Origin of the sequence: Dictyobacter aurantiacus (assembly GCF_003967515.1) — a bacterium.
GTDB classification, from domain to species: domain Bacteria; phylum Chloroflexota; class Ktedonobacteria; order Ktedonobacterales; family Ktedonobacteraceae; genus Dictyobacter; species Dictyobacter aurantiacus.
Genome location: NZ_BIFQ01000001.1, coordinates 3,344,950 through 3,402,620 on the forward strand (window position 1 = coordinate 3,344,950; position 57,671 = coordinate 3,402,620).

The 57,671-nt window shown below is 55.8% G+C and carries 45 protein-coding genes, 3 tRNA genes and 1 pseudogene (2 of these 49 only partly in view); 32 read left to right on the top strand and 17 right to left on the bottom strand.

What is annotated here, in order from left to right; translation table 11 throughout:
* A protein-coding gene (locus KTT_RS13490; protein ID WP_126596462.1) for a magnesium transporter crosses the window boundary here: on the top strand, window positions 1-1,180 show its 3' portion. It extends 740 nt beyond the left edge of the window; the window shows 1,180 of its 1,920 coding nt (coding positions 741-1,920); its start codon lies off the left edge, out of view; the stop codon is at window positions 1,178-1,180.
* Window positions 1,181-1,192: 12 nt separating this feature from the next.
* On the top strand, window positions 1,193-2,191 hold the full coding sequence (locus tag KTT_RS13495) for a tyrosine-type recombinase/integrase (protein ID WP_126596463.1): 999 nt from the start codon (window positions 1,193-1,195) through the stop codon (window positions 2,189-2,191).
* Between the two features lie 185 nt (window positions 2,192-2,376).
* Here KTT_RS13495 and KTT_RS13500 read toward each other — a convergent pair.
* Together KTT_RS13500 and KTT_RS37410 are read right to left on the bottom strand one after the other, a co-directional pair.
* Window positions 2,377-2,459: transfer RNA gene (locus KTT_RS13500), tRNA-Leu, on the bottom strand.
* A complete protein-coding gene (locus KTT_RS37410; RefSeq protein ID WP_268904506.1) occupies window positions 2,439-2,573 on the bottom strand; it encodes a hypothetical protein in 135 nt (44 codons plus the stop codon). Before KTT_RS37410 ends, KTT_RS13500 begins: the two co-directional genes overlap by 21 nt.
* 190 nt (window positions 2,574-2,763) lie before the next feature.
* Here KTT_RS37410 and KTT_RS13505 point away from each other — a divergent pair, with 190 nt between their 5' ends.
* The 5 genes from KTT_RS13505 to KTT_RS13525 all read left to right on the top strand — a co-directional run bounded on the left by KTT_RS13505 (window position 2,764) and on the right by KTT_RS13525 (window position 9,884).
* On the top strand, window positions 2,764-4,830 hold the full coding sequence (locus KTT_RS13505) for a tRNA uridine-5-carboxymethylaminomethyl modification enzyme MnmG/GidA (protein WP_235845703.1): 2,067 nt from the start codon (window positions 2,764-2,766) through the stop codon (window positions 4,828-4,830).
* Window positions 4,831-5,208: 378 nt separating this feature from the next.
* Complete coding sequence (locus KTT_RS13510; RefSeq protein ID WP_126596464.1) at window positions 5,209-5,979, top strand: response regulator transcription factor; 771 nt, start codon at window positions 5,209-5,211, stop codon at window positions 5,977-5,979.
* Window positions 5,980-5,998: 19 nt separating this feature from the next.
* A complete protein-coding gene (locus tag KTT_RS13515; RefSeq protein WP_126596465.1) occupies window positions 5,999-7,210 on the top strand; it encodes a sensor histidine kinase in 1,212 nt (403 codons plus the stop codon).
* A 206-nt stretch (window positions 7,211-7,416) separates the two neighbouring features.
* Window positions 7,417-8,010, top strand: coding sequence for an RNA polymerase sigma factor (locus KTT_RS13520; RefSeq protein ID WP_126596466.1), 594 nt, complete (start codon window positions 7,417-7,419; stop codon window positions 8,008-8,010).
* Window positions 8,007-9,884, top strand: a complete 1,878-nt coding sequence (locus KTT_RS13525; RefSeq protein WP_126596467.1) for a HEAT repeat domain-containing protein — start codon at window positions 8,007-8,009, stop codon at window positions 9,882-9,884. The genes KTT_RS13520 and KTT_RS13525 overlap by 4 nt, the downstream gene beginning before the upstream one ends.
* A 123-nt stretch (window positions 9,885-10,007) precedes the next feature.
* Here KTT_RS13525 and nfi read toward each other — a convergent pair whose 3' ends face one another.
* Both nfi and KTT_RS13535 read right to left on the bottom strand, forming a co-directional pair.
* On the bottom strand, window positions 10,008-10,730 hold the full coding sequence (gene nfi, locus KTT_RS13530; RefSeq protein ID WP_126596468.1) for a deoxyribonuclease V: 723 nt from the start codon (window positions 10,728-10,730) through the stop codon (window positions 10,008-10,010).
* A gap of 39 nt (window positions 10,731-10,769) precedes the next feature.
* The gene (locus KTT_RS13535; RefSeq protein WP_126596469.1) at window positions 10,770-11,594 is read right to left on the bottom strand and encodes a class I SAM-dependent methyltransferase; all 825 of its coding nucleotides are present in this window, start codon (window positions 11,592-11,594) and stop codon (window positions 10,770-10,772) included.
* Between the two features lie 240 nt (window positions 11,595-11,834).
* Between KTT_RS13535 and KTT_RS13540 the strand changes: the two genes are divergently transcribed.
* A complete protein-coding gene (locus tag KTT_RS13540) occupies window positions 11,835-12,800 on the top strand; it encodes a DUF4097 family beta strand repeat-containing protein (protein WP_126596470.1) in 966 nt (321 codons plus the stop codon).
* Window positions 12,801-12,809: 9 nt separating this feature from the next.
* Here KTT_RS13540 and KTT_RS13545 read toward each other — a convergent pair whose 3' ends face one another.
* The 9 genes and pseudogenes from KTT_RS13545 to KTT_RS13585 all read right to left on the bottom strand — a co-directional run bounded on the left by KTT_RS13545 (window position 12,810) and on the right by KTT_RS13585 (window position 23,411).
* A complete protein-coding gene (locus KTT_RS13545; protein WP_235845705.1) occupies window positions 12,810-13,481 on the bottom strand; it encodes an HPP family protein in 672 nt (223 codons plus the stop codon).
* A gap of 127 nt (window positions 13,482-13,608) precedes the next feature.
* A complete protein-coding gene (locus tag KTT_RS13550; protein ID WP_126596472.1) occupies window positions 13,609-13,932 on the bottom strand; it encodes a hypothetical protein in 324 nt (107 codons plus the stop codon).
* Window positions 13,929-14,474 (bottom strand): QcrA and Rieske domain-containing protein, encoded by a 546-nt coding sequence (locus tag KTT_RS13555; protein WP_160145846.1) that lies wholly within the window; start codon window positions 14,472-14,474, stop codon window positions 13,929-13,931. Before KTT_RS13555 ends, KTT_RS13550 begins: the two co-directional genes overlap by 4 nt.
* Window positions 14,475-14,761: 287 nt before the next feature.
* Window positions 14,762-15,283 (bottom strand): annotated as a pseudogene (locus KTT_RS13560) (4Fe-4S dicluster domain-containing protein); the annotation flags it as partial.
* A gap of 15 nt (window positions 15,284-15,298) precedes the next feature.
* Window positions 15,299-17,590 (bottom strand): formate dehydrogenase subunit alpha, encoded by a 2,292-nt coding sequence (gene fdhF, locus KTT_RS13565; RefSeq protein WP_126596475.1) that lies wholly within the window; start codon window positions 17,588-17,590, stop codon window positions 15,299-15,301.
* A 31-nt stretch (window positions 17,591-17,621) separates the two neighbouring features.
* Window positions 17,622-18,806 carry a hypothetical protein gene (locus KTT_RS13570; RefSeq protein WP_126596476.1) on the bottom strand — a complete coding sequence of 395 codons (1,185 nt, stop codon included), beginning with the start codon at window positions 18,804-18,806 and terminating at the stop codon, window positions 17,622-17,624.
* Between the two features lie 220 nt (window positions 18,807-19,026).
* Window positions 19,027-19,605 (bottom strand): HdeD family acid-resistance protein, encoded by a 579-nt coding sequence (locus KTT_RS13575; protein ID WP_126596477.1) that lies wholly within the window; start codon window positions 19,603-19,605, stop codon window positions 19,027-19,029.
* Between the two features lie 180 nt (window positions 19,606-19,785).
* A complete protein-coding gene (gene ppdK, locus KTT_RS13580) occupies window positions 19,786-22,566 on the bottom strand; it encodes a pyruvate, phosphate dikinase (RefSeq protein ID WP_126596478.1) in 2,781 nt (926 codons plus the stop codon).
* A gap of 275 nt (window positions 22,567-22,841) precedes the next feature.
* Window positions 22,842-23,411, bottom strand: coding sequence for a HEPN domain-containing protein (locus KTT_RS13585; RefSeq protein ID WP_126596479.1), 570 nt, complete (start codon window positions 23,409-23,411; stop codon window positions 22,842-22,844).
* Between the two features lie 407 nt (window positions 23,412-23,818).
* Between KTT_RS13585 and KTT_RS13590 the strand changes: the two genes are divergently transcribed.
* The gene (locus KTT_RS13590) at window positions 23,819-24,955 is read left to right on the top strand and encodes a hypothetical protein (RefSeq protein ID WP_126596480.1); all 1,137 of its coding nucleotides are present in this window, start codon (window positions 23,819-23,821) and stop codon (window positions 24,953-24,955) included.
* A 365-nt stretch (window positions 24,956-25,320) separates the two neighbouring features.
* Here KTT_RS13590 and KTT_RS13595 read toward each other — a convergent pair whose 3' ends face one another.
* On the bottom strand, window positions 25,321-27,201 hold the full coding sequence (locus KTT_RS13595; protein ID WP_126596481.1) for a S53 family peptidase: 1,881 nt from the start codon (window positions 27,199-27,201) through the stop codon (window positions 25,321-25,323).
* 360 nt (window positions 27,202-27,561) lie between these two features.
* Between KTT_RS13595 and KTT_RS13600 the strand changes: the two genes are divergently transcribed.
* The 6 genes from KTT_RS13600 to KTT_RS13625 all read left to right on the top strand — a co-directional run bounded on the left by KTT_RS13600 (window position 27,562) and on the right by KTT_RS13625 (window position 33,735).
* The gene (locus KTT_RS13600; RefSeq protein ID WP_160145847.1) at window positions 27,562-28,173 is read left to right on the top strand and encodes an RNA polymerase sigma factor; all 612 of its coding nucleotides are present in this window, start codon (window positions 27,562-27,564) and stop codon (window positions 28,171-28,173) included.
* 1 nt (window position 28,174) lies between these two features.
* Window positions 28,175-29,209 carry an anti-sigma factor family protein gene (locus KTT_RS13605; protein ID WP_126596483.1) on the top strand — a complete coding sequence of 345 codons (1,035 nt, stop codon included), beginning with the start codon at window positions 28,175-28,177 and terminating at the stop codon, window positions 29,207-29,209.
* 112 nt (window positions 29,210-29,321) lie between these two features.
* Window positions 29,322-30,506 carry an acetyl-CoA C-acetyltransferase gene (locus KTT_RS13610; RefSeq protein WP_126596484.1) on the top strand — a complete coding sequence of 395 codons (1,185 nt, stop codon included), beginning with the start codon at window positions 29,322-29,324 and terminating at the stop codon, window positions 30,504-30,506.
* Window positions 30,507-30,540: 34 nt separating this feature from the next.
* Window positions 30,541-32,274 carry an acyl-CoA mutase large subunit family protein gene (locus tag KTT_RS13615; protein ID WP_126596485.1) on the top strand — a complete coding sequence of 578 codons (1,734 nt, stop codon included), beginning with the start codon at window positions 30,541-30,543 and terminating at the stop codon, window positions 32,272-32,274.
* 180 nt (window positions 32,275-32,454) lie between these two features.
* Window positions 32,455-33,351 (top strand): GNAT family N-acetyltransferase, encoded by an 897-nt coding sequence (locus KTT_RS13620; protein ID WP_126596486.1) that lies wholly within the window; start codon window positions 32,455-32,457, stop codon window positions 33,349-33,351.
* 138 nt (window positions 33,352-33,489) lie between these two features.
* On the top strand, window positions 33,490-33,735 hold the full coding sequence (locus KTT_RS13625; protein WP_126596487.1) for a hypothetical protein: 246 nt from the start codon (window positions 33,490-33,492) through the stop codon (window positions 33,733-33,735).
* A 79-nt stretch (window positions 33,736-33,814) separates the two neighbouring features.
* On the opposite strand, the gene KTT_RS13630 is transcribed toward KTT_RS13625, so the two are convergent.
* Both KTT_RS13630 and prmA read right to left on the bottom strand, forming a co-directional pair.
* Window positions 33,815-34,591 (bottom strand): 16S rRNA (uracil(1498)-N(3))-methyltransferase, encoded by a 777-nt coding sequence (locus KTT_RS13630; RefSeq protein ID WP_126596488.1) that lies wholly within the window; start codon window positions 34,589-34,591, stop codon window positions 33,815-33,817.
* A 3-nt stretch (window positions 34,592-34,594) separates the two neighbouring features.
* A complete protein-coding gene (prmA, locus tag KTT_RS13635) occupies window positions 34,595-35,515 on the bottom strand; it encodes a 50S ribosomal protein L11 methyltransferase (RefSeq protein ID WP_126596489.1) in 921 nt (306 codons plus the stop codon).
* A gap of 573 nt (window positions 35,516-36,088) precedes the next feature.
* Here prmA and KTT_RS13640 point away from each other — a divergent pair.
* The 5 genes from KTT_RS13640 to recO all read left to right on the top strand — a co-directional run bounded on the left by KTT_RS13640 (window position 36,089) and on the right by recO (window position 42,204).
* Window positions 36,089-38,503 (top strand): SWIM zinc finger family protein, encoded by a 2,415-nt coding sequence (locus tag KTT_RS13640; protein WP_126596490.1) that lies wholly within the window; start codon window positions 36,089-36,091, stop codon window positions 38,501-38,503.
* A complete protein-coding gene (locus KTT_RS13645; protein ID WP_160145848.1) occupies window positions 38,490-40,940 on the top strand; it encodes a helicase-associated domain-containing protein in 2,451 nt (816 codons plus the stop codon). The genes KTT_RS13640 and KTT_RS13645 overlap by 14 nt, the downstream gene beginning before the upstream one ends.
* A 231-nt stretch (window positions 40,941-41,171) precedes the next feature.
* Window positions 41,172-41,243 (top strand) — tRNA-Gly (locus KTT_RS13650).
* Between the two features lie 13 nt (window positions 41,244-41,256).
* Window positions 41,257-41,330, top strand: a tRNA-Cys gene (locus KTT_RS13655).
* Between the two features lie 58 nt (window positions 41,331-41,388).
* Window positions 41,389-42,204 carry a DNA repair protein RecO gene (recO, locus tag KTT_RS13660; protein ID WP_126596492.1) on the top strand — a complete coding sequence of 272 codons (816 nt, stop codon included), beginning with the start codon at window positions 41,389-41,391 and terminating at the stop codon, window positions 42,202-42,204.
* 10 nt (window positions 42,205-42,214) lie between these two features.
* Here the strand turns inward: recO and KTT_RS13665 are convergent, their stop codons facing one another.
* On the bottom strand, window positions 42,215-42,766 hold the full coding sequence (locus KTT_RS13665) for a hypothetical protein (RefSeq protein WP_126596493.1): 552 nt from the start codon (window positions 42,764-42,766) through the stop codon (window positions 42,215-42,217).
* Between the two features lie 281 nt (window positions 42,767-43,047).
* Here KTT_RS13665 and hisD point away from each other — a divergent pair, with 281 nt between their 5' ends.
* From hisD to KTT_RS13725, 12 genes are all read left to right on the top strand, one after another.
* Window positions 43,048-44,352 carry a histidinol dehydrogenase gene (gene hisD / locus KTT_RS13670; RefSeq protein ID WP_126596494.1) on the top strand — a complete coding sequence of 435 codons (1,305 nt, stop codon included), beginning with the start codon at window positions 43,048-43,050 and terminating at the stop codon, window positions 44,350-44,352.
* Window positions 44,353-44,555: 203 nt separating this feature from the next.
* Complete coding sequence (locus KTT_RS13675; RefSeq protein ID WP_126596495.1) at window positions 44,556-44,900, top strand: hypothetical protein; 345 nt, start codon at window positions 44,556-44,558, stop codon at window positions 44,898-44,900.
* 23 nt (window positions 44,901-44,923) lie between these two features.
* A complete protein-coding gene (locus KTT_RS13680) occupies window positions 44,924-46,765 on the top strand; it encodes a serine/threonine-protein kinase (protein WP_126596496.1) in 1,842 nt (613 codons plus the stop codon).
* A gap of 48 nt (window positions 46,766-46,813) precedes the next feature.
* Window positions 46,814-49,399, top strand: a complete 2,586-nt coding sequence (locus tag KTT_RS13685; RefSeq protein WP_126596497.1) for a PP2C family protein-serine/threonine phosphatase — start codon at window positions 46,814-46,816, stop codon at window positions 49,397-49,399.
* A 95-nt stretch (window positions 49,400-49,494) separates the two neighbouring features.
* Window positions 49,495-49,863, top strand: coding sequence for an NADH-quinone oxidoreductase subunit A (locus KTT_RS13690; RefSeq protein ID WP_126596498.1), 369 nt, complete (start codon window positions 49,495-49,497; stop codon window positions 49,861-49,863).
* Window positions 49,854-50,606 (top strand): NADH-quinone oxidoreductase subunit C, encoded by a 753-nt coding sequence (locus KTT_RS13695; RefSeq protein ID WP_126596499.1) that lies wholly within the window; start codon window positions 49,854-49,856, stop codon window positions 50,604-50,606. Before KTT_RS13690 ends, KTT_RS13695 begins: the two co-directional genes overlap by 10 nt.
* A 129-nt stretch (window positions 50,607-50,735) precedes the next feature.
* Entirely contained in the window at window positions 50,736-50,933 is a 198-nt protein-coding gene (locus KTT_RS13700) for a hypothetical protein (RefSeq protein ID WP_126596500.1), read from the top strand.
* 18 nt (window positions 50,934-50,951) lie between these two features.
* A complete protein-coding gene (locus KTT_RS13705; protein WP_126596501.1) occupies window positions 50,952-52,103 on the top strand; it encodes an NADH-quinone oxidoreductase subunit D in 1,152 nt (383 codons plus the stop codon).
* Window positions 52,104-52,178: 75 nt separating this feature from the next.
* Complete coding sequence (locus tag KTT_RS13710; RefSeq protein WP_218030891.1) at window positions 52,179-53,588, top strand: complex I subunit 1/NuoH family protein; 1,410 nt, start codon at window positions 52,179-52,181, stop codon at window positions 53,586-53,588.
* Window positions 53,589-53,693: 105 nt separating this feature from the next.
* Complete coding sequence (locus KTT_RS13715; RefSeq protein WP_160145849.1) at window positions 53,694-53,993, top strand: flavoprotein; 300 nt, start codon at window positions 53,694-53,696, stop codon at window positions 53,991-53,993.
* A gap of 510 nt (window positions 53,994-54,503) precedes the next feature.
* Window positions 54,504-56,249 carry an ABC transporter ATP-binding protein gene (locus tag KTT_RS13720; protein WP_126596503.1) on the top strand — a complete coding sequence of 582 codons (1,746 nt, stop codon included), beginning with the start codon at window positions 54,504-54,506 and terminating at the stop codon, window positions 56,247-56,249.
* Window positions 56,246-57,671, top strand: the 5' portion of a protein-coding gene (locus KTT_RS13725) for an ABC transporter ATP-binding protein (RefSeq protein ID WP_126596504.1). The gene runs 365 nt beyond the window's last position; the window shows 1,426 of its 1,791 coding nt (coding positions 1-1,426); it begins with the start codon at window positions 56,246-56,248; its stop codon lies off the right edge, out of view. The genes KTT_RS13720 and KTT_RS13725 overlap by 4 nt, the downstream gene beginning before the upstream one ends.

Genomic DNA, 57,671 nt, shown 5'->3' on the forward strand with positions numbered 1-57,671 from the left:
TGCCTCCGACCTCTCAGCCCAAATTTACAACAAGACATTAGAAATCAAGAAACATCAAAAGCAGTGGTTTGAGGCCATCTGGCGTTCAAACGGGTGGGATGGTGTCTCGGAGATCTGGCGTATTGAGTTCCGCTTCAAGCGTAAGTTTCTCAACCAATATGATCTTAATGAGGCATTCACGGTGATCGCGATGTTTGAGACACTCTGGAAGTATGCCACGGAAGAGTGGCTCCGCTTTGTGGATCTCGAACAGTCCAGCGACTCGAATACCTCCAGGCTGCCAACACATCCGGTGTGGGAACTGGTCCAGCGAGCCTATAGTGTCCAGTTGGAAACCTGCACCGCTGATCCAGCGGGCGAACAGGAAAACCGTATCCAGCAGGTCATTCAAGAGAAGCCCCTGCAGGTGATCAAACAGGCCGAATATATCCGCATTGATGACGAACTGCAGCACGTGTTCTGCTGGTCGGATGAAGACTTGCTCCAGCTGGTGCGCTCTGATGAAGGTCCCGTAACCTGGTCGCGCTGTCTGCTCTCGGTGGCCTTCCTCAACTACGTCGTTGAATTGCCGGGCAAGCTGCGCATGGCTGAGGCAGGTAGACAATATGCGGCCCTGGAAGAGAGCCTGCGCGATGTCTCGGTGGAAGTGCTGCGCGATCTGGCCCGCTCTGCCCTGGCCGGGCTTTCTCCTGATCAGGTGGCCGAACTGCTCGACCACCTTTCACCCCGATCCTTTGAAGAAGTGCGTACGCGCCTGGTCAAGCAAGATCGGCGCATGGCAAAGCTAGACAGTCTCATTGCTCTGCTGGCCGGGGCGTTTCGGTCGGCGGTCGCCCTGGCTCCGCCCGATGAGATCGGCGAGGTGAGCAGCATTACGGGTCAGCGGGTCCGGCAACCTGACCTCTATTCTGATGCTCTGTGGGTGCTGCGCAAGATGCGGGACTACGACAAGAAAAAGGAACGGGTCTACTGTGAAGAGGTCTGGAAAAAGCGCCTGGCCTATGGCTTTGTCACGGCGCTCCAGCTGGATGAGGAGCGGAAATACTACGGCGTTGACCTGGCCCCGTCTGACTGGTCCGAGATCGATACGGTCTTTGATGAGTTGCGCTCTCCGCGCAAACAGACGGGCAAGAAAAACGGCGTAGACACTGACTATGATGATTTGACTGATATTGCTTAGGGGGTGATTGGCATGAAATTATCTGAGGTTATTGAGCAATTTCTTGTTGACTGTAAAATTCGTGGCCTGACTGAGCAGGCTATAGGGTTCTATCGTAAGCGCCTGACACTCTTTGCTCGGTCCCTTGAAGAAGAGGAGAAGGTTGTTGAGATTGAGCAGATCAAAATTTTTCATCTGCGCCGGTTTGTCCAGCGCCTTATGGAGACAAAGGCGGGCGCGAATAATCCCTATATGGTCACCCAGGAGAAGACCCTTTCGGCCTTTACGGTACGTGGTTATGTGCGTTCTATAAAGCGGCTGTTTGGTTGGTGCATGGAAGAGGATTTGCTAGATACTAACCCTGCTAGCCGCCTGGTTCAGCCTAAAGCTCCTGAATATATTGTTCCTACCTTTACACCTGAGCATATAGAGAAGATGTTGGCCTCTTGCGATCAGTCTACTCCTGAGGGTTTCCGTAACTATGTGCTCCTCCTGGTGTTCCTGGATACTGGTATGCGGCTCTCTGAATTGTGCGGCCTGAAGCTTTCCGATATTGATAGCCAATTTCGCTACGTGAAAGTCTTCGGGAAAGGACGAAAAGAACGCGAGATCGGCTTGCATCCCGAGGTTGGTAAGCTGATATGGAAATATATTCATAAATACCGTAAAGTTGCTGATCCTGATGAGCAGACTTTGTTTACTGGCCGCTACGGTGAACCTCTGAAGAATCGTGGTGTGAGTAACATTATTCATAATATCAAGCGTGAATGCGGTTTTGAGAATATGCGTGTTTCCCCTCATGTTTTCCGCCACACGTTCGCCAAGTACTACCTTAAGCGTGGCGGTGAGATTTTCAAGCTTTCGCGTGAGATGGGGCATAGCACTGTTCAGATAACAGAACTGTATTTGAAAGATTTCCATAGCGGTGAAGCTCGCCAGGAACACTCTACTTATTCGCCTATTGGGGACCTCAATCTTAGGGGGAAAAAGAAGCCTCGTCGGAAGAAAAACAAGGAGACTGACGCTGAATAATTAGATCATATTAGCTTAGATTTTCGTTGTACTCTAACGCAGGAGATATTGCGGTCTCCTGCGCTAGAGTCGTTTTGCTAGTGCAGGAGACTTTAGAAAAAATGCCAAAAATAAAGTCTTCTGCATTGTTTTTTTGGTGATTGGTGATTTTGTGAAGTGGCTCTAGAAGCGCTTGTAGAGAGGAGTGGGGCGAGAGGGAGTCGAACCCTCACGTCCTTGCGGACAGGAGATTTTAAGTCTCCGGCGTCTACCATTCCGCCATCGCCCCGGATTTGGTATATTGATAGTACCATGCTTCAGGCTGCCCGTCAATCAGTTTTGGCGCGAGTTTTGGCGCTTCTGAAGAGTTTGTGGCGTTGTTAACCTCTTCTCCTGTGACCATTCGCCCTATTTCGCCTTTTAGATAACACAAGAAGAGGCGGCGCATGTATTCTTGCTTTTGGACTTTCTGGTAGAAATTACGAGTTACTTGCCTCTAATATTGACGAGGGTAGGCATCTAGGGCATAATACGAGTCGTGCAGGAGTGAAAAATCATTCATACATAAGGAATCAACCAGGTAAAAAAATACTATGAGTAACGGCACTGAGAGCAACACTATGTTTCCCGACCAGCTGGTGCGGGGTAGATATGACGTTATTGTGGTAGGCGCCGGCCATGCCGGCTGTGAGGCGGCCCTCGCCAGCGCCCGCATGGGCCGTAAGACGCTACTGCTGACCATGAATCTGGATAGCGTGGCTTTGATGCCCTGCAATCCGTCGATGGGTGGACCGGCCAAGGGCCATTTGATTAAGGAGATCGACGCTCTGGGTGGTGAGATCGGCCGCAATACCGATCGCACATTTATCCAGATCCGCATGCTCAACACCAGCAAGGGTCCCGCCGTCCAGGCTCTGCGTGCTCAGTGTGATAAGCAGGCGTATCGCCTGGCGATGAAGTTTGTGCTGGAGAGCCAGCCCAATCTGGAGCTAAAACAGGCTACCATTTCACAACTGCTTAGCTATACCGGCAGCGATGGTCGCCCGGTGATGACCGGCGTGGTGACCAATAATGGCTGGCGCTACGAGGCTCCCTCGATCATCCTGACAACAGGTACCTTTATTAACGGTCGGCTGGTGGTGGGAGAGAAGACGCAGCCGGGAGGACGCGCCGGTGAGGGTCCGGCCCTGGGGATCTCGAATGCGCTGCAGTCGTTGGGACTACAGGTGCGGCGCTTTAAGACCGGTACACCGCCGCGCATCGATGCCCGTACCGTCGATTATAGCAAGACCGAGCTACAGCCGGGCAGCCGTGTGCCGCTCTACTTCTCGCGCGATCGCGCGGCCCGAGAAGATGTGCAGCTGCCGGGTGGACGGCCGAATCCTATCTATCCGGTGACTGACGAAGATCTGCATGGCTGGCGCCCCCAGTTGCCTTGCTACCTGGTACGCACCACCGAGCGCACCCACCAGGTGATCCGCGATAACCTGCATCGCTCTCCCCTATATACCGGCGTAATCGAGGGGGTTGGTCCCCGCTATTGTCCTTCGATTGAGGACAAGATCGTGCGCTTCGCGGACAAGGTCTCGCACCAGATCTTTCTGGAGCCTGAAGGATGGCGCACCGGCGAGATCTATGTGCAGGGCATGAATACCAGTCTGCCGGAGGATGTGCAGCTGGAGATGCTGCATTCGATTCCAGGACTGGAACACGCCGAGATGATGCGTGTCGGGTACGCGGTCGAATACGATTATGTTCCCCCCGACCAGCTGTTGCCGACCATGCAGACCAAGCCGGTCAGCGGACTCTTTCTGGCCGGTCAGATCAATGGTACATCTGGTTATGAGGAGGCGGCCGCTCAGGGTATTATGGCGGGCATCAATGCCGCGCTGGCGGCCTCCGGTGACGAGGCGTTTGTGCTAGGACGTCACGAGGCTTATATCGGGGTGCTGATCGACGATCTGGTAACGCGGCCGATGAGCGAGCCCTATCGCCTGCATACCTCGCGCGCCGAGCATCGTCTCTTGCTACGTCCCGATAGCGCCGACCTGCGCCTGAGCGAGCACGCTTATCGTCTGGGTCTGATCGATGAAGAGCGCTACTTCCAGGTAGTGCAGAAAAAAGCCGCCATTGCCAGTGCACTTGGTCGCCTGGATGGTGTCAGTTTCAACTCTTCCCGTATGGTTGAAAATTGCGCGCAGGAGGTTGGTATCGCGCCACTGGGACAGAAGATGACCGGCCGCGAACTCTTGCGCCGCCCGGAGGTAGGCTATCAACAGGTAGTTCAGCTGCAACAGCGCGTCGAGCAGGAGCGCATCGCTAACGCTGATGATCCCGCCAACCTTATCTCGTCAGAGCAGCTGCCTCTGCTGGAAGAGGATGCCGCTGAAGAGGTAGATCTGCAGGTCAAGTACGAGAACTATATCCGCAAGCAGGAGCAACTGGTACGCCGCACCCAGCGCCTGGAAGAGATGCGTATCCCCGATACCATCGATTATCAGGCCATCCCTCATTTACGTACCGAGGCGCGTCAGAAGCTGATGCGGACCCTACCCCGAACGGTTGGACAGGCCTCCAGGGTAGAGGGCGTCACACCAGCAGACATCGCTATCTTGATGATCCAATTGGAAAAACTACGCGCATTAAAGGCTTCGTCTTGACACTACAAGCATTGAACGTGTAACATACACACATATTACTCATTAATAATGTATCAATACGCAATAGAACCAGAGGTGTGTGTTTCCCCCCTACATGCGCCAATGGTTCTTATACGCTCATAAACTGTTAAGAATTGGTACCTTTGCGGGTACCTACCATATATGAGTCATCCCGGATTTTTCAAAAATCCGAAAGATGGGTTCCGCGCTCCCAGATCGGGAGGTGCAGGAGGGCGGCTAGCCCTCCTGCCGGGGCGTGGGCGAGCATGCTGGGAGCATGCTCAAGTCCCCACACCCCGGCAGGGAGGCCCCTGCACCCCCAGTTTTGGGAACTTTTTCAAAAGTTCGGGATGACTCATACTTGTAGGTTCTCTATTGATGTTGATTTCATGGCATTGCCATCTATTGAGAGATAATCTACAGGGGGTGCGCGGCAAGCTAAGGTATCAAGAAGAGGGGAAAACTGTGTACATTCTTGTCGTTGATGACGATCGGTTCGCGAACACGCTGGTCCAGTTCGTTCTCAGTAAAGAAGGGTATGAAGTCGAAACGGCCGACAACCCGCGTGGAGCCATGCAAATGATTCAGAAGCGCGAGCCGGATCTGCTGATACTCGATGTGACGATGCCCTATATCAGCGGCTTCGAGTTTTCAGAGAAGTTGCGCTCAGAGGGTTACGAGATTCCACTTATTTTTATGACCGCCCAGGACACGATTGAAGCCAAGCTCCATGGGTTTAATATTGGTGCAGATGACTATATCTGTAAGCCATATAACCACCAGGAACTGGTAGCTCGTGTGCAGGCGGTGATGCGACGCATCAAGAAAAATGGAAAAGTAGGGAATCAAAGTATTCGCGGGGGAGCTATCGAGCTGTTTCCTGCTGAACTCAAGGTTGTCGTGGGGGGGCGCGCTCCCATTACTTTAACCCCGACCGAGATGCAGGTGTTACGTGCTCTGATGGCTAGCTCTGGTCAGGTAGTAAATAGGGACCAGTTATTGGCTGATGTGTGGAATGATAACGAAAATAATAGTAATATCGTAGACGTCTACATACGCCGGTTGCGTATGAAACTTGAGGTCGATCCTGATCGGCCCCAGCACATTGTGTCAGTGCGAGGTATTGGATATAAGTTTGTTGTGAAATAGGGGGAAAGGTTGGGCCAGGTTGCGGAAGCGTATTCAAAAACAAGCACACGTCGAAGAAACAACTGATCTATCTTTACCGATGGCGTCTTCATCGTCTGGTGTAAGCGGCGAGGATGATGAAGCGATCAGTGCTTTGGCGGAGCAGCGAGATCATGCGATAGAAGCTGCTATCCAGACTACTTTAGATGCTATTCTTGTACTCACGCCGCATTTCCACATTGCGTATCTCAACCCTGCCGCGGCCGCTACGCTGAGAGTGCCGCTAGAAAATACGGTAGGGCATCGTTGTACCGAGGTGCTGGGCTGCAAAAACCTCAATCGTATGGCTCTGTGCGGCACCTCAAGCTGTCCCCTGGTGCGGGCTCTGGAACAAAGAAGTCCACTTCCCAATGAAGAGCTTATTGTGGGGATGGACCCCGATCATCTGTACGAGGTATCCGCCAGCGTCAACCCGATCACGTTGGATGATGCATCCTCGTACGCTGTCTTCGCGGCGCGCGACATGTCGGCACTAAAAGTTGCCAATCGGGTGCGCTCAAATTTCGTCTCGATGGTCTCACACGAGCTGCGCACCCCCCTAAACTCTGTGCACGGCTTTATTGATCTGCTCTTACAGGGTCACATGGGCGCGTTAAATGAGGAACAGCGCATGTACCTGGGCTATACCCAGGAAGGGGTGCAGCAGCTGATCTCAATCGTTGAAGATATCCTGTTTATGACGCGTTCAGACCTGGGCCAGTTTGAGGTGAAGCAGCAAGAGGTGCATCTGCTGAGCCTGGTACGCCAGGTGGCGCGCAGCTTGCAGCCACAGGCGCTCAAGGCCGAGGTGGCGCTGCACATGGATATCCCTTCAAATGTGCCCGCGCTCTATATTGATCCCCAGCGTATTAAGCAGGTCTTGAACAACCTGGTGGCGAACGCGATCAAGTTCACGCCACCGGGCGGTGTGGTGACGATCAGCGCCCGTCAGCATGATGAGCATTTCGAGATGATCTCCGTCACTGATACGGGCTATGGCATACCCATTGAAGATAGCCACCATGTGTTTGAGCGCTTCTATCAGTCCAATCACAGCCAGCAATCCAAGATGGGCGGCTATGGACTGGGCCTCTCGATCGCCAAGCTGATCGTGGAGCAGCATGGTGGCACCATTGGCTTTGATACCGTGGTGAACAAAGGTACCACCTTCTACTTTACCGTGCCCCTGTATCATGATAATGCACCACTGTAAGCTCGTCAGCCTCTTTTCGCTTCCCTGTTGTTTCTTGTTAGAAAGAAGCAGGGATGCGTAGGAGGCTATGCTCCAAAATCTCACCTCCGCCAGGGTTGGAATAATCCTCTACACTTCTCCCCTCCTTTACTGCAACATTTTCAATCTATTTTGGATTATAGCAAGCAGAAACTCAACCGCTGGTGTGAAAGGCACAAAGGATTGATATGCATCAACAGAATGCTGATTTAGTGACATTGCTTGCAGCCGATTTAAAAAGTAATTTCCACCTGGTTGTATTACATTATCAGCCCCACCTTTATGGATTTGCACTACGTCAGACAGGAAATGTACAGGATGCCGAAGAAATTGCGCAGGAGGCCTTTATCCAGGCCTACTTTGCCATCGCGAACTATCCTTCGCAGCGCATCAAAATGTTGGTGCTCCAACCCTGGTTGTACAAGATTGCGTTGAACATCTTTTACAAGCGGTTACGCCAGGAAAAGCTTCAGCTTATTCAACTCGACATGGAGGAAGAGGATGGATATACACAGTTCGCGGATGAGGCGATCTGTCAGCCTGATTATCTCTTTGAAAGGAAAGAGTCACGCCACGAAGTTGAAGCCTTGCTCATGACGTTACCACTTCAGTATCGAGAGGCCATTAATCTCTACTATTTCGCTGGATTTAGCTATCGTGAAATTGCGGAGATGCAGCAGCTGCCTATGGGCACGGTCAAGTCGAACTTACATCGCGGTCTCTCACTTTTGCGCAAGATCTTAGCAATGCAACAGAAGGGTAATAGGGGAGGAGCACAATGAATAGCCACAACTCGTCTGATTGGCAACACGAGCACCAACGTCATCCTGTATGGGATGATGAGGTATCCGTGCCCCCATCTTTGCTCTCGGGTGTTCTCAATCGACTGGATTTAGACCAGCAACAAACTCGGCCAGCACAGAGAAGTAAAGTGCTCAAAAACCTTTCTCATCCTGACTGGTATGTACGAGCCGCTGCCGTGCAGGAAGTGGGAGGATGGGGCGATCCCACATTCATGAAACTTCTCGAGCAGGTGGCAGGAGATGAGCATGTCTCGGTACGAGCCGCTGCCATTTATGCGCTGGGACGTATCAAAATGGACCTCTCAATGCCTTTGCTTGTGCAGGCGTTGCACGATCCAGAATGGCAGGTCCGGGAAAAGGCCGTCCTGGCTTTGACCGAACAAGGTTCTCAGGCGTCCCTCGAGTTTATCCAGATGGCCCTCTATGATCCAGACAATACCGTACGTGAAGCCGCGTCCTATGCGCTTCAGCGCCTTGAGGCCGAGGCGTCTACCGCTTCTCTATCATCAGCCGTGACCTTATCCCTTGCGTCAGAGGGAAGCGAGGAACATGCACCGTTACATCAAACCATTGTAAAGTCCTCCGGATGGTTAGCACAAAAATTATTCGGTTTCTGGCCTGGCTGGAGGAGGTCCCAGCATATACAAGGAGAACATATGAAGCAACAAACGCCATTTATCCCTGAGCCTCATCTTCTACCGCGAAACGTTGTACGGCAGCCACGACCCAGGCGAAGGGCAATTATGACCGGCCTGGTTTTTGCCGTAGTGATAGTTGTTGTGTTTGCGTGGGTTGTGTTGCTGCAGCAGCGACAGCTTACAGGTAGCGAGACCGCGCATGGCGGTCATCCAGGAAGCGTAGCTACCCAGGTTGCAACCAGGCTTCCTTCCCCCTCGCCAACACCGGCTAGCAACAGGAAGGTCTCAACGGTATATACTTATGACAGCCCGTATCGTAGCGTTTTTTCTGTTGCCTGGTCGCCCGATGGCAAACGGATCGTGATGGTAGATAATACCATCAAATCCTGGGACGCAACCACAGGAAAGAACACGATTACCTATGCCAACTCACCGGCAGGGGATGTGACCGCTGTTGCCTGGTCGCCCGATGGCCGTTTCATTGTCGGTTCGGGCGCCAATGCGCAGTTGTGGGATGCGAACAGTGGACAATCGCTGGGGGTCTATACTCCACAGATCCAGGCGGGTCAGACGCCGTCCGCCAATGATCTCATTTATGACTCATCCTGGTCGCCCGATGGTAGCTTGATCGCCTCCGCGGCCAACGGCAAGGCTTATGGTTTTAGCGTACAGGTATGGAATCCGCAGACCAGGCAGATTGTTTTCTCTATCCCCAGCAATCCTGTGAGCTATATTCGGCACGTGAGGTGGTCCCCTGACGGCAAGTACCTGGCGTTTGATGATGATGGGAAAGTGCTGGTCTACAGTGTCGCAACGCACAAACTTGTGAGTCAGAATACGGGAAGTGTGTTTGCCTGGTCACCGGACGGAGAAAAGATCATCTCAGCAGATGATAATCACGGTACCATGCTGATCTGGCAGAGCACTACCGGCCAGACGCTCTCTACCCTTCAATATCAGGACCCCAGCCATGGCTTAGTAGGAGCAACAGCGCTGATCTGGTCTGTTGATGGCAGACATATTGCTTTAGCCGCGGGTTCACTTACCGAATGGGATGTGGTTCTGGGGAAGAAAGTCGCTGAATATACCGGTCATATTGTGGGTGGGGGGCGCGAGATCACATCACTAGCCTGGTCACCTGATGGCAAAATGATCGTATCCGCTGACGGTGGGGAGGGCGGGCAGGCAACCGCCCAGGTGTGGACATCGGTGTAGTCGGATAAACCAAGGGGGGCTTGAGTACTATATGTCACTCAGGCCCCTTATCATTTGCGCCACTGTTTCCATTGGAGCGTAGCTACGCTTTTACTGAACAGTGGATGACTCACAGGAGAGAGGTCAGGACCAGAGGCTCATCTGCTGGCCCTGCGGCTCGTCGGGCGGCTCGGTCCAGGCGTTGTCTTTTGACAGCTTGTCTGCCTGGCGCGTTGGCTCCGGAAGGCGATAGCCTTTGCCGCATGCCAGCACGTAGCGAATGCTTGTTTCCAGACTGATCAGGTGGCCGGGAGAGATAAACATCGGATTGACCTTTGTGCGTGTACGCACGACGGCGCCGATCGTTTCTTTGCGGTGGATGAGTGGCACCCAGGAACCGGCCTCCTCCCCCAGGGCTTCTTTGTCGTATTTTCCGGTAAGTAACGATTTGGCGCAGCCGATGGTCGGGATCTCCAACCACAGTCCCAGGTGGGTCGCAATACCTATGCGCCGGGGATGGGCGATGCCCTGACCATCGACCATCACGATATCTGGCCGCTGGCGTAGCTGTTCAAAGGCGCCGATGACGCATGGTGCCTCGCGAAAAGAGAGCAGTCCCGGTACATATGGCATGCGGATCGGCTCTTCGTAGACGTGGCGCTCGACGATCTCTAGCTCTGGATAACTCATGAGTACGACGGCGGCCCGCGCCGCGTTGTGCTCCTCGTTGATCGCCATATCCACACCGGCTACATGGTGTACCTCTCCAAGGTGATCTTCCAGCACAACGTGCTGGGCCAGCTCATGCTGCAATGCAATCGCCTCTTCTGGTTTCAGGTTCCAATTATGTAAAGGTGGACGCGGCATATTTGATATCCTTCTCTCTACCGTATCGGAATAGTGTTATTATCTAGCTTCGGCGATAAAAATCATGCGTGGGCTCTCCAGGTCGAATGGGCCCAGGTCATGATCGCCGTATACATCTTTTACGACGAAACCTGCCTGTTCGAGTAAGAGCTCCATTTCGCTGCGCTCGAACAGGTACAAATGGGTGGTAACAATGGTGCGCTGCACGGTGCCACCCTGTTGATGTCGATCATAGAAGTGCGTGAGTTCGAGCTGATGCTTTTTAGTGGCCGAGGCCGGGCTGACAAAATGGGTCAGGTAGCTGCCATCCTCGTGTTGCCAGCTGCCCTGGTGCAGCACCTGCCCGGTCAGGTCTTCCATGTAGCGCGCATCGGCATTACTGATATCTACAATGAAGGTCGCGCCGGTACTCAGATGGGCACGCGCGGCCGCCAGCACTTTTTGCTGCTCCTTGCGCGTGGTGATGTGGGCGAAGGAGCCCAGGGCGATAAAGGCCAGGCGAAACTTCTGGTTGAGCTGGAGCGTACTGATATCCTGTTCGATCAGCGTGCAGCGTGCGGCCACTCCAGCCTCCTGCAAAGCTTCACGAGCCAGTTCCAGCATCTTGCTCGAATTATCCACCCCGGTCACCTCGTAGCCCTGCTCGGCCAGGGGGAGCATGACGCGGCCACTGCCGCAGGCCAGCTCAAGAATCTTTCCTCCGCACAGCTCGGCGAAGTTGCTATACATATCCAGATCTTCATCAAAATGGGCGTGCTCGATATTATAAAAGGGAGCAATCAGGTCGTATTCAGCGTTCATCAATCTATCTCTATTCCATAGTGGTGCCAGTTCTAAAATCACCGACCGTGCTGGCTCTATCATATCACCTGCTTATGGGGGATGACGGTTTCTAAGTATAGCTATGCCTCTGGCAAATGGCAAGTGCCGATATTGTGTATCTGAGCCGATATAAACGTTTTGCATCTCCAAAGCATGGTGATCCGTGCCAACCGTAGGCGAGGATGCTCCCAGCATCCTCAACCAGGCTTGCCCTGGCTTCTTCGTCGCGAAGCGACCCCGTGCCCGGATGCGCACGTTTCACTTTATTATGGATGATAAATTATGCGAAGAAAACAATTGTTCTGGCTGGCGGTGATCGGTGTGGTGCTGATTATGTTGCTGGTGCTGGTGATTGGCATCTATAAGACCGATTACGCGACCGATACTAATACGCTTGTGCCCTCCAGCGGGGCGGCTCACGATGCTTCCACTGAGAACAGCAATGGGGGACCCGAGCAGCAGAGTTTTCAGGTGAGCGAGCATGCCCAGTTGCTGATCAAGGGGCATAGTAGTGATATTAATGTGCGCCGTGGAGCGACCAGCACGCTGGTGATTGTGGCGCGCAAGCATGGCACACCCAATCTGGGACCCGCCGCTGATAATATCCATGTTCTCTATCATCAATCTTCTGATGCCCAGGGACACGACCACATTACCATCGATACCGATCCCGCTTTGAAGGATCTAGACTATGATGTGACAGCCCCAGCGAGTGCCCAGGTACAGATCGAGATCACCAGTGGCGCGGTTGTCGTACAGGGTATCGCGGGCGCCAGTATCGATACCATCAATGGGAATCCGGATGTTGAGGATATTCAGGGTCCGGTCAAGGTTCATACTGAGAGCGGCGATGTGACGGCCCGCCATATCAACGGTCCCATGTCTCTGGAGGCTGGCAGTGGCTCAATCCATGCCAACGATGTCAATGGCCAACTGCAGGCGCTGACCCGCAGCGGCGATGTGCTGGTCAGCAGCGGCATCGTGCAGGGCCAGACGACCCTGAAGACCGATAACGGTTCCGTGCGCTTTGAAGGCTCGATGGACGGTAAGGGAAGCTATAATCTGGCGACCCATAGCGGTGACGTAGATCTAACGCTACCCCGCAACGCTGCGTTCCAGCTCAATGCCACCACTGGATCGGGTGATGTCCATAATGAGTTTGGCAGCAGTCAGGTGGGCGCGGCACCCCAGGCGCATATCACCGTCACCATCGGCCATGGGTCGGTCAATGTTGATAAGCTACCGTGACCCTGTTTGTCAAGGAGAATTCGGATCCTCCTTGATGGGGTTCCAGAGTGGGTAGGGGATGCCTGCCAGGCGATTGATGGCGATCGCCTGCAGGGTAAGCAGGCCAACCGCGATCATGAGCAGGATCAGCTGTGGCGGTTTGGTCAGAATACCTAATGAGACGATCAATGTCGTCGCGCCCGCCGGTGGATGGGGTGATTTAAAAAGGACCATCAGGCCCGCCGTCAGACCCAGCGAGAGGGCGGCGGCGATGACGCGTGGCCAGGACATGCCTACGCTCAGAGCGGGACCGGCGGCCGTCAGTCCCGTGAGCACCAGGCTGAGATAGCCCGCCAGTACGCCGATGGCGTGCCCAATGATGGTATTGCGTGGCGATGCACTGGGCGCGCGCGGCGTATAGAAGAAAAGAAACGCTGTGGGTCCCAACGAAGGGAAGATAAAGGGCGAACTCGTGATCAGTGCCAGGATCGACATGATGCCGATGCTGATGCAGCCGTTGATAAAGCTGAATATGGCCAGCACAGGGACCCTGGCATAGTGTTGCTCCAGTGAGGACAGGCGTAGCCGCGCGAACAGTCCTTTGAGGATATCTGACATCTCACCGCCGATGGGATGTTCTGCGTCTATGCGGCTATAGCCCCATCCGTGTTTGTTTACAGGCCTCTCTGGCAAATCACTCACAGTACTTCTTGTAGCTCTTCGCGTATCTCTTTCTGGCTCCATTCTCCACTCCATTTACAAAAAGAAGAAAGTTCTTCTTATTTCCACTGCGGTGACATAAAAAAGGATACACTGATGGTAAGGTCTTTTAACTCCCTTCAATGCGTCGACGGGGCCAGAAGGTGATCAATAGGGCCAGCGCGAATATAGCGCCGCTGGCAAGGGCCAGCCAGCCCAGATTGGCGGTGCGTCCCGAAAGCAGCTCGTATAGTGCGTCGGTAACGAGCCAGAGCTGCGCGATCACGATCATGGCCAGCAGGAAGACCTGGGCCTGCACGATGGCGATTCGCCCCTCCAGGCCCAGAAAATTGGGCCCTGGTATGGGTCCACGGGGTCCGACCGGTGGTCGCTGGACCGGAGGATCATCGGGATTGGCTTTGTGGAAGTGCCGGACTGAATCATGGCTGCTCATCGCTCTATCTCCTTGATGGCATAGATCATCCCCTCGTGCCGGGCCAGCTGTATCAATGGCAGGGGGCGTGTCGGTGGACCCGCCAGCACGTTGCCGTTGGCCGCGTCGAAGTAGCCCTCATGACAGGGACAGTGCAGCTTGCCATCGCCCTGGTAGAGGACCGCGCACGACAGATGGGTGCAGACGTCGCTGTATGCCACCAGGCCATGGCCCGGCAGATTGATCAGGATACCCTGTGTGTACTGGTCTGGATAGTTAAAGACCTTCCATTGATGTTCCGCCAGCTCCCCGTCTTTCGCGATGGGGATGGCGGTCGTATTAGGATCTTTTGGGAGTGCGCCCAGGATGGCGATCGCTCCCGTGGCCGCGAAGAGCGCGCCAGAGCCCGCCAGGAGGAAGCGCAGCGTGTCGCGCCGCGTTACAATCTCGTCCTCGTTCCAGGGATAGGGAAACTCTTTGCGCCACTCCTCTTCAACCGTTCTGGGTGGTAGCGCTACTTCTTCGTCGGCCGCTCGGGCCGGCTGGCCCATTTCTTTCACCATATGCAATGCTCCTTCTGCCATCTCTTAAAACTCTTTAAAGGCTAGCTCTCACTTCGTGCTGGTACAGGTGTAGGAGTGGGTGTAGGCGAGAGCGGTTGCCGTGGCGTCCATGGTTCAGGCGGTATCTTGCGCTGTGGAATGTCGGCCGTCTCCGCGTCGACCCAGGTGTCCGCGTGCTGATTGGCGGTCGCGGCTGGTAGATCCATGTGCAGGCCCATATCGGCCTGTTCAACCAGTGCCATCAGATCCAGTTCGTTCTCTTCCTCACGCAGGGTGACATAATTGCGCGTCTGGACGCGCTGGCGGCCGAAATAGAAGGTATTGACCGGTTTGGCGCCCTGCTGACCGCGTCCGGCCGCCAGCCATTCCTCGTAGGTTCCATAGAAAAGGGCCTGCGTGGGGCAGACGGTGGCGCACATCGGACCCTTGCCCTGGCTGGTGCGATCGTAGCAGAGGTTGCACTTCTGCATATAGTGTCCGGCGCGATGGAACTTGGGGACACCAAAGGGACAGGCGTAGCCACAGTTTTCACAGTAGATGCAGCGCGTCTCGTCCGCCGATTGCACCACCCCATCGGGACTGACCAGGATCGCCTGGGCGGGACAGACCTGCGCGCAGGGGGCCAGTGGGTCCTCACAGTGCATACAGAGCGTCGGTGATGAGGCCACCGTATTGTGCCGCTCGACATAATCGATATAGATCATGCTCTCGCCCTTGTGGGTATCGCACTCGCGGCAGGCCGCCACGCATGAACGGCAGCCGATGCAGCGTGAGGGATCCAGAAAAATTCTCTTTATCGATTCAGCCATACTACTATCCTTTCTCTAACGCAGGACCGGGTTGGCTCTGGCCTGGGCCGAGGGCAGTTCGTGCCGCTTCCGACCCGCTTCCAGCAAGGCCTGTGTATCCTCATCGTTGGCCCAGTCTGGCTTCTGGGCTGCGCGCGTCGCCGAGACCGCGCACACTTTGTACTCTGGTATCTTCATCATCGGTTCCAGCACGGGATTGGTGAGCTGGTTGACGGCCTGCGTATGTCCATAGTGGTATGGGATGAACAGGGTATCGGGCCGGATCGAGCGTACAACCAGCGCCGGGGCGGTCAGTTCGCCGCGCCGGGAGCGTACCGTGACCCAGTCGCCATCAATCACGCCCAGACGCTGCGCCATCTGCTCGTGCATCTCCACCCATGGATAGGGCGCTTGCGCCTTGAGAAATGGCACGCGCCGCGTCTGGTTACCGGACAGATAATGATAGATGACGCGTCCCGTCGTCAGCACCAGTGGATACTCCTCGTCTGGTTCCTCAGCAGGCGGCACATAGGTGATGGGATGGAAGCGTGCTTTCCCGTCTGGAAAACCGAATCGCTGTTCATACAGGCGTGGTGTGCCGGGATGGTCCAGGTCCGGACAGGGCCAGAACACGCCATTCTGGGCATCGATCTTCTCATACGTGATACCCCAGTAGTCTGACTTCGCGCCCCGCGTGCACAGGCGCAGCTCGTTAAAGATGTCGCGTGGGGAATGGAAATCGAAGTACTGGCCTTTGCCCAACCGGCGTGCCAGGTCGCAGACGATCTCCCAGTCTCGCCGGGCCTCGCCCGGAGGCTCAACGGCCTTGTTATATTTGATCACGCGCCCCTCAAGGCTGGTAATAGTGCCTTCATCTTCCGCCCACGTGGTTCCCGGTAACACGATATCAGCCAGCTCCGCCGTCTCCGACAGGAAGAAATCGGTAACCACGAAGAGATCGAGTCCACGCAGGGCGCGCTCAACCGTATGCTGGTCTGGCAATGAAACCATCGGATTTGAGCAGATCATAAAGCAGGCGCGAATCTCCTGGCGCAGCATGGCCGGGATCATAAGCGTGGCGGGATAGCCAGAGTGGGGGAGATCTTTCTCGTCGATGCCCCAGACCGAGCTGATGTAGGCGCGATCCTCTGGATTATCGACCTCGCGACAGCCGGGGAGCTGCGATGCCTTCTGTCCCATCTCGCGTCCACCCTGTCCATTGCCCTGCCCGGTCAAGGTGCCATAGCCAGCGCCGGGACGACCAAAGTTACCGGTGGCCAGGGCCAGGTTGGCCGCCGTCACCCCGTTATCCACGCCCTTACTCTGATGCTCCAGTCCACGCGCCGTATAGATCAGGGCCGCTTTAGCTCGCCCATACATGCGCGCGGCCTCAATGATCGCCTCTGGCTTCAGACCGCAGACACGGGCGACGCGCTCGGGTGGATACTGCTCAACCAGCGCCTTCGTTTCCTCCCAGCCCGTGGTGCGTTCGCGGATAAAGTCCTCGTCGATCAGGCCCTCTTTGATGATCACGTGCAGCATGCCATTGAGCAGGGCGGAATCGGTGCCTGAGCGCAGGGGAAGGAAGATATCGGCCGTACGCGCGATGGGCGTCTGGCGGGGATCGGCCACGATGAGTTTGCAACCCTTGTCGCGCGCCTGCCAGAGATAGCTGGTGACGATGGGGAAGCATTCGCCGACATTGGCCCCGATGACAAAGATGCAATCGGCGTGCAGCATATCGCTAATGGGATTGGCGGCCCGATCGATGCCCAGCGAGCGCTCGTTGGCGCCGGTGGCTGAGGACATGCACAGGCGTCCATTATAATCTGTGTGGCGCGTCCCCACGGCTACGCGGGCGAATTTGCCCATCAGATAACACTTCTCGTTGGACATCGAGGAGCCGCTGTAGATGGACACCGTATCCTTGCCATACTGGTCCTGCAAGGCCCGAAAGCGGGTCGCGATCGTATCCAGCACCTCGTCCCAGCTGGCCCGCTCTAGCGGACTCTCTTTGCCGTGACGGCGCATCAGGGGATGTGTCAGGCGATCCGGGTGGTTGACCGTCTGATAGGCGGTCGATCCCTTTGGGCATAGCATACCGTGATTGAGTGGAAAGTCGGCGCGCGGCTCTACCCCGACTACTTTACCACGCGCCACTTTGAGATACATGCCGCACTGCACGCCGCAGTAGCAGCAATGCGTTGGCACGTAGCGATCGATCTGCTCGTCTGATTTCCAGGGCGTCGGCGATGGCTCTCCTGTATGATAGTCGAACACCTCGGCCTGGCGCTGGCGACGGCGAAAAATACCCTTATCTACACTCATGGTTGTGTTTCCTTCTTATTGACCACTGCTATTATAAAAATTGATTGCCCTCGCGTCCGAGTGCGGCCAGATTGGCCTGTGCCCGCATCACGCGTTTGCAGGAGGGACAGATATCCTGCCACCAGAGTGTGTTGATGACCTGCTCCTGCGCGGGCGTACTCTGAACCGGCGGCTCATCGCTGACCGTATCGAGTGCTGGCAGTGACTTCCCCAGACTATAATTCTCTCCCACCTCATTCAGCGTACGCTTGAGATCTTGAATGAAGCGCGCGGGCGCGAATTCCTCGCCACAGCGCGCGCAGCGTTGCTGAACGGTACTCTCACCGGTGCGCCAGTAGAGCTCGATGCCCACCGTAGCGGGACGCTCGATCAAGTGGAAGAACTTGCCAAACGGTAAGGAGATGAGCCACAGCACCACCACCGTCTCGTGGGTCAGCGAGATGTACCAGTAGTACGCGCCTCCCAGCCAGGTGCTATCGGCAGTCAACGCCACCCCCGTGATTACGATTGCCATCAGCAGGGCCAGCGGCACGATATCAAAGCGGAAGCGCTGTACCGTGACCACCGCCAGGTCATGAAAGCGCCGATGGAAGGCCAGCACCAGTCCGACAAATAGCAGTGCCGCCGTGAAATCCAGCGCATGGATCACCATGAAGCCAAACAGCGAATGCGATGGAAAGCTGAACAGACTGAAACCAAAGAACCAGATCTGATAGAGCCCGCTCGCGGTCTGCGTGAAGCGCAGCCAGCCAAAGGTCAGTGGAAAGGTAATCAGGCATGAGAGGATCACACCCCAGAAGATACACTGGTGTGTAATCCAGCGATAGAGGCCGCGCCTGCGAATAAATGTCTGCGCGAAGAGATCACCGATGGCTGCCGGTATCAGTACCGTATAGCGGCGGAAGTTGGCATAGGAGAGGAAGAGCTGCCAGCTCCTCCGCCAGTAGCGGCCCGTTGGTGGGCGGGCCAACCAGAAGGTATACTTGTATGTCACTGCTGCCGTGGCGAAGACCGTGGCGACCGCATAACCGATCAGGGCGGCATCAAACCAGTGGAAGCCACGAGATCCCAGGGCGATCAATCCTATCAGTACCAGGGCGGCAACTATGCCGGCCCCGATTGAGAGCACGCGCAGCCGCTTGATCTCTTTTCGCGGAGACTGCCGTACTGGCTCTACGGGTCTTTGCTCCCGGGAATGAGACAGAGAATGTTCCACGTTTCGTTATCCTCCCATCAAAAAACGCCGAAAAAAACGTCTGTGAATATCGTAACACGATGTTGATCGATAAAACAAGCCATTGCTTGCTTGTCTGCCTGGGAGACGGTTGATCTACCTGTCGTTGCGCTTCCGGCCTGGCCGCCGTAAGGATAGTCACGAAGCGCAAGCGGCCTCTTCTTTTGTGAGGAGGCCGCTTGTGCAGTAGCATATACCGGCGTTAAATCACGGATGGTCGCGGTGCCGTTAGTTCAGGCTGCTTCTTCAGGCGGAACGCGCCAAACAGAGCAATGATGCCGCCGATCAGGGCGAAGATACCGACGACCAGGGGCAGAACTATGGCAGCGGATAGTGGTGAGAATAACAGGACGATACCCAGAAGAATATTGATGATACCTAACATTACGGCAGCCACGCCACCACCGCTGAAGCCCTGGATCAGCTCGACGGCGCCAACGATCAGCGCCTGTACCGCCAGGCAGATAACGATCAGCGTGGGAATCATCAGGGCGCTCCACAATGGATGGCGGACGACGGCGAGGCCGGCCAGCACGCCCAGGATGCCAATAACCAGCTTCCATCCCCACTGTGTCTTATCCACGAAGATGCTGACAAAGCTGAGGATGCCGCCGATGAGCCAGTACCAGCCCAGGACCTGCACCAGCACCAGGGTGGTCATGGCGGGTGAGAATAAGAGTAACAGACCTACAATAATTAACGCGATACCTTCCATCATCGCTATCCACCAGGGGATAGCTGTGTACGTTCTTGATGACATACCCGGGATTTGAGTATCCATAATTAACGTCTCCTTGCTTTGGAACGACGAAGGCTGGAAAGCATGCCTTTAATTGAGAATAACTGATAGGTGTCCCGGTAGGGGTCATCCAAAAGACGGAAGCAGGAGGAGGATTCTAGAAAGAGAAGCCCCCTGTGCGCGTCGCGCACAGGGGGCTTCTCTTTCTAAAACAATACGCTTTTAGCGATCTTTCTCGGCGCGAGAAAGTGCGGCCTGGGCGGCGGCCAGGCGAGCGACCGGAACGCGGAAGGGCGAGCAACTGACGTAGTTGAGTCCAACTTCGTTACAGAACTCGATACTGTCAGGATCACCACCGTGTTCGCCGCAGATGCCCAGCTCAATGTCTGGATTGGTCTTGCGACCTTTCTCGACGGCCATGGCGACCAGTTGTCCAACGCCGTCGCGGTCCAGGGTCTGGAACGGATTGACGGGCAGGATCTTCACTTTATCCTTCAGGCCGGGCTCTTCCAGGCCCTCAACATACCTGAGCAAGAACTTACCCTCGGCATCGTCACGGCTGAAGCCAAAGGTGGTCTGGGTCAGGTCGTTGGTACCGAAGCTGAAGAAGTCTGAGACCTCAGCGATCCGGTCGGCGGTCAGGGCGGCGCGTGGCAGCTCGATCATCGTCCCAAACTTGTAGTCGATCGGTTTGCCAGCGTCGTCGGCGATCCCGGCGGCCGTGGCCTCCAGCTGGCGGCGTACCTCTTTGAGCTCATTGACATGACCGACCAGGGGGATCATGATCTTCGGATGCAGCTTCTTACCCTCTTTTTCCAGCTCGGCGGCGGCGCCCAGAATGGCGCGGGTCTGCATGACGTTGATCTCAGGGAAGAGCAAGCCCAGGCGACAACCGCGCAGACCCAGCATGGGGTTCATCTCGCGCATGGCGCCGACAGCCTCGAGCATCTGGCGTTTCTCAGCCAGTTCTGCCTCGTGGCCACCCTGGGTCTCCAGACGGGTAACCTCGACCAGCAGCTCTTCATAGGAGGGCAGGAACTCATGCAGTGGTGGATCGATCAGGCGAATAACGACGGGATAGCCCTCGTTGGTCTGTGGATCGACCATCGCCTCGAAGAGGCCTTTGAAGTCGCTCTGCTGGAATGGCAGCAGCTGTTCAAGGGCGGCCTCGCGCTCCTCTTTGGTTTTGGCCAGGATCATCTTCTGCACGATCGGCAGGCGCTCCTGCTCCATGAACATATGCTCGGTGCGGCAGAGGCCAATGCCCTGGGCGCCAAAGGTGACGGCGCGTTTGGCGTCGCGTGGATAGTCCGCGTTGGCCCATACGCCCAGCTTGCGGAAGCCGTCGGCCCAGCCCAGTAGCTTCTTCAGATCGGTCTCTTTGTCGAAATCGGCATCGACGGTCTTGATGATGCCGGCGAAAACCTCACCGGTGGCGCCGTCGATTGAGATATCGTCGCCCTCTTTAATCACGAGATCGGAGCCGACCACGCGGAAGAGGTGCTGCTCCTCGCTGACGCGGATGCCTTCACAGCCGGCGACGCAGGGGAGCCCCAGACCACGGGCCACGACGGCGGCGTGACTGGTGGCACCACCACGAGCAGTCAGGATACCTTTGGCGACCAGCATGCCGTGCACGTCGTCTGGACTGGTCTCCGGGCGGACCAGCACAACGGGGGTACCGGCTTTACCCAGCTCCTCGGCGCGGTCGGCGTCGAAGATGGCCTTACCAAAGGCGGCGCCTGGGGAGGCATTCAGGCCCTTGGCCAGCAGACGGCCTTCCTGCTCGGCGCGACGTTTCTCGGCTTCATCGAAGCGTGGCAGCAGCAGCTGATAGACCTGCGAAGGCTCAACACGCTTGACCGCCTCTTCCGGCGTGATCAGACCCTCTTCGACCATGTCGACGGCGATCTTGACGGCCGCGCCAGCATTACGCTTGCCCGAGCGCGTCTGCAGCATGTAGAGCTTGCCCTTCTCAACGGTGAACTCCAGGTCCTGCATGTCGCGATAGTGCTTCTCAAGACGCTGCGCGATCTCCAGGAACTGCTGATAAACCTCGGGCAGCTCCTGCTCCAGCTTGCTGATGGGGGATGGGGTACGGATACCGGCCACCACATCTTCACCCTGGGCATTGAGCAGATACTCACCGTACAGCTTCTTTTCACCATGGGCCGGGTTACGTGTGAAGGCCACGCCGGTACCACTGTTGTTGCCCATATTGCCAAATACCATACTCTGGACATTGACACCGGTGCCAAGGTTGTGCGGAATCTTATTGAAGTTGCGATAGTCGATGGCACGCTTGTTGTTCCAGGAAGAGAAGACGGCCTCGATGGCTTTGTGCAACTGCTGATAGACATCGGTAGGGAAAGGCTGGCCCGAGGCGCGCTCGGCGATCTGTTTGAACTCGCCAACCAGCTTCTTCAGGTCTTCGGCCGGGATCTCCGCGTCCGTTTTGACGCCCGCTTCGTGCTTGTAGCGCTCCAGCACCTCTTCAAAGTCCTGGGGATTGGTGTCGAGCACGATTTTGCTAAACATCTGGATGAAGCGGCGATAGGCGTCATAGGCGAAGCGCTCGTCGCCTGTCAGGGCCACCAGCCCCAGGACGGTCTCGTCGTTGATACCAAGGTTCAAGACGGTATCCATCATACCTGGCATCGAGAATTTGGCGCCCGAGCGTACCGAGACCAGCAGTGGATTCTCTTTTGAGCCAAAGCCCTTGCCGGTCTGCTTTTCCACAATCGCCAGGGCGGCCTTTACCTGTTCCCAGACACCCTCTGGAAATTGTCGGTTGCTATCGTAGTAAGAGTTACAGGCTTCTGTCGTAATTGTAAATCCGGGAGGTACGGGAAGTCCGGCGTTGGTCATTTCAGCTACGCCTGCGCCTTTGCCACCCAGCAGTTCGCGCATGCTAGCATTGCCTTCGCTAAAGAGGTAGACCCATTTGCGAGGAGAGCGTTTAACAACCTCATCCAGTTCAGAATGGGTAATCTGTTGTGTCATGAAAACTTCCTCCAACTAAAATGTTGTGGGCTAACATGAGTTATCCTGAACTTTTTCAAAAGTTCCCAAAACCAGGGGTGCAGGGCGAGCATGCCGGGGGCATGCTAAACTCCCTGCCGGGGTGTGGGGACTTGAGCATGCTCCCAGCATGCTCGCCCACACCCCGGCTGGAGGGCTGGCCGCCCTCCAGCACCTCCCGCTTTGGGAGCGCAGAACCTGTTTTTCGGATTTTCAGAAATCCAGGATGACTCATATAAGGTAGAAATAACGAATGATTATACGCTGAGCACTATTGAGCGTGCCCAACGTAGTATTTTGCGAGCGCTTTGAACATAGCTGCTAGCCTGCTCCGCATTGATAACCTCATCAGCTTCTTCGGGAGGAGTATCCGCATAAAATGCTTCGGGATGAAAGGGGGTCAACCGCTCCATCTCGTTCAGGATGTCATCTGGAGCATTTACTTGAGATCCCAGGGCGCGCAAATCGTGATCATAAGTGGTGCGACGACCGAAGCGAAGCAAGCTTACAGCTTGTGCTGCCTTTTCAGCTGCCTGATTGCAGAAATCCGCGCAGGCGAAATGTCGCCCGAGACCAAGTTCGACCGAGGCGGTGGCCATATCCTGGGCCGCCTCCGCGAAGAGCCCCAATGCCCCCTGGGTATCGCTACTCTGGTGGGCGGCCTGTTCTTCTTCGTCATCGACTTCTACTGGGGATTCTGCTTCATGGATGCCTGAGTTGTTCGAAGACGATGAACTTAAAGAAAGACCATGTAAGAGCAATTGCTCTATGTCCTCCTCGTTGTGCTCACCGGGCAATCCATGGTCGCTATCGTGCATCTGTGACATGATAATGTGATCCTTTGACGGATTTGTAACCTGTAAAAATGGGTCCAATGCGTTTCGTTTGCATAGCACTAATCAGCTATCTTGCACATAGTATTCCTAACTATAGTGTTGTGTCAATGCTTTTGCTGTGTGTAGATTGTCTATTTTTTCTACCCGAGGCTGCATGGTTACTACCTGTTATTGCCCTCTAGCCGCGCCTTCGCGCTACGGCCTGGCATGCATCCATTCTCAGCCATGATCCGTGTAAAATTCGTGTAACCTTGATTTAATACTAGCAGAGAAAAGAACAGGTAATATACTCTCGATCGCTGTCGAAGATATTAAAAATTTATAGCATTGAAAAGTTTTAATAACGATAGTATTGATATTAGAATGGTTGGATTTTCCAGTCACTCGAGGAGGGTAGTATGTCAACCACAGAACGGGCAACCGCGGTGGGTGTCTTTTCTGAGCCCGCGTTAGCCGAGCAGGCGATGGATCAGTTGCGTAACGCTGGTTTTACCGATGAGCAGATTGGCTTCGTTAGTCGTGATCCTGATCATGCATCCTCTGACGGCATTGGAGATGGTGGAAATGCCCCATCTACGGCAACCGGAGCCGTCAGCGGCGGTGTCATTGGTGGTGTAATTGGCGCTGTTACCTCGCTGCTTATCCCTGGCTTCGGGCCCGCCATCGCCGGTGGTATTCTGGCTGTGACGCTGGGTGGGGCGGCCCTGGGTGCGCTGGCCGGTGGTTTCGTTGGTTCTTTAATGCATCTGGGGGTGCCAGAACACGAGGCCCGCTTCTATGAGAGCCAGTTAAATGAGGGCCGCACGGTAGTAACGGTCAATGCTCCGGGACGCTATGACGAGGCGGTACGTATCCTGCGCCAGGCTGGCGCCTACGATGCCAGCGTCGATGCTAACGCACCCGCGATCGACAATGATCGTGTAGGCAACGCGAACGCGGACGCCGATGCCGAGACTATTCCACCCATCGTCTATCCCGCGGGACTGGCCGGCATTAATAGTACCGCTGGCACGGTGAATCCTGGGTTACCGGCGGCCGCAGCACTTCCTGCCGCCACTCCTAATGTTACCGATTCCCTGGCGGGCAATAACGCACCTGCCAGCGATAACGACGCTGGCAGCGCCTATGGTTCCGCTGGAACATTCAGCACCAAGAAGAGCCCTGAGGAATTGAGAGAGCAGGAGCGCCGCCTGGAGCGGGAGCAGGGTGGGGACACCTCTTATGCGGATGAGGAGACTGTCCAGATGAGGGCCGCCCGCCAGCATCCAGCTGCTTCGTCGATTGCGGATGAGAAGACCGTTCAGATGGATGCCGCTCGGCAAGCTCCAACTGCTACATCGATCGAAGACGCCGATACCGTCATTCTGAAGAATCCTGGAAGCAATCCAGGCGCGGCGTATGGTACCGATACGACAACGCCAGAATACAACGGTGCCCTACCCGCACCGGCACGTTCGGCCTACGTGGGCACCGACACAACCACTCCTAACACAGCTGGCGTCAACGATCCCGCCTCTCGCCGCTCAAATCAGTGAGCCTCGGATACATACGAATCTCGCTAACGACCATGTTGGTCTCTGTATAGCGAAACGCTCCCCTCTCCTTCATACCTGGAGAGGGGGGCGTTTCATTTATCTTTATTTACAGAGCGTCTTACTTCCATGATCATCGCCTGCTGTCTGCCTTAGGTTTCGCACCTGCGGTGCCCAAGAGTCCGTTTTGTATTGGTGCATGGAGTGCGCATCCGCGCACTCCATGCACCAATACAAAAAACCAGTGCGGCCGCGTAGCGGACGCGCGTGCGGGGGCGCTTATGTTCCCGTACAATGACGGGAGTCAGACACCTTTTTAGGAAGCAACGGGCATGCTATGCCATATGGCGCCCGGCTTCATGGACAGACTACCTGGATAGCGGCTGTACCCAATCCGCCAGCCGGCTCGCCAGTGGTTGGGCGCGATATTCCCCCAGTCCAGAGACCAGATCGTAGCCTGCGCCCGCGGCGGGCTGACCGTGTTCGCTATCGCTAATGATGTCATGAAAGCTACTGGCGTAGCTGACCGGATTATCAGCCAGTTGGTAGAGAAGGGGATTGATAAAGCCTATTCTGCCTCCACCATGCTGTTGTGAGACCTGGTTGCTGAGGGTTATAAAGGCCGCCCAGAAGGGAGCCGCCAGCGCGCTTCCGTCAATGTTAAGCCAGGGATGCTGGCTGGTACGGTCCTGTGTGTAGTAGGCCGGGAAGCTATGCCGCGTGTCGACATTGAGCGCGACATCAGGCACCTCGCGGCGGCAGTGTTCACCTGAGGCATGGGGACAACCTGGCGTGCTGGCGTTTGTGGACTGTGTAGATATGGTCTGGATGTGTTGCCAGGCAGGCATCATCCATAGCTGGCTGTTGCCTCCTATGGCCAGAGGCCTGGTGCTGTCCGGGTCCAACTTGCCCGCTGTTTGTAGACTATTATGGGTGCCGTGGGGGGCAGCAAAGATGAGGGTTGTTGAACCCACACCGGTCACAAATGGCTGGGACGCGGGATCGCTCACTGTGGCCGCTGTCTGTGAGGTGGCTGGACAATTGATGGTGGAGGTCGCGATAACGCTCTGGCCCTGCAAGGCGGCCAGCTGAAAAAAGATCGCCTCCTGTTGAATCACCTGCGCGGGCACCTGCTGTTCGCACAGCCCCCAGCTGGTGGAAACGACCGCTGGATCGTCCTGTATAATCTGTCCCCATTGGTCGAGGTAGCTTTTTTCATTGTTTGTAGTCGCGTAGACCTTGAGGCTTTGCAACTGGGGAACGCTAGCCAGGATGGCCTCGGCGTCGATTGTGGCCTCATAAGAGGTTAGTTGAGGGACCGCTGCGGGCAGAGGCGTGCCGATGCGTACCAGCGTGGTCTTTTTGTGCCCGGTGCAGGCCATGTAGCTATAGAGATCACTCATAGCTGGTTCTGCCAGTTCAAATAGCGCCAGCGTCTGCCCGCTTCCTGTATCGTGGGCTCGGTACAGGTCGCTGAGTCCGGCGACCTCTGCCCGGGCATTGCTGGATGCCCTGGGAGCGGTTTTCGGACCGCTGGCGGCGCACAGCTGATTGTTCGCGGGTGATTGTGGTGCCTGGCGAAGTGCCGTATGCATCCAGCGGGTCGCGTTATTTAAGCCATTGATACTCATTACCTGGCTGGCAATGGCGGGTGGCAGGAGAGGCGCGCCGCTATTGGCGTAGTAGAGGGTGCCATCGGGAGCCCTGTAGTTATTGATCTGTTGCTGAAACGCGCGTTGTACCTGCCCGATGGTCCCCGCGAAGTCCAGTAGCAACCGATGCGTATAGGTATGGATGATGCGGAAGCCAGCGGCCTGTAGCCAGCGCACCAGGGCTGTATAACTGGCCTGGGTCGGACTAAAGCGACGGGTGATCTCATCAGTAGTTAGCATCGGCCGGGCCTGGTGCTCGGGGGCATGGATAGTGGCAGAGAGCGCCTGCTGGAAGGCTACGCTGTCGCGCGGGCGCAATCCAAACGAGAGCCAGATTGTTTGCCGGGCATCCGTGTGAGAAATAAAGCGACTACTCTTGAGCAATGGAGAGAGCGTGCCCGGGATCGCCACTAATTGATGGGTGTTTTCGGCCTGCGCGGCTGATAGATACAACAGTTGAGAAGATATAATACACATAACGCTTACTAAAGTAAGCAACGGTGTGATCACCGTAATAATGCGACCATAAGACTGTGTGGCATACGACGAATAGTACTCACCTCTGCGAGGATAGCGGAACATGCGAAAAACCTCCATTGCAACCCGACCCCTTATACCTATATCTGCATGTGATATGCTGCATCAATACTATTTTGAATTCCTTTTTATGCCGCATTGTCACATAATACTCCCTGGAGAGAGGTGATGGAAAGCTTTTGGGATGATGGTACTAATCGACGCCAAAGTCATCTATCTTGTTGAAAATATAGAGATATCCACACGTGAGTACTTAAAGACCCAACAATATCATTAAAAATATTTGTTAGTAGGCAGCATATCATTGTGAGACGGAGTGCTGATATGTTCTATTTCCTGGCTATTGCTGGTATACTACTCATACCTAGTGTGGATGTGGGTTTAACGAATATCGGCGAACGAGAGAAAGTACACCCCAGCATGACAGTGGATAAATCGGCAGATCAGCCGCTGACTGGTAATTCAACCGACGAAACCGCTCTTGTACAGTTGTATGAGCAGTTTCGCCGTCCTATCCATTCTTATATTTATCGCTTGCTTGGGAGCCGTGAAGATGCTGATGATATTACGCAAGAAGTATTTGTGCGCGTCTTTACATCCTGGGATGGATTGTACGAACGTGACAACCTTTCTGCATGGCTGTACCGCATCGCGACCAATCTCTGTGTAGATGTATTGAGAAAGCGCAAACGTATTTCATGGTGGTCCTTTGGTTTGCGCTCTCGCCAGGTTGATGTGGACAGCGAGAATGTTTTTCAGGAGGACTTTGTTGCTTTCCTTGCCGATAGTGGGGGCATCCCCGAGGTCGCGGAGCGGGAGTTGATACGCCAGACCCTTGCGGCTCTGCCTGAAGAGTATGCGGTGGTGTTGACATTGAGTGCGGCCCAGGGGATACCCTACCAGGAAGTTGCGGAGATCGTCGGCATTTCTCCGAATGCCGCGGCCACGCGTATTTCTCGAGCGAAGAAGATGTTTGCGAAACAGTATCAGCGCGTCACTAAAGATGGTGTTGGCAAGCGGAGCGATAAATAATATGAGCAACACCAGAAGTAATAAACCACAACAAGAGAATATGGCGAATGGGTCTCTTTCTCAGGCTCTGCCGCCCCTTCCTATCATCGGGGACAATGGACCTGCGGCCTGCTCGATTATCCGCCTGTACCTGGCGGTCTGGGACGATCTCACTCCTCCCCAGAAAGAAGTTGTTGCGCGCCACGTCCAGTCCTGTGAGTTATGCCAGAAAGAGCAGCAGGTTTTAAGCCGGACGACAAAGTTGATGCGGCAACTGCCAGCTTCAGAACCCGGCGCACGGGTTGATCAGGCCGTGCTGGTCGCGATCGCCAGGCGTCGCATGAATCGGTCGCAGCCAGCATCGCTAGCGGATCTCGCCGCCGCGCGTTCTGGAATGAGAAATAAGCAGCGACATTCTCCCGCGCGCCTGATTGGTGTTCTGGCCGCCGCCGCCGTCCTTATCCTGGCCATCGCCTTCACGGCCTCGTCACTGCTGGGTCCGCATACGCAGGCTTTTGCAGTGCCCTCCAACGTTACCTGGGATAATTATGTTCTGTACTCAAAACAGACCATGACCAATGCGCGGGGCGAGCGCTACCAGGTCATGTCATACCATAACATGAGCGCGAATGTCATGAATGTGGAGACCGTCATGAGCGGCAAGCTTGATGTGATGGTGGTGGCCGACCAGCAGAAAGCCCTGGGATTGGATATGATGCATCACGTGGCGCAGTGGGATGCCCATGAATGGATGCACGATCAGCCTCTTTTCAACCTGACTCAGCTGCGGCAAGATTTAAGTTCTGGCAAAGCGACGTATCTGGGAAAAGGGACGTTTCAAGGGAAAGAAGTCTATCGCATCCGCGCCCGCGATGGCCATGTGCTGTTGCTCGATATGCACTATATGCTGGTAAACGTGTTGCCGCAGTCTGATGGGCAGCCAAAGCCTATGTATGATACCGTTCAGTGGCTCCAACCATCCCAGGTTTCAGCCTCATTGTGGGACATGCAGGTGCCTGGAAATTTCCGGATGGGCCAATTGCCTGGTCAACCATGATGCATCTTCCTCATTCTGGGGGTACAATATAGAGTGAACGGTGTGTATGTACACTTAAGAAGTTTCCCCAGTTTTCTATTCACAGTGACGTGAAAATATAAAGAGGAGAAAAATGATGCCTGATCATAATCCTGTAATTGTCGGTGCGGCGAGGACGCCGACCGGTAAATTTCTCAGCTCGCTTGCCAGCTTTACCGCGCCACAACTGGGCGCGATCGCGATTAGAGAGGCGGTGCGCCGCGCCGGCATTGATCCGACAGTCATTGATGAAGTGATTATGGGCAATGTTGTATCGGCCGGCGTTGGCCAGGCACCGGCTCGCCAGGCCGCCCTGCATGCTGGTCTGCCAGAGGATATCCCCGCCTTTACCGTCAACAAGGTCTGTGGATCTGGCCTTAAAGCTGTCATGCTGGCGGCGCAGGCTATTCGCGCCGGTGATGCACGGGCCTTTGTAGCGGGCGGCATGGAGAGCATGAGCAATGCCCCTTATTTATTGCCGAAGGCCCGTACCGGCTACCGCATGGGCGATGGCAAGCTGGTTGATAGCGTGGTACACGATGGTCTCTGGTGCGCCTTTGAAAACATCCACATGGGCAAAGAGGCTGAAATTATCGCTGAGAAATTTGGCGTTACGCGTGAAGAGCAGGATCAGTTCTCTTTACAAAGCCACCAGCGCGCGGCGGCAGCCACGACATCTGGACGCTTTAAAGATGAGATCGTACCCGTTGAAGTTAAGCAGAAAAAGAATACCATCCTGGTCGAGACCGATGAGCCCATTCGTGGCGATTCCTCGATGGACGCGCTGACGAAACTGATGCCGGCTTTCCAGGAAGGTGGAACGGTTACCGCCGGCAACGCGCCCGGCTTGAGTGATGGGGCCTCGGCTACCGTCGTGGTCGATCAGGCCTTCGCGCAAGAGCATGGCCTGCCGGTCCTGGCGCGCATCACCGGCTATGCCTCCGCCGCCATTACCCCTCGCTACATCTTCGCGGCCCCGCCCCGCGCGGTCAATCGTTTACTTGAGCGTACCGGCCTGCGCATCTCGGACTTCGACCTGATCGAGGTCAACGAGGCCTTTGCCGCCCAGACCCTGGCCAACGGTAAAGAGATGGACTGGGACTGGGAACGTGTGAATGTGAATGGTGGCGCGATCGCCCTGGGACATCCCATCGGCTCCAGTGGCTCCCGTGTCCTGACAACCCTGATCTATGAATTGCGGCGCCGTGGCGGTGGTCGTGGCCTGGCTACGCTGTGCCTGGGTGGCGGTGGTGCCGTTGCCATGTCCGTTGAAGTATAGCCGTTGCAACTCATAGAGGAGAATCACAATACCTATGCCTGATCCAGAATTTTCAGAGCTCACAACACGACCGGTGCTTGAACAACGTAGCCTGTTTGATGCTGAGGAGCTCGCGCGCCTTGAAACCGCGCAGCGGCAGTGGGAAGATACCACGCTCAAGCAGTCAGTGCAGCGTATCCCCGAGCGCGAGCAGATCGAGACGACTTCGGGTGTGCCGGTGCAGCGGCTCTATACACCACGCGACCTGTCCAAACAGAATTATATGCAGGACATCGGCTTCCCTGGCGAATATCCCTATACGCGCGGCGTGCAGCCAACCATGTACCGGGCCAAGCCCTGGACCATGCGTATGTTCGCGGGTTTCGGGACGGCCGAGGATACCAATGCCCGCTTCAAATACCTGCTGCAGCAGGGGCAGACGGGCCTCTCGACGGCCTTTGATATGGCCACTCTCTACGGCTATGATACCGATCATCCGATGGCCGCCGGCGAGTTTGGCAAGTGCGGCGTCGCCATCTCTTCCCTGGCCGATATGGAGGTGCTGTTCGCCGACCTGCCCCTCGACAAGATCACAACTTCGATGACGATCAATAGTCCGGCCTCCGCCATCTGGGCTATGTATATCGTCAATGCCGAGAAGCGCGGTTATCCGATGGCTAAACTGGGTGGTACGCTGCAGAACGATATCCTTAAAGAGTATATCGCTCAGAAGGAGTATCTGTTCCCACCTGAGCCCTCACTGGGACTGGTCATCGACACCATCGAGTTCGGGTCACGCTCGATGCCGCGCTGGAACACCATCAGCATCAGCGGCTATCACATCCGTGAGGCCGGAGCCACCGCCGTGCAGGAACTGGCCTTCACGATCGCCGATGGTCTGGCCTATGTCGATGCGGCCATTGAACGCGGCCTCAAGATTGATGAGTTCGCGCCCCGCCTCTCCTTTTTCTTTGATGTGCACAACGATTTTCTGGAGGAGATCGCCAAGTTCCGCGCCGGCCGGCGCCTCTGGGCGCGTCTGATGCGCGAGAAGTATGGCGCCAAAGATCCTCGTTCCTGGATGATGCGTTGCCATGCTCAGACGGCTGGCGTCTCGCTATCAGCTCAGCAGCCAGAGAACAATATCGTGCGCACGACTATTCAGGCGCTGGCGGCGGTACTCGGCGGCACCAACTCGCTACACACTAACTCGCTGGATGAGGCCCTGGCCCTGCCAACCGAGAAGGCGGCCTTGATCGCCCTGCGTACGCAGCAGATCATTGCTCACGAGAGCGGCGTGGTCAATACCGTCGATCCCCTGGCCGGTTCCTACGCCATCGAGGCTCTGACCGATCAGACCGAGCAGGCGGCCCAGCAGTATCTGGACCGCATCGAGCAGCTGGGTGGCGTGCTGGCCTGTATCCAGAACGGCTTCTTCCAGCATGAGATCGCCGAGTCCGCCTATCGCTACCAGCAGGAGATCGATCTGCAGCAGCGCCAGATCGTGGGTGTCAACGCCTATACCCTGGATGAAGAGGTGAAGGTTCCCACCCTGTATGTGGACTATGAAGGGCAGAAGAGACACCTGGAGCGTCTCAATCGTGTGCGCCGCGAACGCGACCAGGCCGAGGTGCGCCGCGCCTTGTCCGCCCTGCGCCGCGCCTGCGACGAGCACAAAAACACCATGCCAGCCCTGCTGGACGCGGCCAGGGCTTATGCTACCCTGGGCGAGATGATGGATGTGTTCCGGGCCGCCTTCGGCGAATACCTGGAGCCCGCCATCTTCTAAGAGTGTCTACTTTCTTCATCGCGGGGCAGTGAGCGCCCCCGCACAGGCGTCCGCTGCACGGCCGCACTGGTTTTTGTGAGTGGGTGCAGCAGAGGCGCGAATGCGCCCCTGCTGCACCCACTCACACTGCGCTCTTCATCATTTCTCTTAATCGATACCAGACATGGAATGGAGTCATAGATGCCAGGAGAACCGTTGCAGGGCCTGATTGAAAAGCGAACGCTGTCTGCGAACGAGATCGAGCAGCTAAAGCAGCTGGCCGACGTGTGTGAGCGTCACGAGTCGCTGTACATGCGCATCGAATGGAGTATGTTGCGACAGCGTACAGGCCTGGTCGTGAAGGATTTCTTATATTATGACAATGGCGCCCTGATTGGCTACCTGGGACTGGATGATCAGGGCTCACAGCAGAATGAGATCGTCGGGATGGTGCATCCTGAGTATCGACGCCGAGGTATCTTCAAGCAGCTGCTCACCATCGCCGTCGTTGAAAGCCGTGCCCGTGGCATGAAGCAGCTGATCCTGGTCTGTGAGCGTACTTCTGCTTCGGGCCACGCCTTCGTACGCGCGCTGGGCGCTACCTTGAGCGAGTCAGAACACTCAATGGTGCTGACCACGGTCCCACAGCGCAAAGCTTTTGATGATCATCTGGAGATCCATCAGGCCGATGCCAGCGAGGCCGATGCGTTGATCAAGGTGCAGTCTGAAAGCTTTGGCGATAGTGAAGAGGCGACCAGGCGACGCGTGCTGCACTGCCTGCAGAATCCCGCCCGTCCCTATTATCTCGCCGTCTTTGGTGACGAAGATGTGGGTTGTCGTGAGCCGGTCGGTAGTTTCCGTCTGGATACGATCGAGGATGCTGTCGGTATCTATGCCTTTGGCGTGCGTCCGGCTTACCAGGGGAGGGGCTATGGACGCCAGATGCTGGAGGAGGCCATCTTTATCCTGCGCGGTCAGGACCCCGATCGAAAGGTCATACTGGATGTGGATGTTGAGAATAGCCGCGCCTTGCGGCTCTATCAATCATGCGGCTTCAGCATTTATACCACCTACGATTACTACGTACTCGATCTCTGATGTGCTTATACTCGACCTTGACATATCACTTTTTAATTACATACACTAGTGGTAAATGAGGGTAAAATCCCCGTCTTTGTAGAAAATGTAGCGCAGAAAGTTCCAGATAGAGAAGACCATTTGAAAGGTATTGTAACGATGTTTAACATTTTTCGCCTGCGCAACGACGAAGAAGAATTTACCGATGAACTGTATGCCTTTATAACTGACCCTAACGCGGATCACCGCAATAACCGTTCGATCATCAACTTCCTTCACGAGGTTTCACCCCAGATCGTCTCGGTCGCTGAATGCATGATTATCGATGGGGTCGATGAGCGCCACTATGTGGCCGACTATGTCCATGCCGTCCTCAATGGCTATGGTATCGATCCCGAAAAGTAATAATGCATGTATGTAAAAAGCGGTTGCCCCGTATATGGGGTGACCGCTTTTTACATACATGCGTGAGCTGTCGGCGCGGTCAGGCGAGTGATTCTAATTCGTACATGACGTTGGCGACAGTCATCAAGGCAGCGGTCTCCGCGCGCAGGATGCGGCTTCCCAGTGTGACAATCTTGACGCCAGCGCGCCGGGCTAGCGTGACCTCCTCGGTGGTCAGACCTCCTTCGGGTCCGATGAAGATAACGATGGAAATGGAATCCTGCCTTCCTGCTTGAGACCAGTCCCGCCGCGCCTGCTTGAGGGTCTCGTAGAGGCTCTGGGCGTGCTCCTCTTCCCAGGGCATGATGGCCAGCGCGCCGTCAGGGATATCGTTGAGGGTGTGCATCAAGGGGCGGATGCTCTGCAGCTCCGGCACGCGCGAACGACCACACTGCTCCGTCGCTTCCTGGATGATGCGTTCCCAACGCTGTAGCTTCTTGGGCCCCGCCTCCTCCAGGCCGGACATTGAGCGGCGGCAGAGGGTGGGCACAAAGCTAGTCACGCCCAGCTCGGTCCCTTTTTCCAGGATAAACTCAAAGCGGGCCGATTTGAGCAATCCCTGGCAGAGGATCACGCGTGCTTCCGGCTCTTTGTTGCTCGCACGCCGCTCGTCGAGCTGGATCTCGATGCCCGCGCGACTGTTGTGGGTGACGCTGCAGACGTATTCCTCTCCGCTATTGTCGAAGAGCACTATCTGCTCACCGACCGTGATATGCAGCACATCGCGGACCTGATGGGCCAGCTTGTCGGGCAGTGCCACGGTTTCTCCAGGCTGAAGCGCTTGCAGGTTGGTATCGGCGCTAAAGAAGCGGTGCATCGCTCAGGCTCGCTTTCGATAGGTGAGGGCCAGCCAGTCATCGATCCTGGTTTCCTCAACCAGTTCTAAGCCCGCCGCCAGCAGGGGACCCTCGGCATCGGCGCGCCGCGCCTCGATGATGCCACTGACAACCAGCAGACCATGTGGTGCCACGACGCGGGCCAGCTGTGGCGCGATCGAGCCGATGATATGGGCGATGATATTAGCCAGCACCAGGTCGTAGTGACCTTCATTACGCCTGGCTCCCTCTTCATCCAGCACACCCAGCACGATATCGATCTGCGCCTGCAGGTCGTTCATCTCCGCGTTCGCCTTTGAGCTTTCGACGGCCACGCTGCTATTGTCGATGGCGTCGATATGTGCTGCTCCCAGTTTCGCCGCGGCCAGGGCCAGAATGCCCGATCCGGTGCCCACATCCAGGACCTGCATGCCGGGACGCACCAGCTGCTCAACCCGTTCCAGGCACATGCGCGTCGTCGGATGCACGCCGGTCCCAAAGGCCATCCCCGGATCAAGGGTCAGCACCACCTCATCGTCTTTAGGGGTATATTCGCGCCAGGATGGGCGGATGACCAGCCGTTTTCCGATATGGGTCACGTGATAGTAATCTTTCCAGGCGTTAGCCCAGTCCTCCTCATCCACCACGCGCGAATGGAGCTCGCCCACAAAGTGCGCTCCTAGGCTGGTAAAGTGCCAGAGCCCACGGGCTATCTCCTGCCTCTTCTCCTCTTCGGTCCCATCTAGTGGCAGATAGGCGTGTACCTGCACGGGTTCTCCGGTTAAAATACTATATTCTTGCCCATCGTCGCTCAGCTTATAAGGCTCCTCGATTACCACGCCATCACGAGAATACGTACTCAATAACTCGCTGACCGACTCCACCGCCTCAGGATGCACCTGTACTGTTAATTCCAACCACTGCATGAAAACAACTCTCTACCTTTCGCGATATTATATGGAGAGGCGTAGGAAGGTCTTCTGCCGAGGCACGTTTAAATCCCCAGGCCTTCCTCTTCTCTTCCCCGCCGAAGGACGGCAGGTCCCAAGCGGGAGGTGCAGGAGGGCGGCGAGCCCTCCTGCCGGGGTTGGGGTGTCCCCCAGTCCCTCTCCCTTCTCCCTTTTCCCGCCGAAGGACGGCAGGTCCCAAGCGGGAGGTGCAGGAGGGCGGCGAGCCCTCCTGCCGGGGTTGGGGGTGTCCCCCAGTCCCTCTCCCCTCTCCCTTTTCCCGCCGAAGGACGGCAGGTCCCAAGCGGGAGGTGTAGGAGGGCGGCGAGCCCTCCTGCCGGGGTTGGGGGTGTCCCCCAGTCCCTCTCCCCTCTTCCCCCGCCGAAGGCGGGGAAGCGTAGCTTTCTTTCTGTGCTTTCTAGCATATCACAGCAAGTCAGTGGGCGTAACATGTTGCGACTTCTTGAAGCAGATTGACCACAACAGATGCTTCGTGCTATCATAGCCGAACATAGCTGGTACAAAATAGGTAATTCGAGTAATTTGTCGTTGATGGAAAATGGAGTACCTGGCGCGCTACAGCGTCTACGAGCGGCTGATATCCTCCATATGGCGGGATTGACTGCGGCATCTCTAGGACAAGAGTATAATCGTACAGGCACGATCCGGGGCACGCAGCGCCAGGGGGATCGTTTGCTTGGTATTGTTGAGCTGCCACCTGGAATCGATCCTCTGGCCCGGGCAACCGATGAGCAGGATGTTCCGCTTCAGGATATTACGGCTGCTCCACGTTCCTATACCGTGGAAGTTGAGTTGACCGGAGCCACTTCCTGGCACAGCTCCTGCTCATGTGATGAGTCAGGGGAATTGCTCTGCGCTCATGGTGCGGCGTTGCTGTATCGCTGGCTGGCCCAGCCCGCCGGTTTTGAGCCGCGTATCCAACCATCAGCTGCGCAGGAAAAGCCCGTTCCCAGACCATCCCCCACCGCGTCCAGGCCATCCACCGCCCGCGAAGCGCTGAAGGCCGAGAGCCTCCCTAATCCTCCCGCCAATAATGCGGTTCGCTATAGTCCTGACCTGGTAAATATTCTGGTACAGATTGGCCTGGGAGAGCTGCGTGGGATCGCGCGCGAGTATAACCTGGCTACTAATGGCCTGTCCCGGCAGCAACTGGCCGAGCAGATTGTCCGGGCGATGAAACAGCCAGATGTGGTGCGCAAGGTGGCTACAACCCTGGAGAAGCCGCAGCGTCAACTGCTGGCCGCCCTGTCGCTGGCCGGGGGACTGGTTCACGACGATGATCTGCGCGGATTATTTGAGCGCTTTTCGCTGGGGCAGCCGGCGCAGTTACAGCGGGCCCTGCTGGCGCTGCAGGGCAAAGCCTTGCTTTTTCGGGTCAATTCTTTTAATGCCGATCTGCTTGCGCGCAACGGCGGTCCCGGTGATCTGTTAGATATTGGCTGGTTTGTACCGGCTGAGATACGGGCGGCCCTGCGTGTATTTGTTCCCGTTACCTCCTTTGATCCAGAGCAGCCTGATGAGCACAAGGGATTGCCCCGTGTGCAGGATTTGCCGCCGCTGCGTATTCTGGCCGATCTATTGCTGGTGGCTCGGGCATTAGATGGTATGCGGATTGAGCCCGAGGATGCCTGGCCTGCCGCTCCCGCATCCGAGCCTGAGCAGCCCGTGATACACCCAAATACAGCGGGTAGCAGTCATACGGCCCTGTTGTCGCAACCCAAAGAGTTGGCCTCACCAGCCCTGTTGGAGGCGCTAAAGAAAAAAGTCTCGTTTGCCCCCTCTTTTCTACGTTTTGCCATCCAGGTCTTGCTGCTGGCGGGTATTGTGCAGCGACCCGAGCGTGAAGCACCTTTCCTGCGCATCTTGCCGGATGCCGCCCAACTCCTGCTGGGCTCGAATCAGGCTGAGGTATTGTCTGATCTTTTTAAACTGTGGCTGCAGTCACCCTCGGTGGCCGAATTATTTGCTTTGCAAGAAGATGGAATACGCCTGCTCTGCCGCATGACGCCACTGAATGTACCGTTACTACGAGCGGGCGAGCTGGCTGAAGAGAACGCCGATGCGCGACGGACCCTGGTTGATCTGCTGGCGCAGGCACCAATCGGTCAGTGGATGCAATTTACCGCCTTTAGCCGTTTCGTCTATCGCTTGAATCCCTTGCTGCTGCAGCGTAGACAGCGGCTCCTGCCTGCGCCCCACTGGTGGCTTGAGGCCGAGACCGGCAAGGTTTTGAAACCGCTGCATCTGGGGGATTGGCAACGTGCTGAGCTACTGTATGTTGCTCGCCTGATTATGGGCCCCCTCCACTGGTGGGGTCTATGTGACGTGGCGCTTTCCAGCCAGGGACGCTTGCTGGCCTTTCGCATGACGGCTGTGGCGCGCTGGCTACTGCATAACATACCATTGGATCTGGAGATCCCCGATGAAGAAGCCACGCCTGACACGCCGGAGGTGTTGGAGAATGGGCAGGTGCTCTTGCCCAGTTCTGCGCGCTACTGGCCCATCATTCAGCTCTTTGAGCAGTGCGCCGAGGCAACCGGGGTCGCGCGTTCTCAGTTGCGTTATCGTTTTACTCCCCAGGCTTTGAGCCAGGCGCTCAGCCAGGGCTATCAGATGACGCGTTTATTAGAAGTGTTACGGCAGCTGGTCGCGCGTTCTCCACAGGAAGAGGGGCCCGCAGCGCAGCTACTGGCTCGCCTGGAACGCTGGCTGGCCGGGTATGGCCGGGCGCGCATCTACACCGGCGTAACTATCGTCGAGGCCATCGATACATCCGTCATGCGAGAGCTAACGGCTACCACGTCGTTGGATGAGTATGTGATACGATCATTGCATCCAACTATCGTAGTGGTGAAACCAGACGCGACCGAGCGTTTAAGCGATGAGCTCAAGCGCCGTGGACAATCCCCGCTCATATATAATGAGGATTTATATGGATCAGAATGATCTTGAGCTATTGCAGACCGTGCCACTGTACCATCTGCAGGCAGTGTTGAAGGCGCGGCGCATTTCCGCGGCTCCCCATGTGTTTAGCGCGACTTCCGACCTTTCTGCCCCTGCATCTACGCCGGTCGTGCTGGAGGCGGCCCATTACCTGCTGGATACCTCCTCGTTAGGCGATGTATTACAGGAGCTAAGTGAGCTGGAGATCCTGCTGCTGCGTGAGCTGGTCTCCTGCGGTGGCCGCGCCAATAGCCGCGATCTGGCCCTCTACTTTCATAGTTCCGGTCTGCCCGGTGTGGAGAAGAAAGAGGAGTTGGCCGTTTCAGAACTGCCTGGTCCGGCGGTAATCACCGATGGCGTATCGCAACCTCCACGTTATCCACCTGCCCATCCGCATGGTCCGTTTGAACTGGCGGTACGTCATCTGCTCTTGCTCGGATTGGTCTTCTGGGGCCGCCAGACACATTTTGTGGGTCGTGACTACAGTAGTGGGATGCACGATGGGGTGTTGATTGTCCCGCAGACGTTGGTGAACATAGTGCGGCGGCGCTGGCAGCTTGAACAGGTACCAGCGCCGCCCGCGACGACAATCGTGGATGAAGATGGTCGCCTGCAGGCCTTTCAGCGTACTCTGTACTTCTACTGGTCATTTGTGGATGCCCATCGCAATCTGTCACTGGTCAATAATGGCTTGCTGTCGCGTACCAGCCTGCGTCAGGTCGCTGACTTTATGGATCTACCGTTTGAGCAGGATCAATTGCGCCTGGAGAGCGATCATCCGCAGCTGCTCTTTATTCGACTGCTTTTGATGCAGCTGGGACTGCTTTCTGTCAGGCGCGGCATGCTGGTTCCCGAAGCAGCCGAAGCGTTTTTTGATCTACCACTAGCCGAGCGCACCCGCCGTTGCTATCATGCCTATATCGATACAACTTTTTGGAACGACCTGATCAATCTATCCGATATCAATATTCGGCCCACGCCCGACCCGTTGTTGCCGGCGCACGAAGAAATAGTACGAGCGCGTCACCAGGTGGTTGAGCGGATGTTATGTGAGGCACCGACCGAGTGGCACGACCTGGCGGCCTTTATCGCGCGCGTGAAGCTGCATGTACCATATCTGCTCTTTCCGCGCCGCTATGGCCTGCGTGCCGAGCGCTATTCTCAGGGATCAAATCCATATGGCTGGGATTTTCGTCTGCGTCGCGGCTGGCTGACGCACCGCGAAGGCTGGCATATGGTCGAGGGTGGTTTTATCCGTACACTCCTTTCCGGACCCTTGCAATGGATGGGATTGGTGCAGTTCGCCCCGGAGATGCTGGCGCCGTCCTTCGCGTTTTCCACCACTGCCGTAGCGATCATGCAAGATGTTCCACTCCCCTCTACGGAGCTGCCTGCTAGCCGCTTGATTGTGCAGCCAAACTTTGACGTGGTGGTGCGGGCCCCGGTCTCCGAAGGATTGCTGGTCCGGCTGGATCGCTTCGCAGAACGCGTCAGCCTGGAGCATATCGCGCAGTATCATCTCTCTAAGAGCAGCGTTATGCGTGCCGTCCAGCACGGAGCGCGGGTCGAAATGATCCTGTCGGTGTTGGAGCCGGCGTCTGATGGCCCTATACCCCAGAATGTGCGCTATTCACTTGAGGAATGGGAGCGGCAAGTGCGGAGGATCGAGATCTGGCCTCGGGCTACACTGATCGAGGTCGAGGATAGCGCGTTACTGGACCGCTTCTTCGCTGATCCGGAGCGACGCACGCTCTTTCAGCGTCGCCTGACCCCTGTACTGGCGGAGGTTGTTCCGGAGCAGCTGCTGGCAGTACAACAGCTGCTGTGGGAAGATGATTCCTTGCCAGCTCTTTCAACGGCCCCGGCCCATGAACTACTCACGACCGCGCCTTTGCCACCCCATGATCCACAATGGATCCTGCACGAAGATGGCAGACTTGAACCCATCTACGCTGTACTTGATTTCTATGTGCTGGCGGAGGTTGTCCGTTTCTGCGAAGAAGATCAGACGGCGGGCTGGTTACGCCTGACCTCCCAATCGCTGCGGCGCGCCCTGAACGAAGGGATCACGCTCGAGCATATCCTGGGTTTCCTGCAGCACTATTGTCGTGAAGGCATTCCTGGATCGCTGCTGATCCGACTGAAATTATGGGGTGGTGGCTATACACAGGCACAGCAGATCTATATCGAGCACGCACCCCTGCTGCGGCTGCCGACCGATGTTCTACAGGATCTACGGGCCGATCAAGAAGTAGCCGCCCTGCTAGGCGCTGAAATAGTGGATGGCCACAGCCTGGTACACGTATCCACCCAGAACCTGCCCCGCATATTGACGCTCCTCCAGCAGCGCGGCTTCATGACCATCTCCACCCCTTCCCCAGAGCAGGAAGTGCAGAAAGACGGCCAGTCCTCCTACCGTGGAGCGAGGCATACAAATTAAGCAGGAGGTGCAGGAGGACGGTCAGTCCTCCTGCCGGGGTGCGGGGTGTCCCCGCTTATCCCTTTCCTCCCCCGCCGCCCGAAGGGCGGCATAATGGGGTTCAGGGGCCACGCCCCTGAAAATGCTTGAGGTAAAGATTTGAAAAAACACAGAGAAAAACTGTTGACAAACCAGAACATGTATGATATCTTATCCCTACAAACGTACTGCAGTTCTAAACTGAACGCAGATGCGGGAGTGGCTCAGTGGTAGAGCACTTCCTTGCCAAGGAAGATGTCGCGGGTTCGAATCCCGTCTCCCGCTCCCCCTTTTTTCGGGCGACGTCGCCAAGTGGTAAGGCACGGCTCTGCAAAAGCTGCACCAGCGGTTCGAGTCCGCTCGTCGCCTCCAAGTGAGACGTGGTAGCTACCACGTCTCTTTTTTTTAGCACCTACCTGGATTTCCACCTATGCGTGAGCAACGTAGTTATTCCGCTGAAGCTATTATCTTGAAGCGTACCGATCTGGGTGAAGCCGATCGGGTATTGACGCTTTTCACACCCTACAAGGGGAAGATCCGTTCCCTTGCCAAGGGGGTACGCCGCCCGGGCAGCAAGAAAGCTGGTCATCTGGAACTGCTTTGCTATAGCGAGTTGCAACTGGCTATGGGCCGCACCTTTGATATCATTACGCAGGCTCAGACTAAAGAGAACTTCTTCCACCTGCGCAATGAGCTCTGGCATATGACCTGTGGCTTCTACCTGGCGGAACTGGTCGATCGTTTTGTCGAGGACAACATGCAGCAGCAGGATGTCTATAGCCTGTTACTGCTGGCTTTACGCGTGTTGGAGGCGGACGCGGCGCAGATACAGCAACGCCGGGCACAGGGTGAGATATCTTCGTCCCATGATCTGGATCGTTCGCGCCTGCTCCTGCGCTACTTTGAAATCCATCTTCTTTCCTACATCGGCTATGAGCCGGTGTTGCGCCAGTGCGCCCATTGCCAGGCCGAACTGAAGCCTGAGCAGAATGGTTTCACACCCGCGCTGGGTGGCGCGCTGTGTCCCAACTGCTCGCACCTCTGGTCTCAGTCCCTCTCAATGAATGCGCTCAAGGTCTTACGCCTGCTACAGAGGACTGAATGGAGCAAGGTGCCGAACCTGCACCTCGATGCCCGACTCCAGGCAGAGATCGAAGCCGCGATGCACAGCTTGATCCGCTTCCACCTGGAGCGCGATCTAAAATCCTGGAGCTTTCTGGAAATGTTAAACGTGCAGCGTCAGTAGGCGTTCGGGATTATCCCAGCACCTTGTGGGCGTAAATGAGGGTGCTCGCCGCATCATATAATTCTGCCTGGATGGGCAGGTCCACCCGCTGATCGGACAAGAAAAGCACCATGCCGTCCTCGACCTTGTCTTCCATACTGGTGCCATTTTTCGCTATCAGGCGTACGCGGGTCACGTTCTGGTCGTGATCGGCGACCAGGCCACCTGCGTAGAAATGATCGGGCATACCGCCACCGCCCAGATTGGCCCAGGCGCGTTCGACCACTGGTCCCGGATCGCTGCCCATGAGACCATCGCCGGCAGCCCCACGGAACTGCCAGTTCCCTCGTGCGTCCTCTTCCACGTAACAGGTGAAATAGACCTCTTTCCCCTGCTCATTTTCGAATACAACTATATAAACACGTCGCCCGGGCAGGGAGCGCTCTTTCAAAAAGCGCAGGGTTTTATTTTTAGACTCTTGAATACCCTCTTGCATATTGCCGGCTGGAACTTTGCTACTGCCTGTGACCAGTAGGCGTGTCAGCCGGTTCACTATCTCTTGTTTAGGGTCCTGGTGTGCCATAAATAACCTCATACTCACTAGGCATTGTGGTTTTGACAATCATATCACAGTTGCACCAGATATTATAGGTGCGCTCCCACGGCGGAATAATCGACCGCAAGGGTCGAATCTACGCTGGACAATGTTCTCATGAGTCGCGTATCATGAAAAGAGACGAACCAGACAGCCAGGCGTGGCCTGGACTGTTCTATATTTGTGCAGGTTTGCCCTGTCGATGCTGCCAGCGGCCTTCTACCCTGCTGTGATGCGATAAGTGTGGATGAAAGGAATAGATCTATATCATGGTCCATTTTTATGAATTGGCTAGCCTCGATGCTACGCAACGGGCCCGCCTGCTGCGCCGTGCGGAAGTAGCGATCGATGATTTATTGGAATATGTCCGCCCCATCGTGCAGGCGGTACGCACTCGCGGTAACGAGGCGTTGCTCGAATTTATGGAGCGCTTCGATCATGTGCAGTTGACGCCCGACAACCTGCGCGTGAGCCGTGAGGAGATCGATCGCGCCCACGATCTGCTGGATAAAGATATTCACCGGGCGATTGAGCATGCCATTCAGAATGTACGGACCTTCCATGAGCGCCAGATGCCGCATGAGCAGTGGTTTACGCAGGTGGCTCCAGGAGTGATGGCGGGCGAAAAAATTACGCCGATCAGTAGTGTGGCTCTCTATGTGCCGCGCGGCAAGGGCGCGTTTCCATCTGTGATGTATATGTTGGCAACTCCTGCCACTATCGCTGGCGTTCCTCGCATCGTCGTCTGTACACCACCTGCTCCCACAGGAGAGGTCGATCCCGCTTCGCTGGTGGCCGCGGATCTTTGTGGGGTACATGAGATCTATCGCATCGGTGGTGCCCAGGCTATTGCCGCCATGGCATACGGTACCGAGACCATTGAACGGGTACGCAAAGTCACCGGACCAGGTAATCCCTATGTATCGGCCGCCAAGCGCCTGCTGTATGGCACGCTGGACGTTGGCTTGCCAGCCGGTCCCAGCGAATCTATCTTGCTTGCCGATGATAGCGCTGATCCTGAACTGGTGGCACGCGATCTGCTGGTTGAAGCCGAACATGGTCCCGATTCCTCCAGCCTGCTGGTTACCGATAGCCGCGCTTTAATCGAGGCTGTGCAGGAACTCTTGCCGGCCAAAATCGCCGCGCTACCCGAGCCTCGTCAAACCTTCTGCCGCACCGGCTTTGAGAGCGAAAAAGGTACCGGAGGTCTGGTGCTGACCGGTTCCCTACAAGAGGCAATCGATTTCACCAACGAATACGCGCCAGAACATCTGCAGGTCCATACGCGCGAACCTTTCGCCATCCTACCCCAGCTCAATAATGCCGGTGAAATCTTGCTTGGCGCGCATACTCCGACCCCGCTGGGCAACTACAGCCTGGGCACCAACGCTATCTTACCCACCGGTGGCTTCGCCCATACCTTCTCCTGTACCTCCGTCTTCGATTTCCTGAAGCGGACCGGCCTGGGTTACGTCACCTCCGAAGGCTATGCGGGTCTCAGTGAAACCACTCATCGCCTGGCCGAATTCGAAGGATTTCCTTCGCACGCCCGTGCCATCCGCGATCGCTTCTAGCCATCGCGGAGAATGCTGACGCATTCTCAAAAAAGTAAGTAAAGTGAGGCAAAAAGTGCGCCATGCGGCGCACTTTTTGCCTCACTTTACTTACTTTTTTGAGAGGTGATGCAGAACCGGTGCTCAGCATCACCTCTCAAAAATATACCTTCTGAGCGCCGTAGCTTTTCCCCTCTTCTGTAACATACAAGGCGCGTAGAGTCATGGCCGAAGGCACAAAACTCCACTATATCAAAGAAGCCCCCCAGAAACATGAATCTGATAGAAAAAAAAAGGAAGAAAAGACGTTTACTTTGCAGAGCACATCTTTCCCGTCAAATTGCCATCCTATACTAAAATTCATCGTATACCCTTTATGGGGAAGAAACGCCGCAAGGGCTATTTCGCGCAGCGGCATCCTAGGACTCTGGATGCAATTTCTGCTCACTAAAGGAAAGATGTGTTATAATGCCCCCTATAAAAGCCTGAATTTGAGATATGGAGCGCATATAAATTTTGAACTCTTCTATAATCCAGCTCTTACTGTATTAAGCGAGAAGTTCAAATAGTTTGTTCGCGGTGCAAATAAAGTATGTCAAATAATTATTCATCCGATTCCGAGCACGTATTGCCCATAAGTGGAGCACAACCTGGCCAATCCGGAGCACAGAATAATACGCCAGAAAAAGCGCAACATGGTGATGCACCATCGTCGGCCAGTGCCGCGGTGCCTGAAACGGAGGGCAAAGTTGTCCCCAGGAGGTTGGCGTCGGGCACGGTACTTTCGGGCGGTCGCTATAGAATTGAAAAATTGATTGCATCCGGCGGCATGGGTGCGGTTTATCGTGCTATTGATACGCGTTTTAATCGTCCATGCGCTGTCAAAGAGATGCTCGACGAATTCAATAATGAAACGGAACGGGCCCAGGCTGTAGAGTGGTTCTCACGTGAAGCAACCTTACTGCTCGATCTGAACCACCCCTGTATCCCACGTGTGCGCGACTTCTTTGCGGAGAATGGCCGTAACTACCTGGTGATGGATTTTATTGATGGACATACGCTGGCGGAGATTCTGGATCTGGAGGGAAATGTTATCGGGGTCAACGGAGCGCGTGGCGTCACAGAAGCCCGCGCCCGTAGCTGGATGCGCCAGGTCAGTAGCGTGTTGAGTTATCTTCATTCTCAAAATCCCCCGATTATCTTCCGCGATCTCAAGCCCTCTAATATTATGGTGACCAATCGTGATGAAGTTAAATTGATCGACTTCGGTATTGCGCGCACATTCCAATCGCAGCGCCAGGCGACGGTGATTATGACGCTGGGGTACGCTCCTCCCGAACAACTGCATGGGATGCCCGAGCCACGCAGTGATATTTATGCTCTGGGTGCGACTATACATCGCCTGTTGACACGCCACGATGCCGTCAATAACAAGCCTAATGCATTCGCGTTTCCTGCGGTGCGCATCTTGCGTCCCGACATCTCGCCGGCGTTCGAGCAGGTAGTTATGAAATCGCTGGCGCCACAGCTAAATTTTCGCTGGTCGAGCGCGGCTGAATTGGAGCGCGCCCTGATCAACCTACCGCCGATTACGGTGGTTCCGCCGCTGGCTAGCCCCATTGCTGGTCGTGGCAACGAGGGGAAAAGCGGCCAGCAGCAGGGAGCGCCGCTTACCCCAGGAGTTCATGTCTCTTCTCCGAATCTGACTCCGGTCCGACCGGTGTCGTCACCGATGACCGGGCCGGCCGCGCAGCATATTACGACCGCGATGGGGCATCTTTCCTCGTCACGTATCGAAGCCGCCCATGATTCCGTCAAGTGGGCGCACTCATTGGAGCCCCAGAACGCGGTGGTGCATAAAATCTTCGGGCAGGTTTTCGCGCGCCGCACGCCGCCACAGCCGGACCTGGCGCTACAGGCATATAATCGTTCGCTGCAGTTGAATCCCAACGACGCGGAAACGCATAAACTGATCGGCGACGTCTGGTACTTTCTGCGGCAGAACCCGTTCCAGGCCATTCCCGCCTACACTCAGTCGCTGCGCCTCAACCCACAAGACTTTGAGTCCCATGATCGGCTGGGGCAATGTTTTGAGAAGAACAATCAAGTTGAGCCGGCGATCCGTGAATATCAGGAGGCATTACGCCTGGCTCCGACGCAGCCCGCGCTTTTGCGTCTGCGGTTATACTTTGCATTGGGCCAATTAGCTATGCGCGCCAACCAATGGGCTGTGGCGGAGAACGCATTTGTCCAGGTGTTGATCCTGGACGCGGCCGAGCCCCGTGCACGCTTTTTGCTCAGCCAGGTATATGAGCGTGAAGGAAAGCTGGAAGACGCTTTTCGGGAATGCGGTTATGTTATTAATGGACCATTGGGAAGCACTCCCGCGGTTCAACAGCTCTATTTTAATTTGAAAAATCGTTTAGGACGGTAAGGGGCAATCTTTTATGCACTGTCTATCTGGCATGAAGGGGAAGTGTCAATGAGTACGCATCGTCTCGGCTCTAGGAGATACAAGAGCTTTCGACTGCCTGTTTTTTTAGTACTCGCTTGGCTCATAATCTCCCTCCAGGTGGGAATCTCCTCCACTGCCCTGGCTGCCTCTGATCGGGCTACGGCGCCAAATCCGCCACAAGATGTGACGCGCGCAGGCGTTTCTGTCGTTCGCCTCCTTTTATCGTATACAGGCACAGATAGTACCGGGCCCGAGGCGAACACCCATATCCTATGTACCGGGCTGGGTGTGCTGGTGAGAAGCCAGCTGAAAAGCAATAACCCTGATCAGTATGAAAACTGGGTATTGACCGATGGTACGTTGGTCAACACTGAGAGTAAGGCTACCTGCATGCCATCCACTCCGGCGGCAACGTTGTCTCAGGTCTCTATCTATACCAGCAGTCTTTATAATGCGCAGCAGATCATCAAGTTTGATGTGAAGGCCAGCGATATCACTGTGCATTGTCCGGCCGATGCGAAATCATGTGTTGATGGTCCAACGCTTTTCTCTTTTGCCAGTGGCCGTCAGGAGCCACAACCATTTATTGATCTGGCAACAGGTCAGGGAAAGACTGCCACTGACGGTGGGCAGAGTCACGCCCTGATATTGGCCAGAAGTGATGGATCGCTCAATGGTTTGCAGGCCTCGGCCGCCGGTTCTGTTCAACAGGATACGTACGTCAATCAACTGGTGCAATATCGTACGCCGACTGCCCGGCCTCAGGATGACAAGAATCTTGAGATGGGTACCCCTCTTGTGAATCAAGCGGGAGAAATGGTTGGCCTGCATAGCGCCCACAACGGCGTTCTGGCTGCCGCTACCCTGCAGCCTTTCCTGGATGCAACCTTACCAAAGATCAATAATCCTTCTGTTGTCAGCCCTGTATATGACAATTGGAAAAAAGGCATGGATGCTTATTATCAACAGATGCTGAATACAGCGCATACAGATTTTAAGAATGCGTTTGTGGCCAATGGCAAGTTTCAGGCTGCACAACAGATGGCGCTGGCCGGAACCGGCCCTTCCGTTCAATTGAGCCGGGCTGGCGGAACACCAACACCCCCACCGGCGAATGGCTTCTCTATCCCTGGGATGAGCTTCACCTACTGGCTGTTTGCGCTTCTCGCCATTGTAGTGGTTGTAGTGGTCCTGGTTCTTCTCTGGTTCTGGCGCCGGCGTATCCGGCAGCAGCGGCGTCTGGATTCGGAACTGGCTGATGCGGAGCAGCGGGCAACTATCGAGGCCCAGCGTATTCGCCTGGCCGAAATGGAGGCTGCCCAGAGCAAAGGTGGCGCCAGCCAGACTGGCCCTCTACCGGCGCAACCAGCGGTTCTCAAAACCGGGCCACTGGGCTCACATGCGTTGCACTGTCCTCGTTGTGGCGAGCGCGTTACCGCGGAAGATAACTTCTGTACCTATTGCCAGCAGCCATTGATCGCGACTGATTCCGGTTCCATTGCTCGTAGCCAGGTGGCTAGTTCAGCGTCGCCCAACGGCGGCGCGTATGGATCTGCCGCTCAGGCGTCACCACCACGCTCGACCGGAGAACAGACGACCGTGGTGCCGGCCAGGGCCATCGCCGAGCAACCAACCATCGTACCCGGTCGCTCGATTGCCGAACAGCCAACGGTGGATATGCCCGTGGGTAGTGAGCAGACAACCAAACTGGATCCTGATAAGACGGTGCCGTATGCTGTGCGGCAGCTAAGTGGCCGGCGCCCTGGTATCGTGGCGAGTGCTCTCTCCAATCCGGGCATCAAGCGGAAATATAAGCCCAATGAGGATAGTCTGTTTGCCATGCAGGGCCTGATCAGTGGCTCTCAGAAGCCACCCATGTTCGGCCTGTTCGTGGTCGCCGATGGTATGGGTGGACATGCCAATGGTGAGGATGCCAGCCGGACCGCTATTCAGGCTGTTGTGAACTATATGCTGCCGAAACTTGTAGGGCAGGGATTGCTTCAGGATGAGAGCTATGCACGCCTGATGGCGGAGGGCGCGCAGGAGGCCAACCTGGCCGTGCATCAGCATAATATGCAGCAGAATGGTGATATGGGCACTACGATTACGGCGGCCCTGGTCGTGGATAGCACGGCCTATGTTGTCAATGTTGGCGATAGCCGTACCTATCTGTATCGCCCCGCTAGCGGTCTACGCAAAATCACCACCGATCACTCGGTCGTGGCCAGCCTGGTAGATGCCGGTATTATTAAGCCAGATGATATCTACACCCATCCTAAACGCAATCAGATCTACCGCAGCCTGGGTGAAAAGCCGGTGATTGAGGTCGATTCCTTTAAAGAGGTTTTGCAGCCGGGTGATAAATTATTGCTTTGCTCAGATGGCTTGTGGGATATGGTGCGTGACCCCAAGATCGAGGCGGTCGTGCGCAATCCTGATCCCGATCCAGCCATAGTGAGCGAGGGTTTAATCAAAGCTGCTCTTGACGGTGGCGGAGAAGATAACGTCAGTGTGATTGTCGTGCATATCACTGAGCCAGTTGAAACGACTGGAATGCCTCGTACCCAATTAATCGCGAAGCCAGACTCAGTACAGATGCCCCATTTGCAGTAAAATTGTCGCTCTTTCTTCCCTGTGCTATAATCTAGACAGCATTTTCTTGACCTCCGCTTCTCATCGGCGGAGGTATTTGTTGGGAGGAAAAGCTCGTGTCAACACTAGCTAGTACTGGATATTTATATGCAGGTATCTTGCTGGCAGCAGGATTTGTGTTTGTGCTTGTGGCGACCACTGCCGCAAACATACTTGCTCCACATAAAGCAACTAAAGAAAAACTGCAAACCTATGAGTCTGGTGAAGCCCCTATCGGCTCCGCATGGGTTCAATATCCACTAGGTTTTTACATTTTTGCCTTATTGTTTGTGGCCTTTGATGTAGATATTGTTTTTATCATTTCCTGGGCTATCATTTTTAAGCAGTTAAGCATTTTTGGTTTCTGTGAAATAGTGTTCTTTATTGTTGTTCTTGCTCTTGGATTAGTATATGCCTGGCGTAAGGGAGTAACTCGATGGATTTAGTACCACGTTCGAATAATATTCCCAGTGCCACAACCGGTTATCGTGATCAAAACGCTGCCCTGGCTCGCGACCTGGCTCCAATCGCTCAGATTACTGGCAAGCCTGTGCAGCCGCAACTGCACAAGGGCGATTACCTGAATCTGCAGATTGAGCGTGAGAACCTGGTGGCGGTCTGCCGCTTTTTGCGCGATCAGCTTGGTTTTGACCTGCTTAGTTGTATCTCGGGTGTCGATATGTTGGATCATTTGGAGACGATCTACCATGTACGCTCGACGGGTCGTGCTCAATTGCTGCAATTGAAGGTACGCATTGACTCTGAAGCGCCCGAGGTTGATAGTGTGGTGTCGGTCTGGCCAACGGCAAACTGGTTGGAGCGCGAGACCTATGATATGTATGGCATCCGTTTCGCTGGCCATCCTGATCTGCGCCGTATGCTGCTTGACGATGACTTTGAGGGACATCCCCTTCTGAAGAGCTTCCACCAGGTGCCTAGAACGGTGAAGCCGCGCGCCACCACCCAGGTCGACCCAAATATGGCTGTTTCCGGTCAGTATCAGCAGCAGAACCTTGAGCGTGTTGTGCAGAAGAAACTGGGCCAGGGTATGGAGGAGCGTCTCCATCCGGGTACCCCAACCTTCGGCCATGCCAACGAAGCTGCTCAGACGGAAGCGAATACGCATACATCAAAACCATCTGGCCAGTCGGCGGGCGAAGCCGGTCAAACGCCTGATAAAAACGCGTAGTGAAGTTGCGACCAGGACGTGTGAGTACATATCATGCCAGAGTCGAAGAAAAAGCAAAGGATCTCTACAGGTGCCCGCAGGAGCGGACTCGCGCCAGCTCAGCCTGGTGCCGTTTCTGCCAAAAGGGTTATGCCGCAGCAGAATGATGGAGCGATAAGATTGGCTATGGGAGCGGTGGTGGCGGTTGGATGCTGGTTTATGGCCTATACCTTTACACTGCTGGAGAGTCCTAATCGCTATCTTTTTGCGGGCATGATGACGCTGATAGCGTTGATGTGGTCGATTAGCTTCTGCGTTCGTTTGCGGAAGTGGCAACGAAGAAGATAAACAAACTAGAGGAAGCTTATGGCTACGAATCAAGATATTGACCTTCAAGACCTGTCTGGCATTTCGGCCGAGGGTACGAAGACACAGGAAATGTTGTTGAACCTGGGTCCGCAGCATCCCAGCACCCACGGTGTGTTGCGTCTGATTATGACCCTGGAAGGTGAAACAATCACGGGTTGCACCCCTGTCATCGGCTACTTGCACCGCGGGCTAGAGAAGATCCTGGAGAACCGCACCATTATGGCCGGTATCCGTTATATGGATAACGCGGACTATCTGTCTCCTATGTTGAATGAGACGGCCTACGTTGGCGCGGTTGAGCAGTTGATGGGCATTGAGCCCCCGCGGCGTGCGCAGTATATTCGCTTGCTCACCAACGAGATGCAGCGTATCGCGAGCCACCTGGTTGGCATCGGCACCTATGGTCTGGATCTGGGTGCGACAACCCCTGTCCTGTGGGCTTTCCGCGATCGCGAAGGGATCCTGACCCTGTTTGAGGCCCTGTCGGGTAGCCGTTTTAATGTGAACTATATGCGCGTTGGCGGCGTGCTGCATGATTTCCCTAAGGGCTGGCTGGATGAGTGTTCCGCCTTCCTCGATCGCCTGGAAGAGAACATGAAGGAGATGGATGCTCTGCTCAGTGGTAACGAAATCTTTATGTCTCGTACACAGGGCGTTGGCTATATCGATCCTCAGCAGGCTCTGTCCTATGGTTTGACCGGGCCGATGCTGCGTGCCAGTGGCGTGAACTGGGATCTGCGCGTGAACCGTCCCTATATGGCTTATCGCGAAGTTCCTGTCAATCCTGTTGTACGCCAGGAGGGTGACTGTTTCGCGCGCTACTATGTGCGCCTGCAAGAAATTACCGAGAGCATTCGCCTCTGCCGGGTGGCGATCGATAAGATGCCTGGCGGGGCCATCAGTACCCGTACGCCGATCGCGTTCCGTCCTCCTCGTGGTGAGACCTACTTCGCGATTGAGAGCAGTAAAGGTGAACTGGGTGTCTACCTGATCAGTGACGGCAGCGAATATCCATGGCGCGCCAAACTGCGTGGACCCTCCTTCGTCAATCTGCAGATTGTTCCTGAGTTGATGCGCGGTCACAAGATGAGTGACGCGATCGCAATTCTGGGTAGTACCGATATCGTACTCGGCGAGGTTGACCGGTAAAAGTTGTTTGTGAAGGGGGCGTGGGATTGAGATGTATTTTCTCCCGCGCGCCACTTTACCTCTGGAGTTATTCATATGTTTGCAATGATTGTCGCCGATAGCAATCCATGGTGGCTGTTTTTATCACAGCTGTGGAGCGGGATCATTTCCTGGAGCTTCCTGCAGTTTGTGGTCGCCTTCCTGACTGTTTTCGGTTTTGTGCTGACCAGCGCCACGATCCTGGTTCTCGCCGAGCGTAAAATATTGGCCTGGATGCAGGACCGTGAAGGACCCCTCCACACTGGTCCCTGGGGTCTGTTGCAGTCGGTGGCGGACGTCGGTAAGCTGTTGTTGAAAGAGGACATCCACGTCTCTGGCTCCGACAAATTGATGTTCTTACTGTCACCTTCTGTCTTTATGGCTCCTGTGATCGCGTCGTTCGCGGTGCTGCCATTTTCTCCCTACCTTCAGTTACCAGGCGGCGCTCTGACGACCGGCCTGGTCTTCCTGGTGGCGATGAGCTCGATTGACGTTATCGGCGTGATTATGGCCGGTTGGGGCTCGAACAATAAGTATTCGTTGATCGGTGGTCTGCGTTCGGCTGCTCAGATGATCTCTTATGAACTGCCCCTGGTGCTGGCCTTCGTCGGCGTGATTATGCTGACCAGTGTCCTGTCGGGCCAGCCTGGCTACCCAACTACTGGTACGATCACCCCTTACGAGATCATGCAATTCCAGAACCTGGCCTGGCATAACACTGGCATCCCGGTCCTGGATTTCATCTTCCAGGGCTTTACCCCCTGGTCCTGGTTCTTCCTCTTCCAGCCATTGATGTTGATCATCTACTATACCTGTGGCCTGGCCGAGACGAACCGCGCCCCCTTCGACCTGCCCGAGGCTGAGTCCGAACTGGTCGCCGGTTATATGACCGAGTATAGCGGCATGCGCTGGGCGATGTTTTTCCTGGGTGAGTATGGTAACATGACCATCGCTTCGGCCGTGGCCTCCTACCTCTTCCTGGGCGGCTTCTCCGGTCCTGGTGTGGGCTTCTTGACGGCGCAGGGTTCACTGCTGTGGGGCTTCGTTGGCAATATCCTGGCTCTGGGATACTTTATCCTCAAGATTTACGCCCTGTGTGGTGTCTTTATCTGGATCCGTGCTACGCTGCCACGTCTGCGTGCTGACCAGTTGATGCAGTTCGCCTGGCTGATCTTGATGCCGATAACACTGGCCAACATCCTGGTTACTGGTCTGCTCTACTTTGTCACTGTCGGTGTCGGCCTGCCAATCTGGGTTTTCCTGACCGTGCTGGCGGCTGTGGGCTGGGCGAGCGTCTTCGGCTTCATCTGGCTGGTTGGCCGCGTCACTACGGCGACGACCCGTCGCGCCCAGGCTCCGGCTATTCGCGCTCAATTGCGCGCCAGGACCGCGACGACGCCTACTCCGGCGTTGCGCGATGGCGTGCCGGCCCGCGTCGCCCTGCCTGCTGGCAGTCGCGAGTCTTAGTGCGGTAACGGTCCGCGTTCGATAGCATACTAATGGGGGCAGGTGGCCCAGTCATGACTGGCTCACCTGCCCCCGTTGTTTTATGAATAGAGGAGGATTGCGATCGTGAGGACGCTGGCGCTGGTGGTCTGCGCGGCCCTGCCGGCCAGGCAGGTGCAGGATCTTGTCGGACTGGCGCAACAGAATGGATGGGATGTGTGGGTGATCGCTACCCCTAATGCCTGCGCCTTTATCGATCAGCCGTTGCTCACAGCCATCACAGGGCGTCCCATTGTCGTTGATGCTAGCGAGACACCCCTTCCCCATTTCAGCGCCTCTGTAGTGGCTCCTGCCACGTTTAATACTCTGCGCAAGTGGTCTCAGGGTATAGCTGATACATATGCGCTCACTTTGTTGTTGGATTGAACACGGCGGGGCGCGCCTCCAATCCTGGCCTTTCCACGGGCCAGCGCTGAACTGGCGCAGGATCCTGAGTTCGCTCCCAGCCTGGATCGCCTGCGCCAGCAGGGCGTGAGCGTATATTATCGTCCCGACCTCTATCCCCCCAACAACAATCTCTCCTGGTCGCGCATTTTAGAGCTACTCCAGGCTCTGCCGCATGCCAATAATGGGCAATCTTCTTGATCTGCCGAAAATACCTCCCGCTTTTCCCAAAATAACCTTTACAAATCTATTGCTGATCGTGTACTCTTGAATTGATGTTATTGACATGAGAAAGGTTCGATCGATGGCTCTGCTTGGTTGTTAGCCGCACACCTGTTTTTCCTCAATCTATCTTTTTAACCACTGACTGCCAATCTTCGATTGACAGCGCTTGCTGTCGTGTATGGCCGCGTGCCACATCCCTGAATTGCTAGCTAACGAAGCGTAACGACTACTGCTGTGTGTGAGCCACACATAGAATGGGATACTTCTATGCCTGTTTCTCTGGATACTTATCGGCATTTATTGCTGACTTATCTGAAACCACAATGGCCCCGCGTCGTGTTGTTGATCCTGCTGCTGGCGGGCACCATTGGCATCTCTCTAATCAATCCGCTGATCTTGCGGGCTTTTGTTGATGGTGCCAGTTCACAGCGCGCGCTTGCGGATTTAATAACGATCGCTATCTTTTTTCTTGTTTTGTCCATCGTGCGCCAGATCATCGCCATTGCTGAGGCATACGTGGCGACTGACGTCGCCTTGCTGGCCACCAATGCGCTGCGGGCGGACTTGATGCTGCATTGCTTACAATTGGACTCTACCTTTCATACCATCCACGCGCCTGGCGAATTGATCGAGCGAGTTGATGGCGATGTGACCTCCCTGAGCAATTTCTTCTCGCGTATGGTGATCGCACTCTTCGGCAATCTTCTCTTATTGTTGGGTGTGCTCATCCTGTTATTCCTGGTGGATTGGCGCGTGGGCCTGACCCTGACCATCTTCGCGCTGATTGCTCTGGTGATGATTAATCGTCTGCACGGCCTGGCGACTCCCCATTGGGAGGCGGAGCGGCAGGCCAGTGCCGAGCTGTTTGGCTTTCTGGAGGAGCGTCTGAACGGCACTGAAGATGTGCGTTCCAGCGGGGCGACACTGTATATGTTGCAGGGCTTATCGCGCTATGCGCGCCAGCATCTGTGTAAGTTGCGCATGGCGATCATGATCAACTTTCCAACCTGGGGGACTGTTACATTTGTGAATGCGCTGGGGCGAGTACTTGCTCTGTTGCTGGGAGCCTACCTGTACTGGTACGCGGGCATGAGCGCTGGCACTGCTCTATTGATCTTCATTTATGCCAATACGATGACCACTCCGATCGAGCAGATCGTTGACCAACTGCGCGAACTGCAGCAGTCGGCAGGCAGCATTCAGCGTGTCGCCACGCTGCTTGAGGAGCCACAAACAATCGCGGATGGCCCACGGACCGATCTACCCTCCTCGGCACTGGCTGTGGCCTGTGAGGATGTCTCATTTAGCTATACAGAAGGTGTGCCTGTTCTGCGCCACATTCAGTTGCAATTGGAGCCCGGGAGCGTGCTGGGACTGCTGGGACGCACTGGTAGCGGCAAGAGCACACTGACTAAACTGCTGGCGCGCCTGTATGATCCGGTTTCCGGCTCTATCTGCCTCAATGGTATCGATATTCGTAGTTTGAGTCTGGATACGCTGCATGAGCGCGTTGGGATCGTGACCCAGGAGGTCCATATCCTGCATGCCAGCGTGCGCGATAACCTGACCCTGTTTGATAGCACTATCAAGGATACCCAGGTACTGGCCGCGCTGCAGACGCTGGGCTTGCAGCATTGGTATCAATCTCTGGAGGATGGACTGGATACGGTGCTGGCTCCAGGCGGTAGTGGTCTCTCGGCGGGAGAGGCGCAGCTGCTGGCCTTCGCGCGCGTCTTCTTGCGCGATCCAGGATTGGTGATTCTCGATGAGGCGTCTTCGCGCCTGGATCCTGCTACTGAACGCCTGCTGGAGCAGGCTATCGATACGTTGCTGAAGGGGCGCACCGGCATCATCATCGCGCACCGGTTATCAACGGTGCAACGGGCCGATCATATCATGATCCTGGAGCAGGGCGAGTGCCGCGAGTATGGCGTGCGGCAGGACCTGGCTTGCGATCCCGAGTCCCACTTCGCGCAGCTCTTGCGCATTGGTCTGGAGGAGGCGTTAGCATGAAGCGTAAATCCTGGTATGTCTGGCGCATGGCTAATTATCGGCCATGGCTCTATCTGCTTAGTGGTATCTTCAATGGTATCCTATTCTACCTCTTCCCCTTGATTCCTGGCCTGATCGCGCAATACATTCTGGATGGACTGTCACGCCATTCCCTCACGCCGTCTCTTCTCTGGTGGATGGTGGCGCTAATGGTTGGAGTTGCGCTCGGGCGCTTGAGCTGTACCTTTGTGGCGGTCATCGCTGAAACCACCATGGGCGAGACGCTGCAATCCCTGCTCAGGCATAATCTCTTTGCCAGTATCCTGCAGCGCCCCGGCGCGCGTGCGCTGCCGTCCTCAACCGGCGAGGCGATTAGTCGCCTGCGCAACGACACCATGGAAGTAGGGGCTTTTGTATGCTGGCTCTTTGATCCCCTGGGCCAGGTCATCGTAATGGTGATCGCGCTGGTTATCCTTCTGCGCGTCTCGGTACTGGTAACGCTGGCGGTCTTTGTGCCCCTGGTGGCCGTGCTGCTGATCGCCAACAGCTTTCGCCGCCACATTCAGCGTTATCGCAAGGCTACTCAGGAATCTATCGGCGATGTAACCGGTTTGTTGGGCGACGTCTTTGGGGCGGTTCAGATGCTCAAGGTGTTGGGGAGGGAGAAGCAGGTCGTGGCCCACTTCCGTCAACTGGGAGAGCAACGTCGCCGGGCTACCTTGAAGGATACGCTGCTCAGCCAGTTGATCGATGCGCTATCGAGCAACGCCGCTGATATCGGTACCGGCCTGATCCTGCTGGTCGCCGCCCAGGCTCTGCGCAACAACACACTGACGACAGGTGACCTGGCCCTGTTTATCTCCTACCTGGGCTGGCTAACCCAGGTGATTCGCATGTCGGGCAACTTTATCACTCGCTATAGCCAGGCAGGAGTATCGCTGGATCGCCTGCTGCCATTGTTGCAGGGAGATCCCGAAGAGAAATTGGTGGAGCATCAGCAGCTCTACCTGTCGCATGAGCCACCAGCTCTCCCATATACTCCCAAAGGGCTACAACATCGCTTTGAGGAACTGGAAGTTCAAGGGTTGACCTATACCTATCCTGGAAGTGATCGGGGCATAAAAGATATTCACCTGCATCTGAAGAGGGGATCGTTTACCGTTATCACTGGGCGCATCGGTGCGGGCAAGACCACACTCCTGCGTACCCTGCTGGGTCTGCTGCCGCTTGAGCATGGAGAACTGCTCTGGAATGGTCAATCGGTCAAAGATCCCGGCGCGTTCTTTGTGCCGCCACGTTGCGGCTATACGCCACAGGTGCCGCGCCTGTTCAGCCAGTCCCTCAAAGAGAATATCCTACTCGGTCTGCCTGAGAAGGCTGTCGATGTACCCGCTGCCCTACGCTCCGCCGTGCTTGACGGCGATATCGCCAGCCTGGAGCAGC

What these genes read in the sequence shown, in the direction of transcription:
- KTT_RS13495 (WP_126596463.1), top strand. Translation starts at nt 1,193, where the DNA reads ATGAAATTATCTGAGGTTATTGAGCAATTTCTTGTTGACTGTAAAATT.
- KTT_RS37410 (WP_268904506.1), bottom strand. Translation starts at nt 2,573, where the DNA reads ATGGTCACAGGAGAAGAGGTTAACAACGCCACAAACTCTTCAGAAGCG.
- KTT_RS13505 (WP_235845703.1), top strand. Translation starts at nt 2,764, where the DNA reads ATGAGTAACGGCACTGAGAGCAACACTATGTTTCCCGACCAGCTGGTG.
- KTT_RS13510 (WP_126596464.1), top strand. Translation starts at nt 5,209, where the DNA reads ATGTTGATTTCATGGCATTGCCATCTATTGAGAGATAATCTACAGGGG.
- KTT_RS13520 (WP_126596466.1), top strand. Translation starts at nt 7,417, where the DNA reads ATGCATCAACAGAATGCTGATTTAGTGACATTGCTTGCAGCCGATTTA.
- KTT_RS13525 (WP_126596467.1), top strand. Translation starts at nt 8,007, where the DNA reads ATGAATAGCCACAACTCGTCTGATTGGCAACACGAGCACCAACGTCAT.
- nfi (WP_126596468.1), bottom strand. Translation starts at nt 10,730, where the DNA reads ATGCCGCGTCCACCTTTACATAATTGGAACCTGAAACCAGAAGAGGCG.
- KTT_RS13535 (WP_126596469.1), bottom strand. Translation starts at nt 11,594, where the DNA reads ATGATAGAGCCAGCACGGTCGGTGATTTTAGAACTGGCACCACTATGG.
- KTT_RS13540 (WP_126596470.1), top strand. Translation starts at nt 11,835, where the DNA reads ATGCGAAGAAAACAATTGTTCTGGCTGGCGGTGATCGGTGTGGTGCTG.
- KTT_RS13550 (WP_126596472.1), bottom strand. Translation starts at nt 13,932, where the DNA reads ATGAGCAGCCATGATTCAGTCCGGCACTTCCACAAAGCCAATCCCGAT.
- KTT_RS13555 (WP_160145846.1), bottom strand. Translation starts at nt 14,474, where the DNA reads ATGGTGAAAGAAATGGGCCAGCCGGCCCGAGCGGCCGACGAAGAAGTA.
- fdhF (WP_126596475.1), bottom strand. Translation starts at nt 17,590, where the DNA reads ATGAGTGTAGATAAGGGTATTTTTCGCCGTCGCCAGCGCCAGGCCGAG.
- KTT_RS13575 (WP_126596477.1), bottom strand. Translation starts at nt 19,605, where the DNA reads ATGGATACTCAAATCCCGGGTATGTCATCAAGAACGTACACAGCTATC.
- ppdK (WP_126596478.1), bottom strand. Translation starts at nt 22,566, where the DNA reads ATGACACAACAGATTACCCATTCTGAACTGGATGAGGTTGTTAAACGC.
- KTT_RS13585 (WP_126596479.1), bottom strand. Translation starts at nt 23,411, where the DNA reads ATGTCACAGATGCACGATAGCGACCATGGATTGCCCGGTGAGCACAAC.
- KTT_RS13590 (WP_126596480.1), top strand. Translation starts at nt 23,819, where the DNA reads ATGTCAACCACAGAACGGGCAACCGCGGTGGGTGTCTTTTCTGAGCCC.
- KTT_RS13595 (WP_126596481.1), bottom strand. Translation starts at nt 27,201, where the DNA reads ATGGAGGTTTTTCGCATGTTCCGCTATCCTCGCAGAGGTGAGTACTAT.
- KTT_RS13600 (WP_160145847.1), top strand. Translation starts at nt 27,562, where the DNA reads ATGACAGTGGATAAATCGGCAGATCAGCCGCTGACTGGTAATTCAACC.
- KTT_RS13605 (WP_126596483.1), top strand. Translation starts at nt 28,175, where the DNA reads ATGAGCAACACCAGAAGTAATAAACCACAACAAGAGAATATGGCGAAT.
- KTT_RS13610 (WP_126596484.1), top strand. Translation starts at nt 29,322, where the DNA reads ATGATGCCTGATCATAATCCTGTAATTGTCGGTGCGGCGAGGACGCCG.
- KTT_RS13615 (WP_126596485.1), top strand. Translation starts at nt 30,541, where the DNA reads ATGCCTGATCCAGAATTTTCAGAGCTCACAACACGACCGGTGCTTGAA.
- KTT_RS13620 (WP_126596486.1), top strand. Translation starts at nt 32,455, where the DNA reads ATGCCAGGAGAACCGTTGCAGGGCCTGATTGAAAAGCGAACGCTGTCT.
- KTT_RS13625 (WP_126596487.1), top strand. Translation starts at nt 33,490, where the DNA reads ATGTTTAACATTTTTCGCCTGCGCAACGACGAAGAAGAATTTACCGAT.
- KTT_RS13630 (WP_126596488.1), bottom strand. Translation starts at nt 34,591, where the DNA reads ATGCACCGCTTCTTTAGCGCCGATACCAACCTGCAAGCGCTTCAGCCT.
- prmA (WP_126596489.1), bottom strand. Translation starts at nt 35,515, where the DNA reads ATGCAGTGGTTGGAATTAACAGTACAGGTGCATCCTGAGGCGGTGGAG.
- KTT_RS13640 (WP_126596490.1), top strand. Translation starts at nt 36,089, where the DNA reads ATGGAAAATGGAGTACCTGGCGCGCTACAGCGTCTACGAGCGGCTGAT.
- KTT_RS13645 (WP_160145848.1), top strand. Translation starts at nt 38,490, where the DNA reads ATGGATCAGAATGATCTTGAGCTATTGCAGACCGTGCCACTGTACCAT.
- recO (WP_126596492.1), top strand. Translation starts at nt 41,389, where the DNA reads ATGCGTGAGCAACGTAGTTATTCCGCTGAAGCTATTATCTTGAAGCGT.
- KTT_RS13665 (WP_126596493.1), bottom strand. Translation starts at nt 42,766, where the DNA reads ATGGCACACCAGGACCCTAAACAAGAGATAGTGAACCGGCTGACACGC.
- hisD (WP_126596494.1), top strand. Translation starts at nt 43,048, where the DNA reads ATGGTCCATTTTTATGAATTGGCTAGCCTCGATGCTACGCAACGGGCC.
- KTT_RS13675 (WP_126596495.1), top strand. Translation starts at nt 44,556, where the DNA reads ATGGCCGAAGGCACAAAACTCCACTATATCAAAGAAGCCCCCCAGAAA.
- KTT_RS13680 (WP_126596496.1), top strand. Translation starts at nt 44,924, where the DNA reads ATGTCAAATAATTATTCATCCGATTCCGAGCACGTATTGCCCATAAGT.
- KTT_RS13685 (WP_126596497.1), top strand. Translation starts at nt 46,814, where the DNA reads ATGAGTACGCATCGTCTCGGCTCTAGGAGATACAAGAGCTTTCGACTG.
- KTT_RS13695 (WP_126596499.1), top strand. Translation starts at nt 49,854, where the DNA reads ATGGATTTAGTACCACGTTCGAATAATATTCCCAGTGCCACAACCGGT.
- KTT_RS13700 (WP_126596500.1), top strand. Translation starts at nt 50,736, where the DNA reads ATGCCGCAGCAGAATGATGGAGCGATAAGATTGGCTATGGGAGCGGTG.
- KTT_RS13705 (WP_126596501.1), top strand. Translation starts at nt 50,952, where the DNA reads ATGGCTACGAATCAAGATATTGACCTTCAAGACCTGTCTGGCATTTCG.
- KTT_RS13710 (WP_218030891.1), top strand. Translation starts at nt 52,179, where the DNA reads ATGTTTGCAATGATTGTCGCCGATAGCAATCCATGGTGGCTGTTTTTA.
- KTT_RS13720 (WP_126596503.1), top strand. Translation starts at nt 54,504, where the DNA reads ATGCCTGTTTCTCTGGATACTTATCGGCATTTATTGCTGACTTATCTG.